The following is a 57,671-nucleotide window of genomic DNA, read 5'->3' as shown; positions in this document are numbered from 1 at the left end:
CCACGCCATCTCATTATATACTTTTTGAGACTGTTCCGTCTTTTTCCCCACATCCATTCCTCCGAAATCTTGATTTCTGGTGAGTCCATTTTACTACATGCAAGAGAAACCGTCTATAGCAAGGAAATGTTTGGATATGAGAAAATCATCTAATACCATCATACATTGTTATATCCCCCTTAAAATCCGGGCAAAAATAAAAGCCGTAGATGTTACTCTACGGCTAATCCATTTTTGTCAATCTTGATAAAAGGTGGACAGGTGGCGCAACATGGCAAGCAGTGCATCTGTCCTTGGTGCCTCCCTAAACAGCCTGGTCAGCTTTAATCAATGCCTGCATTGCATCTACTGCTTCCTGCGGCATTGGCTCATAAGTGCCAAGTAATCTTGCATAATACTCTGTAACTGCCATCTCCTCCGTGTATACTGTTGCAGACATGGCGGCCTTCATGTCTTTCCCACAGCAGAACATACCATGGTTCTTAATGAGGCAGGCTCTGCCTTCTTCGCCCAATGCCTCGACTACCTTATCCGCTACATCATCACTTCCGGGCATTGTAAATGGCACGACTCTCACTGGTACGAATTCACACTGGGGCGGCGTTGTCGCTTTGATCTCTCCATCTCCCATTGCCATAATGGTTGCAAACATCGCATGGGTATGTACGGTTGCTTTAACATCTGGCCTTGCACGCATGACAGCGGTGTGCATCGGCACCTCAGAGGACGGCTTGTATGGCCCGTCCAGCCATTTCCCATTCATATCTACGATTGCAATATCTTCTGCTTTCATTGTGCCGTATGCAATCCCGCTAGGCGTAATGGCGACAACATCATCCTCGTCGTCACGGAGTGCGATATTGCCGGATGTCCCTTTGATTAAGCCCTGAGCTACCGCATCCAGTATAGCATCTAATACAATTTTTCTGATTCTTTCATATTTCATTAGCTTTTTACCTTCCTTTACTTCCTGTTTTAAAAATCAAAGCCTGTAAAGTTACAGACACCGCTGTATTTTTTCACTTCTTCCTCACCGCTTAGTACGCGGACTGCACCGGATGCCATTGCTTCCATCTCGAATTCTCCGGGATAAGCCGTAACCGGCGCTATCCATCCACAAGCGTCTTTGATTTGTGCAACAAGGTCTTCGTTATACACCATACCCCCGCCAAGAAGGATTCCGTCAATCTTCCCGTGAAGTACTGCCGCCATAGAACCGATACATTTTTCAATCTGGTAAATCATTGTATTCCACAGCATTTCGGCATATTTATCCCCATTTTTTGCCCTGGCTGTAAGCTCCAGCGCATCTGAAATACCGGTATGGTTCACGAACCCGCCGCTCTTTGTGCAGAGTGCCTTAATATCTTTTAGTTCTTTACCCTCTGCGTATTTTAACAAATTGGCAACACTGATGCTTCCGCACCTGGTTGGCGCCATAGGGCCTTCCCCACCCACAATATCGAATCCGTCAACCATCTTACCGTTACGGTGTGCAGATACCGAAATACCGCCTCCAATATGGCATACGACATAATTGCACTCTTCATATTTCCTGCCAAGGCCTGCCGCATGGCGGATAGCTGTTTCTTTCAGGTTCAAGGCATGCAGGTGAATCACGCGGTATACACCTTTAATTCCCGTCATTCTCGCCAAATCCTGCAGTTCATCTACATCCGGCGGATTCACTACGAATGCTTTTGCATGATATAACTTTGCATATTCATATGCAATCTGCGGTCCAAGCATTGCCGGATGCTGTACCCCATTGGCCCCGCGTGTCGCATGATTAAGTACAAGGTCATCAATCTCATAGGTTCCCCCATCCATTGCCAGCAGGCCACCGCCCCGACCGACGAATGCATCCACCTGGTCAAGAGAAATATGATTTTCCTTCAGGAGCTCATCGATGGTCTCTTTCCGGTATGCAAACTGGTCTGAAATAGATGCATACTCTGCAAGTTTCCCGGCATCGTGGCTTACATTTTTAGAAAATACTTCTTCCTCACCTTCAAAAAGTGCAATTTTCGTAGATGTTGAGCCGGGGTTGATTGTAAATATTTTAAACTTTCTCATAATTGCTCCTCTTAGTAATAAGGGAATAACTTCAAACGATTGTTTCCTGTCCTGTCTGGTTTCTCTAATGTGACTTCACCAGTGGCAGCCCATTCTACGCCCCGGACCAGCATGGTGATAAAGTTGAACCTATCGAGCGCCTCCCAGTGTCCGATGGATGTGACGAATACCCGGCCCCTGCCATACTCATTTGTCCAGATAACTGGTGTGTATTCACCTACACCTGCCATATTCTCTAATTTCCCGTCCGGAATGTCTACCGGATGGTGGGGCGGTGGGAATCCGGGAATCCTGTAATTCTCCACATCGTCAAAGATAGATGCCAAGACATGCATTTTTGCTTCCGGATGAATAATGAGCTGCGTGAACAAATCATCAAACACATTCATCCATTTCTTATCAATTCCTTTCGTAATGGGATGGTTCCCATCTATAGTCTCAACAAAGTGGTCGTCTTTGGGGCAGCGTCTGCAGCCCTGTTCCATAGAACAATAGCCGCCAAGGAGTCTTCTCCATTCATCCGGCCAATCCTCATCTATCCAGATGGATGAGTGGTAGAATACAATCCCTTTTCCCCTGGAAACGAAATCATAAACTGCCTGTTCACTCTTCTCTCCGAATCTTCTGGCCTTATCGGTAGGCCATGTCTTCCCGTCATAGTCTACGAAAATCACATCATATGGTTCTAAATACTCTGGCGTGATATTACGGAATTCTTCTACAATCACGACCTGAAACCGTCCCGTTGCCTCCAGAAGCTCCCTTAACCGCTCGGTTATGGCTCTCCCCTGATGTTCTGCTGTCAAAAGCCCGGTCACTAACAATACATTTAATTTGTCCATTTCAGCCTTTTGTTCCTTTCCCGATTATTCGTCAAGTTCAAAGAAAAGTGTTGTGTATCTTCCCATATCGTAGAATACCGGGCGGACTTTTACCGGAAGCTTATCCGTAATTTCCCTTGCTTTCTTCTTATTGATTCCAAGAATAACCGCGTTCATCTCCGGCCCTTCCTCAAGCTGCACTTCACCACATACATATTTAAGCCCCATATCTTCCAGCTCAAGCCTGGCATTCAGCGCTCCGGTAAATACGAATGTCTTTAAGACGCCTTTTCCTGTAAGCGTCGTCCACTCCGTATCATGGTAACCACAGGCGTTGCAGGCGTGATGAGGCGGAAATTCGATTGCCCCGCATTCTTTACACTCCTTTGCGTAAATGGTGCCTTCTTTTAAGCCATTCCAGAACTTTTCTACCACATGTTCCGGATTCCAAAACTCTTCTGTACTGATTCTATTTCGATCCATCATCCATCCCCCTTAAAAGTTCGCTCTTAAAATGGTTGCACGGACATTCTGCGCTCCACCGAATCCTCTTAAGAACGTATGCTTTGGCATTTTCTTAATCTGGCGTTCCCCGGCCTCTCCACGCATCTGGACAACCGCTTCAAATACATCCGCCATTCCGGATGCGGCAAATGCATGTCCGTAAGAAGTCCGTCCGCCATTGGTGTTCATTGGTTTGTCTCCGTCATATGCCAGCCGTCCGTCAAGAGCATATTTCCACCCTTCACCTTTCGGCAGATATCCAATCTCTTCTGCTGCAAGGAAGGCAGAGGAACCGATAAAGTCATTGACATATAACAAATCCATATCATCTGCGGTAAGCCCTGTAGCATCATATACCTGGCGTGCTGCTTCTGCCGTCGCTTTCTTCTCCAGATGCGGTACGATGGCATCTAATACAGAGGCGCCTGTTGCCAGTACTTCAATCGGCTTGTCCGTGTACTGATGGGCGATTTCTGTCGGCACTACGATACAGCAGGCCGCGCCGTCCGCTACGCAGGAATCGCTGGAAGTCCTTAGATACTGTGTCATCTTCGGATTGTTTGGGGACTTCATATAGTCCCAGACATCCTCATATCCTGCCTCTTCGGCCAGCTTCTCATATGGGGTTCTGCGAATGGCACGAGGACACAATTCGGCTGCCCGTCTGAAATGATACGCCTGATGGTTCAGTACATCGTCAACCTGGTCCGGAGTCAATCCGTTCTCTTTTGCGTAGAAGTTGATCCAGTCATCATGGTTCATTCCCGGTCCGCCGCCAAGGTATCTGCCATAGGCACGGTCAAAGATAGAATCCAAATCGGGGAACAGCACTTCTGTTGTCAGAGCGGTACGTATGTGATCCGGTGTATTGCCGTCAGGCATGCCGGTACCCTGTTCACTGCATCCGGTAAGCACCACTTCATAGGCGCCGCTTGCCACTGCGAACACGGCCTCTTCCAGTGCGATATATCCGGTACAGCATCCTTCCGAGTGGGAGATGGAACCTTTTCCTCTCATGCCGAACCAGTCGGCAACCTGTAGGTTCGGCGTAATACATCCGTTTAATACATGGGGATTCGCCGAGCCGTGGAAGAAATACTGCACATCCCTCGGCTCTACGTGTGCATCTTTCATAGCATCCAATGCGGCATATCCGAACAGCTCGCCATTGGTAAGGCCTTTATACTGAGGATTGCTTATACCATTGAAGAATGGCGTTGCGCCGATTCCAACGATGGACACGCTTCTCATATTTTTACCGATTTTTACATTATGAACCACAATATCACCCCTTACATCTCTTCCATAACGAAGTCTGCCAAGTCTCCGATTGTCTTGTAGTTTCCGAATCTTGCCACCGGAATCATCACGTCGAAATCGTTCTCGATGGAAGCGCTCATTGCCACTCTCTGGGTAGATGCAACGCCCAGCTCTTCTGCAATATCCGTATTCTCATTGATATTTGCAGCATCTGTCTTGAATGCCATTGCAGCATACTCGATCATCTTTGCTATTACTTCATCTCTTGTCATAATTTTTTTCCTCCGTTTACTGTTTTTCTAATTAATTTCATGTTACAGTTCTGGAAGTACATATACCAGAACAGTATTTTAAAAAGTGTTTAGAAACTGGAAATCATAGCCATTCCGTCTCGATTACAGCCGCTTCTTTTGTTGCACAGGACAGATAATAATCACCCATTTTAATCGTATATATACTGCACTCTATCTGCTGCCTTATCTTCTCCCAGCTATCCTCGAACCCAGTGCCTTTCAATTTAAGCTTGGCCTCATGAACGGTCCACATTTCTGTAAACTTTTCATTTTTTGCATTTCCTTCTAATTCAAACAGCTCTTCCTTCTGCTTTTCACTGAACATCTTTTTTACCGTTGCTTCATGGCAATCCATAATCTGTTCTATATCAACACCGATATCACATCCGGCAATGGCAAGCACAACCTTGTCTGCGCTGTGGGAAAGGTTGAAATATGCCCTTCCCGATACCAGCAGCGGTTTATGGCAGGCATTATATGTAAGCTGCTCCTCTTTATTGACCCCCAGATATCTCTTAAGCAGATACCCGGCTGTCAATTCCTGCAGGGCATCCCGGCGGATCTTCGTATTTTTGTACTTCGCCACATAACATGGGGCAATCTGCGAAAGAATCTGTTCTTCTTTTCCCTGGAACTGCCATACATCTGCAACAACTAATTTCACCCGATTCTCCATAAGAGCTCCCTATGATTAAAAAAGACGATTTCCTCCCGGTTACAGGCTGCGGCTTCCGGAAGCCTTAAGTCACAATGGAACGCATGTCCCAGTTCATTTCTTTTGCTGGCATACATCCGCAGTGCGAAGTTCACCGATTGTTCCGCAAGATGTTCTGCGAACTTTAGGCTCTGCATTTTCAAAAAATCCTTCTCGGCAGTCGTTATGAAGGTGTCCGGATATTGTCCATTCACATAGTTTATATACTCGAATAATTCTATGCTTTCCGGGTCTTCGGTTCCCAGGTATTCCATTGCTAGAATTCTGGTGAAATCTGTTTTCTCTCTTTCCACACAGGTCAGGTACACCCCACTGTTTAATGCAATTGCAGTGAACACATTCTTCTTTGGAATTACAAAGGGAAATTTCTTTGCATATGCTTCATTGGTGCAGATAGCAGCATATGTGCCCAGTATATGGGCCCCCGCAGAATCTCCCACTGCATATATACGCTCCTTGTTCAGCTGATACGCTTTGGCATTCTCCAAAAGCCACTGCATCAGGTAATTCAAGTCCTCTACAGGCGATGGGAAATGGAACATGGGGGCAAGCCGGTAATTCATATTCACCACTGCATAACCTTTTTCTGCCAATGTCATACAGTAATACTGGTACTCCTCCTTTGAGCCGTAGATCCATCCGCCGCCATGGACATTGATGATAACCGGAAGCCTGGCTCCCTCCCGGTTCTTCGGACGGTAGATATCCAGTGTATGAAAGGCCGGGTCAGGCCCGTAGATAAGATTGTCACTGCGTGTCATGTCACTGCGCTCTTTTAAAGAATCATCAAAGCCTTCGATGCATTCTGTCTGTGTTCTTTCAAACATGTCATAGATCATCTCAATAAATCTGCTCATAAAGCCTGCCCCCTCCTGTAATTTATTCCCGCGAGCAACGAGCCAAAGTCAAGCTCGCTTGGCCTTGGCGACTGCCGCGAGGGTTGCTAAACGTCCAGTGGACGTTTGCTTAGCAACGACCGGAGCGGAAGCGAAGACCAAATACCCCGCAGCTCGCTGCGCTGCAAATTTGATGCCCCGTTGCTTACAGCGGGGTCTTTGACTTCATTCCTGCTGCGCGCACCGCGCTGATGACTACATTCCCTTTAATCTCGGAAACCGGAGCCCCTCTCGAGCAGTCACACACCACTTTGTTGAATCCCTGCAGCATGGGCCCATATGCATCGGCATTGCCAAATGTCTGAATGAGTTTTACCGCTGTGTTGCCCACATTCAAATCCGGCCAGATCAGCACATTGGCTTTCCCGGCAACTTCGCTTTCTCTTGGAACCTTCTTGGCCGCGACTTCCGGTTTGATTGCCGCGTCCAGCTGGAATTCTCCGTCTATCTTCAAGTCCGGACGCTTCTCCCGTGCGATATGAAGCGCTTCCACAACTTTGTCGATCAGTTCGCCCTGACCGCTTCCCAGGGTGGAATAGCTGATCATCGCACATCTGGGCTCCCAGCCGAGCAGGCTCTTTACTGTCTCACAGGCAGAGATTGCAATATCCGCAAGCTGTTCTTTCGTCGGATTGGTGCACACGGCACTGTCGCCTACTGCCAGAAGTGACCCTTCACTTCCTTCAAAGCCCGGTATATCACAGAGTCCGATACTTGAGATGGTACTGATGCCAGGCTTAAGTCCGATGATGGTCTGCCCTGCAATCAATACCTCCCCAGTGGTATTGTCAATGCCTGCGAATGTAACATCTGCCTCATCCACAGCCTGCATGACCATTGCATAGTACAATGGATTCTCCATGCGCCTGCCCACTGCCCTTTCTTTCAGAAGCGTTCCCGGAAGGGCGACATAAGCGGCAATCAGTTTCTCCCTGTATGTCTCTTCCTTAATGTCTATGATTTTAAATACTTCTTCTTCATATCCTCTTTCTTTACATAATGCTCTCAGCTCTGCCCCGTCACCGACCAGGACCGGCCTTATGAGCCCCTCTTTTCCCGTCTCATAAGCCGCCTGCATCATTTTTTCATTGGCTGCTTCCGGGAAAGCGACTCTCTGAGGATTTAATTTTGCTTTTGCATAAATCTGTTCTAAGATGCTCATCTATGAATCTTCCTCCTGTTATCAGATAAAATCTATACTCTTAACGCTGCATAATATGCCTGATTGACTGCCTGGTATATCTGCCCCACATTGCTGCAGTCCCCTACGATATAGTATTCATCCACGCACTCACAGAGGGCGTCGACTTTATCATACGGAGAACGGAATCCAAGTGCACATACGACGGAATCTGCCTCTACCACAAACTCTTCCCCGCAGCGCTCACACAACACACCTGACGGTATGATTTCTTTTACTTTTGTATTCACATAGATATCCGCCGACTTCTCTACTTCTGCAATCAGTCCGCCCCGGTAAAAGGAATTCACTTCGTCTGCAACGGCAGGCTTCATCTCGATAATGGCGCATTCTTTCCCTTCATGCCTGAAGGATACTGCGGCTTCGCTGCCTACAAGTCCGCCTCCCATGATTGCCACTTTTTTGCCGAGCTTTTCCGGATTCAGTTCTGCGTCAATGGCCATGATGACATGGGGCTGATCCATCCCTTTAATCGGCGGGCACAGTTCATTGGAGCCAATTGCAGCAAATAATACGTCCGGATTGAATTCCTTTACATATTCCGGTGTCACTTCTGTATTCAGAATGACTTGTACGCCGGATTTTGCCACACGTTCTTCTAATACATGTTCAAACTTTATAATATCCTCTTTAAAATAAGGCGCTCCAGCAGGGTGCAGATTTCCGCCTAATTTACCGGATTTTTCTACGATTGTCACGTCATGCCCTCTTCCGGCTAACGTAATTGCCGCCTGCATTCCTGCCGGGCCACCGCCTGCGATTAAGACTTTCTTCAGGGCTTCTGGCTCTTTTCTCCCGTACTTTTCCGGAAGCTGCTGGCCCATAGTTGGGTTAACCGTACATTTTACAGTCTCGCTTTTTGACGTCTCCCCAAAACACTCATAACAGCGCAGGCACGGCGTGATGTCATCTGCTTTATCTTCTAACGCTTTCTGTGCCAGATACGGGTCTGCGAGAAGTGCGCGTCCTATTTCAACAATATCCGCCTGTCCGTCTGCAAGAATCTGCTCCATCTGCGCCGGGTCATTGAGGGACCCAACACATGCAACGGGCTTCTTTACATGTTTCTTGATTTCGGCGGCTAGATAGACATTGACCCCGCGTGGATAAAATGCGGACGGATGTGTCCGGCAGAACATCTCCGGGTCTTCATGGTTTCCACAGGATACGTTAAACAGATCAACCTTATCTTCCACCATCTTCGCAACTTTGACACAGTCCTCCATCCGGAGCCCATTTTCCGTAAGGTCATCTCCTGATAGGCGAATCTCAATGGGGAAACGGGGGCCTACTCCCTCTCTGACAGCGTCAAGAGCCATCAGCATAAATCTTGCCCGGTTCTCTAATGTTCCGCCGAATTCATCTGTTCTCTTGTTGAATACAGGGGATAAGAATTGTGAGAAGAGCCAGCCATGTGCCGCATGGAACTGTACCATATCGAATCCACAGTCTTTGCAGAGCTTTGCCCCTGTCTTATAAGATTCTACGATTTCCAGTATCAGCTCTTTTGGCATCTCCTCTACTTCCCCTGCCGGCATGCTCATCTTGCTTGGCCCATAGGCAACAGACGGGCGGTCCTGGTCTCCACCTACACTTTCCAGACCGCCGTACATTCCGCCGTGAGACAGCTGAATATTCGCATAAGCCCCGCTGTTGTGGATAGCCCTTGCGGCCTGGGCCATTCCCTGCTTGACGCCAAAAGAATCTAACTGCAATTGTTTGTTGTGCGACTTCCCGGTTGCGGAATGTACGATGGCCTCTCCATAAGTGACGACACTGACACCGCCTTTTGCTTTTTCTTCCAGGTACGCAATCATCTCCGGCGTAAAATGACCTTCTGTCGTAATCATGCTTGGGCTGGTAGGCGCTGCGATGATCCTGTTTTTTAAACGTATGTTGCCAATTCTGATCGGTTCAAATAAATGTGAATACTTTTCTTTCCCTTTACAGCAGTTCTTCGCCATGGCTTTTCTCCTTTATTTCCTTACCTTCCAAATATATTTTCTTGGCTCATCCTTCAAGTATGCAAGCACTTCGTCCCCCATCATGGTTCCTGACCAGTTGTCAACGTCCGTTGTAAGTCCTGCCATATGTGGGGTGCATACGACATTCCTCATAGAGAGCAAAGGGTGGTTGGCCGGTACCGGCTCTTCCCAATAAACGTCGATAGCAGCTCCGCCGATTTCCTGATTCTGAAGCGCCTCTACCAGATCCTGCTGATGGATGACCGCGGCTCTTGCAGTATTGATCAGATAAGCCGTCGGCTTCATCTTAGAAAACCAGTCTTTGTTCACGATTGCTTTCGTAGACGGAAGAACCGGAAGATGGATGCTGACCATGTCACTTTCCGCTAACATGGTATCAAGGTCCACCGCCCTTGCTCCGTCTGCTTCGATTTTCTCAGCCGGCATGTATGGGTCGTATCCTAAGATTTCCATTCCAAATGCCCTTGCCCTTACGGCTACTTCGCGTCCGATGGCACCATATCCTGCGATACCAAGCTTCTTCCCATACAATTCAAAGCCAATGCCATAATCTGTAAATGGATGGTTCTCATCCAATGGTCCGAACGTCACGTTCTTTACATCCGGTACATCGTAGATATTCTCCTTGGCCGGGCCTGTATGCTCGCCTTTAGAAAGTCCGGTACAGCTAAGCGTCAGGTTACGTGCGGCTGCAATCATAAGCCCCATGTTGAATTCCGCCACCGCCACACGGTTTCTTCCCGGTGTGTAGGACAGCTCTAGTCCCGCATCCTGAATGGCATCATAATCAACCGTCGCAGGTGTTCCTTTTGCAACTCCCATGAATTTCATTCCGGATTTGGCCCAGGCTTTTATAGTGTCTGCCCCTGCATACTCATCACCTAACACTACGATCTCATGTCCCATGCATTCTTCCCGGGTCATGTCCTCAGTGACGTTTCCTTTGCCGTGCTTTAATTCTCCGCAGATTGTGATGTCGCACTGTTCCTTGATCATCTCCATCTGCTTTTCCGGAATGGATGTGCATAATGCTACTGTTTTTTTCATTGTATCTCCTCCACTTTCTTATGTTTTGCGGGTTCCAAGCTCTGCTTTTCCATGGTGTCATGAAACGCAGGACTTTTTGACCCTGGTGTCTTCATGATCAAGAATCCGGCTGCCGCTGAGGCTGCCATTCCGATTCCTGCAATCGTATATACATTGGAAGTGCTTACTTTGCCGTAAATGAACCGCGATATGGCATTCAGGACACTCGGTGATACCAACTGCCCAAAGCACATGGCACAGGTAAAGCAGGCAGAAGCCATGGCTGTGGCAACCGGTCTTACGGCATTCGCGACGTCCACCATCGCCTGTGGAATGAACATCCCCTGGGAAAATCCGCAGAGAACCGCTGCGGCCAGGAGGATTGGCAGGTTAGACGGAAACAGGATCAAAAGGGCCGCTCCTGCCACGAAGCTCAGCATCGCTACCGGAAGTGTCGCGTTCCCGGTCACCTTCGTAACATATCCGAGCACCAGTCCCATCACGATCTGAGCCCCGGAAAAGACACCGGTCAGGATCCCTGATACGGAACTATCTCCCGCAAGCGCACCGCTTATGTGCATTGCGATATTCGTTGTAAATGTAATCAAGAACAAGAATTCCAAAAACCCAAGAAATGCAACCTGGAACACCCGCTTATTCAAGCGTATCTTTTCTGTCTGAGTGACTTTGGAAGCTCCGGTATCCGGAAGCATAGCCGCAAGGACAAGAAAAGAAAGAAATCCTATGATATTCGTAAGATAAGAATAAGTAAAACCAAGGCTTCCTAACCTTCCGCCTAACGTGGTGATGATGACCATCCCGACGCCGATGCTTGCCGCCTGTATCCCCATGACGGATACACGCTCATCCCCTTCAAAGAACTCCGCTACGACAGCCGTATTCAAGGTGCAGGCCAGCCCCAGCGCGATTCCGTACAGTGTCCTTGAGATGAACAGCAGCCAGAAGCTGTCTGCAAGATACGGCAGGAATCCTGTGACGCCGGCCACAAGTGCTGCAAATAGAAGCAATTTTTTCTTACTGATCTTCACCACTAAGCCGCCGGAGATTAATGCAACGATCATGGAAAGCAATGCCGGTGCGGTAATCAGCATCTGTACCAGTGATACATTGATATCCGGATAATGCTCCTGTATCTGTCCCAATACCGGCGAGACGCAGTATTGCAGACCCTGTATGAATGAAATTGCTACAATCGCAAGAATGATTTTCGTTTTCTGTGTGTTATTCAATGTCTGTATTCCTTTCTATCTGATCAATACGCTTTCTTTAAAATAGCCAGGACATCGTCTTTCGTAACATTCTGTCTTGGGTTGAATGAGAGGACAGGCTCATTCAGGACATCGTCTGCAACCATCTCAAAATCTTCCTCCGTAATGCCCTGCTCGGATAATGTCTTTATGCCCAACTCTTTCGTCAGTTTCAGAAGTTCCTCAGAAAGAAGATATTTATCCGACTCTATATCGCCGGTAACCGGCAGATCCATTGCCTTTGCAAGCTCCACCATTTTCTCGGGACAGCTCTCGGCATTAAAAGCCATCACATAAGGAAGCACCGTTGCATTTGCCATTCCGTGTGCCAGTTGGAAATGGGCGCTCAAGGTATGGGCGATTCCATGTACCAGCCCAAGGTTGGCATTCGAGAACCCGAATCCCGTGATGACACATCCTAGCATCATCTGCTCCCTCGCCTCCATGTCCGAACCGTCTTTCACTGCTCTTGGCAGGTTGTGATAGATGATTTTCAGTCCCTGCAGGGAATTGTATTCAGTCAGAGGGGTCGCCATATTGGAGATATAGCTTTCCACTGCATGTGTGATTGCATCCATGCCGGTAGAAGCGGTTACGGATGCAGGCATCGTCTTGGTGAATTCCGGATCGATGATGACCTTGGAGGGCACCAGCTTATTATCGATAACGACATATTTGATGACCTTTTCCGTATCAATCAGGGCGCTGACATTGGTAATCTCGCTGGAAGTTCCGGCTGTAGTCGGAATTGCGATGAGCGGCAGCAAGTCATGTTCCACCATGCCGATTCCGCCATATCGTCCGATCGGCCCGGGATTGGTCATCAAGACGTCAATTGCTTTTGCAAGATCTATACTGCTGCCTCCTCCGACAGCCACAAAGGCATCCACCTCTTCTTCCTTGGCTATTACGGCTGCCTTTTCAACAATCTCGTTCGTCGGATTCGGGATAACTTTATCAAAAATCACGATTTCCACATCTGCCTCGTTCAAGCTATGTAGCACGGTATCTGCAATACCCGCGAATTTCACGCCTGCATCATAGACAAGCATTACCTTTTTAGCCTTGTACCCTTTTATGAGCCTCGGCAGCTCGTTTACAGAATTCCTGCCAAATGTAATATCACTCTTTACAAAAAAATCAAATGCCATGTTTCTTTCTCCTTTATCCTGTCATTTTGTTCCTAATGCAATGGTAACTATTTTCGCGCTCTGTCTCAAATCCGCTTTTTCCTCTTTAAAGAGGAAATGGTTTCTGCTAGAATAAATTTGTAATACATCAGAAAAAGGAGCGCTATATGGATACGATTACTTTGTCTTTAAGGCAGCGCAAGCTGCTCAATCTCATACAGAACCAGACCTCACATGTCACAGGGAAAGCCCTGGCCAAACAGCTTGGCGTCTCTCCCCGTACTATCCGGAGTGACATTGTGGAAATCAACCATGCGCTTACCACCTGCGGGGCAAGGATATCGGCAGAGCGAAGCAAGGGGTATCTTTTGGAGTGCCCGGATTTGCCGTCCTTTCTGGAACAGTTCAAAACGGATGATCTGTTCTTGACAAGAGAAGACCGTATCCGCTATCTGACGTTTCAATTATGCCTGTCAGATGTGCCTTTGGATCAATATGATCTGGAAGATGAGATGTATGTGAGCAAAACCACGTTAAGCAATGATATCGCAACTTTAAAACGGCTCTATGTGCTTTCCGACCCTTATATCAAGTTGATCCACGTTGACGACACCTGGGAATTTGAACCTGACGAGTCCAAACGCCGTGCCATTCTGAACCGGCTGTTCCAGAGTGACTGGGATTATAATGCCACGGGAAATGCATACTACAGCTACCAGTTCCTGGATGCAGAGATTATGGATCTGATCATGCAGATAACGGCCAGACAGTTATACCATCATCATTTCCAGATCGAGGATGCGAATCTGGTTACCCTGAACCTGTCACTCGCGATTATGTACTACCGTATGCTGTCCGGTCATGTACTGGCCGAAGCTCCTTCACCGACCGATAAAGACGATACGATCTCCTCCTTATGCAAGGATATCTTTGACTCTATGGAAGAAGCTTTTTCCTGTGTGTTTCCTGACCAGGAAAAGGATGCCATTTATCAGCATTTGTGTAACAGCCATCTTTTAAATGCAGAGGAATTGACGTTTCATACTGTGGCGAGCCACTTCGATTCCCTCCTGATTGAAATGACAGACTGCTATCTGAAGCGGATCGATTCCATTTTCCATATCGATTTCTCCACAGACGAAGATTTTTATATTACGCTGATACAGTATCTGCGCTACTTGAGAATGCCCGGCCATATCTTGAATGCCCAGGGTAATGCCAATCTTCTCCGCCGGAATCTTCTGATGGAATCCGAGATCGCGTATCTCATACAGCCAATTGCTTTAAAATACCTGGGCTACTATTTAGATGAGACAGAGCTGCTTTATCTGGCTCTGTGCATCTCCGGAGCTATCGAAGGGTACTGGGCCAACCACCCGGAGAACCGCATACGTACGGTCATCTGCTGCCACTTGAATCTGACCGCTATTTGGGCAATCAAGCAAAAGACGCTTGGGGCTTTTGGCAATTACCTGAACATCACCGCTCTCCTGCCGGTAAATGCGAGAAGTGCCCATAATTTCCGAAATACGGATCTGGTACTGACTACCGTCAAGAAGCAGATTACGGACAATCCAGCCACACAGGTTTTGCGTATTTCTCCCGACATGCTTCCGGAGGACTATATACGGATCCAGAAACTCGTGTCTGATACTTGCCTCAAATTCCTGTTTAAGAATCAGGCCCAATCCTTATCAAGCCTTTTGCCTGATGCATATTGGCATGAGAACATAAGCGAAGCCAGCCAGTTCTCCATCATCGAATCCATGTCTGATGATTTTATTCAGGATGGGCTGGTATCACAGAAGTTCACGGAAGATATGCTAAGAAGAGAATCGACTTACACTTATGGCTTTCAACCGGGTGCACTGTTTCTCTATTCTTTGGTGCCGGCGAAGAAAACACAGCTTTCTGTTGCCACATTAAGGCACCGGATCCTTTGGAATTCCAGCAAGATACGTGTCATCATCATGGCCTGTTTCGCCCCTTCCGATGAGCCTCTGCTGCTGAAATTGCTGCAGGAGATCTATGTAGACCATGACAACCTGGACTATTTCCGAAAAGAGCGTACCAGGGCTGAATTATTAGAGTTCTTCTCGGGGAAACATTAGGGAGCCAGTAAATTGAAATCAAACGTGGCCAGACGGAGAGGAAATGTAAGTTTTTTGATGTGGGGTTGGTATACAGGATGCCGAAAGCCAGAAAAGGAGGCGAGGGACAGTTGTCCCTCGCCTACGCTTTGCCTTCCACTAGATCTACGATTATCTGCCGCCGCCAAATTCTTATTTCGCTGCGCACTTTTCCTCTTCTGCTTTCACAAATCCTTCTTTTGCAAACAGCTTGAAGCAAACCAGGCCCACCAGCATCAATACCGCTCCACAGATATATGGAATGCGGTAGCTTCCTGTAATTCCATAGAATGCCGCGAAGAAAGCAGGTCCGATAGCGCCGACTACCTGTATGATCGGCTGGATAATTCCATATCCATTGGCAAAGCTGTCTCCAAACTCTTCGATGCAGAGGGATGCAGGCCAGTTAGCAGCCCCTCCCACAACCATACCGATACATACGAGAGAAATCCACACGCCGGCTGTTGTTCCGGTTAAGTTAAGCACCATTGCCAGGATTCCGAATATGAATGAGGAATAGGCCGCCTTACGTGCCCCGATCTTGGAATCCAGGACTCCACAGAGGTAAGACCCAGGGAGTGCCAGCAGACCTGATGCAAGCATCATCATGCTCGCTGTCCCTTCATCAAAGCCAATCTCCAGAAGTCTTGGGAACAATTGCACCATAAGGCCTGACGCAAATAACAGCTGTGTGCCTAATGTGATGCCATGAACCCATACCTGTGGCGTGCGAAGCAATTTGGAAGTTGTCCATATGCTGTCTTTGTTCACCGCTTCTTCCTTAGCTCCTTCTACTTTGATGCCATTATCAGGTGCGAATCCTCTGTCTGCAGGATTATCTGAGAGAAATACAATCAAGATGATTGCTGCCGCGACTGCAATAATGATAAACGGGAGGAATCCTCCAATAGAGCCCATGGCTCCATATCCTGCCTGATAGATCATCGTAGCCACGCCTGAGCAGAGCGGAATACCCATAGTTACAAGTCCCATGATCATACCTTTTCTCTTCGGGAACCATCTTGAAATCAATACCGGTGACAGCTGGTAGCCAATACCACTTGAAATCCCGTTTGCAAGAATCAGGCAGATGGCAAATACCATAAAGTTTGATGTTGCTCCTAAGCCTAGCATCACGGCTACATAGATTCCAAAGCAGATTAAGCTTAATTTTTTAGCGGAATACTTAGAAGATAATTTGCCAAGTACAAAACCTGCTACGATATTAGCAATGCTGCCTAATGATATCAAACTTGTAAGTACGGCTGCATTCCATCCTCTTAAGTCTGCCAAAGTTCCAGATGCAGCATTCATTGCGCTTCCAACTGCTGTCGCCGTGAAATATCCTAAAAATGCATATAGAATCAGCAGCCAGCCTTTTCCATATCCTCTTTTCGTTTTTGTGTCCATGCTCTACTTTATCCTTTCGTATTCAAAATTGAATTTCGGATCCGTTTTCAAAAATAAAAAGTGCACCTATTGAACATCTGCTGTTCTCTGTGCTATAATTTCCCTGGGATATTTTTGATATAATCATCTTACAAAATAATATCCAGAAAGAATAGAACACTTTTATTTTTTTTGTTCAATTCATACACTTTTTCAAAAAATGTATCTTTTATTTATTCTTTTTTCACAAAGAAAGGGGACTCTATGTCTACTCCGGATATCAAAACAGCCAAACCCGCAAAAATCAGCAAGGCTTCAAAAACCCGTGAGAAAATTATAGATTGTTACCTCGATATGATTCCAGAAAAAAAGTGGGATAAGATATCTGTCAAGGAAATCTGCAGCAAGGCAGAAATCACCCGTGGAACATTCTATCAGTACTTTGATGATATCTATAATCTGATGGAAGAAATCGAAAGGCCGATGCTAGAGGACCTTGAGCGCCGTGCTGTGCTTATCAAAAGCCACGCCCGTACCCACACGCCTCCGGAACTCTTTGAGGAGAAGTTCGACTATACGCCTCCAGAGGCGCTGCGGCAATGGTTTCGTTTCTGCAAGAAGTTCCGCAAGCCGATGGCAAGGATGCTGGACCGCAAAAATGGAGATACCTATTTCGTGAAAAGAATCAAAGTGACTCTTACAGACTATATCAACCATATGATGGATGAAGATGGCATGCCTCATGATGCACTCAGAGAGCATTTCGTAAAGATTTTCCTTGAACTTCATTTCCTTTCTGCCAGCACCTGGCTGACCGCCGATGCAGATGATGAATTTCTGTCCATCAAGGAGATCATCAATCTTCTGAACACCATGCGTGTCGGTGCAAGTTATTTATCCTACAAGAGAACGACAAACCCTGATTTCGATTCCCTTATGTCACTGGATGACGCGGAATAAAATCAGGGTCATATGGAAGGACAGCGAGCCTATAATTGGCTGACTGTCTTTTTTAATTGTTTCAAATCCTGGTCCAGATGCCGGTACATCTCTACATAGTAAGGATATAGCTGGTCATATGCTTCTTCCCACTCTTTTACCGGTTCGATAATCTCTTTTGCTTTTATAATCTTTTCAGCCGCTTCTGTCAGATCCGGGAACACACCCACTTTGCGCCCCACGAGCAGCGCATCCCCGACGGGAACATCTCCTGATCTGTCATCCAGTACATGAACAGGCATATGCAGCATCGATGCCTTGATCTGGCACCAGGTCCTGCTCTTAGCCCCTCCACCGCATATACGCAGACATTCTGCAGAAGCTCCCGCTTCTTTCACAGTTTCCACTACATGACGGAGTGCAAAAGCTGTTCCCTCCAATACGGCCCGGGTCAAATCCGCCCGGGTCGTGTCCATCCCCAAACCGATGAACATGCCTCTGGCATAATCGTTCCACAAGGGTGCCCGTTCTCCCAGCAGATACGGGAAGAAAAATAAGCCATTGGCCCCGGCCTTTGATTCCAATGCCAACTCATTCAGATATGCGTATATATTTTTCCCCTTTTTCTCAGCCTCTATCCGCTCTTCCCCTGCCAGTGTCTCGATAAACCATTTCAGCGCGGCGCCGCTTGTCTGAATCGGCGCATCAAAAATCCAGGGCATTCCGTCAATTGCACAAGGTCTTGTAACAACCGGGATATCCGAAGCACTTTTTCTGTCACAGCCTGCGAACACCAATGATGTCGTACCGGAAGATTCTCCCATCTCCCCAAGCCTGCTCATACCCAGGGCATATACAGAAGCCATCGCATCACTGCATCCGGCGATGACCGGTATCCCTTCCCGCAGGCCGGTCTCTTTGGCTGCTTCTTCTGTGACGAAGCCGATGATTTCATCTACCAGCTTTAATTCCGGCATCATTTCATCCAGATCGACTCCAATGACATCTCCGATTTCTTTGGACCAGCTCATCGTCCGGATATCTAAGCACTGTGTCCGGGTCGCCTGGTCAATATCCGATGTCATTCTTCCTGTCAGCTTATAATTGATATAAGAACTGGCCTGCACGAACTTGCTCGTCTTTGCAAAGAGCTTCGGCTCGTTCTCTTTAAACCACAGAATCTTATTAGGAAGGAATGCCACGGATGGCTGCCCTCCTACAATCTGAACAAAATGTTCCAATCCGATCGTATCCACGATATAACGCAGATGATCGGCCGAACGGCCATCCTGATAAGTCAATGCATTTCTGAGAGGACATCCCTTGTCATCCACCGGAAGCATGCTGACTGTATGAGAGCTGATGGAAATACCCCTGATTTTTCTTACGACGCTTTCATCCACCTGGCTGGTAAGAGACTGAAAAATCTCTTTCGTGTTCTCCCACCAGCTATCTGCATCCTGTTCCTGCATATCAGGCCCCGGCAGTATAAATGTACTGGCCTTGCTCGCCGATGCCGCTACAGTCCCGTCATCCCCCAGTATGATCGCTTTGATATTGGTCGTTCCACAATCCATTCCTAATACATAATTATCTGCACTACTCATTAGTTTTCCTCCACGCTTGTCCTTTCGTTCTGTAATTCTTCCATGTATCACAAGAGTAACAAATGTGGCTTTCTCCCTCAAAACTGCTTTTGCCTCTTCTAATAGGAAAATGAGCATTCGATATGTTTTCCGAAACACTTTATACTGGAGGCAGAAAACGAAAGGAGACATAAAAGATGAAAATGAAAGCGGCTCTTATGTATGGACCAGATGATATCCGCGTAGAGGAAACCGAAAAACCAATATACCCAAAAGACGGGCTTCTTCTTAAAATCATGGCTGTTGGATTATGTGGGTCAGACATCCGAAATCTTACGACAGACTCCAGAAAGGGGGATTATCCATTTATCTATGGACACGAGATTGTAGGGCTTGTAGATGAAATCGGAAACGAACAGACGAAATATTCTGTCGGGGACAGGCTCTTCCTGTTCCCTGGGACCTACTGCATGGAATGTGATGAATGTATCAGCGGGCACAGTGAAAACTGCTCTGACACAGCGGTCGCAAAATTAGCAGGAACCGGCGGCTTTGCACAATATGCTGCTGTATCCGGTGAGAAGATCCGCCGCGGGGGCATCTACGAGATACCAGACGATGTATCCTTTGAAGCGGCCAGCCTTGGCGAGCCTCTGACTTCTGTATTCGCATGTCTTGAAAATGTGGATGTTAGTTTCCCCGACACTCTTGTTATTATCGGCGCAGGCCCCATCGGCTGCTTTATGGCCCAGCTATCTAAAATCCGTGGTGCACAGAAAGTCATCATGATTGATATCAATGACAACCGTCTGGAGATGGCGAAGCAATTTGGCGTGGACGTTACCATCAACAGCCTGAAGGAAGACCCCATCGAAGCGGTCAAATCACTGACCAATGGCAGAGGCGCTGACAAGGTCATCTCCGCTACACCAGCCAATGCAACGCAGACACAGAGTATCCATATGGTCCGCAAAGGAGGACTGGTAGTATTCTTCGGCGGCGTACCAAAAGGTTCTATGACAGAGCTCGACTGTAACCTGATCCATTATAATAACATATGGATCAAAGGACATTTCGGTGCTTCTTACAGCCAGTCCAAGCGTGCATTCCAGCTGGCAATATCACCCAGTTTTCCTACTGAGAAATTCGTGACGCATGTTCTTCCTCTGGAGCAGATTAACGAGGGAATAAGGCTTACCAGGACCGGTGAAGCGATTAAAGTGGTTCTTCATCCGTTTGATTGATTTTCTCTCTGCCAATCACCTCTCACGCCAACATGGGGACCGTTCGCTATTCGTCGTTTTCAATCGTTGGCGTGCACAGAGTGATAGGCCGTGACCGAATCATATAAGTCACAGCTTATCAATCTTTCTTACGGCTTTCGCGGCTCTGAACTATAAACTGATGCCAACGTCAGTTTACAAGGGCACACACGCCTCGCACTGTAGTTTTTAGCGTATTTGCGGTGTTAACGTCAATCAGCGTACGTCCAGTACGTCTCATTCCGTTGCCTTGCAAATAAGCTAAAAGCTACAGACGAGGTCATAGAGTTTTGAATTGCCATTTTATGATTCTGCAAGGTAGACGATTGAAGCGTGCTGAATGCACGCTGAGTGAGGATAACGTAGCAAAATCATAAAATGACAGTTCAAAACCGTGCGTGCCCTTGTAATCTGACGCTACAATATCTTCTTTACAAAGAAAATCTCCAAGGGCTCGCCGGGCAGCAGGAGCGAACCGGAATCCACATAATTCAATCTGCGATAAAAGTGCTGCGCCGTTTCACTCGACAGAGAAGAGGTCATAACCAATTCATAGCCAGCTGATTTCATCTGCTTCTCCCAATAAGCCGTCATTGCTGTTCCAAGCCCGCAGCCGCGATACTGTTCCAGTATAAACAACATATTCATAAATGGCGTATTGTCCCAGAACAGGCTCCATCGTAACCAGCCAATAAATTTCCCCCTGTCTTCTGCTATAATTACCCGATTCAGAGATACTATAGAATCCAGTTCTTCTTTACTGACATGTTTATCATAGTTTGATATATTTTCAATATCTGATTTTACTGCACTCCTGATGTTCATATTGCATATTACCTCTATAACATGACTTCACTCGTCAGTTCCTGATTTTCTTTACGTTCCTGTTCATCAGATGCCTTCCGATATGTCTGTATGCAAATGCCTTTATCGGGGACATTTCCTGGTGATGCTCCTTTAGCAGGCTATCCGGATTATCATATATCCCAAAATCCTGATTGATGCCCTCGCTCTGTATGTAGGTATTATTTCTGTCGAACTCAATGACCGGATTCTTAAAATCCTTAACTGCCACACCATAACCGCAGAATGCACCTGTGCAATCGCTGTTAGCCTGCTGCAGTTTTACGAGATAGGGCTTGTCTAGAATAAATGCTTCCAGCTCATACCATGTATTGTCCAATAACACTTCCACCCAGCTGTGGAATACATTCTGAGGAGCCATTCTATAAACGATGCCTGTCATCGCACCTTTTTGCAGCTCTTTATCAATCGTAAAGCCATGTACTCTGCATGGGATATTGCAGGCCCTGAGAAGCGCCATAAATAACGTCCCCTTCGTATTGCATTGGCCGTATCCATCAGCCAGTACCTCAGATGCTGAGATATTGTCATCAACATTATATCCAAAAAGAATCTCATCTCTCACATAGTTATAAATGGCTTTTATACATGCAAATGTATCTAATTCCTTCCACTTCCTAGATTCAATCAGGCGTTGGATTGAAGTAGCCGAATAATCAAGCATGTGTGTTTCCGCAATGTATTTGTCCGTCTCGCTACGCATCTGCCCTATCCTGTCCTCCTATCCATACTGAAATGCATGTGCTAAAAATTCTGAGCATGGGCACTTACCGATTCCTTAAGCTCATAGCTGAATCCTTCGAGGTCGTCAAAGGTAATTGCCCCATCATTTATAAGTGATATTATATTATAAAGAAGGGCGACCGATTCATTTCCAACAAAACGCCAGTTTTCTTCCTGTCTTCCTTTATTCTCTCGTCCAGTTTCCAAAACTTAACTGACGGCTTAGCATCTTCACTTAGCAATTCAATATATTCCTTGTTGAGCCTGTCAATATAGGCTTCCTGCCAGCCGGCAATCTTATTTTTGAAGAGCGTTAAATCCTGTTTTGTGAATTCCTGTTTTTGCAAAGTTTTGAGTCTCCTGTTAGGATGATATTGGGGTGTGTATCTCTGATTTGTAAGTATTCAGTTCATATCGCGCTTATATACCATATAATATATGTTTCAGAAATGCACATAAGTAGGCTTCTCGGCACAATAGTGTTATGCTTAAGTTTGCATTCTAATACCTTTTTCGGATTATAATCTATATATGCTTTCATCTGAAAATAAACCCACTTGTAGTGGTTCTCACCCCTGAAATATTACTTCATTGTGGTATTCAATAAGTTTTTTCCCTGGCTTAAAATTTATTCGGAAGATGTATCTCCCTATTGCTATAACCCATTTTCTGGTTCCAACATCCATCCCAACATCTTTTTCAGCATCGGAAATCTCGTGTAATTGTAATCAATCCCCATTCAAATGCTTTATCGTGAATGAACACTATAATATGAGCTTTAAGAATATTTTGCATATTTTATTTCTATAGCATAAATCAATTCTCATTTATCAATTAAATCAATCTTCATCATATTCCGTTCTACCAATGCTGTCCAAATCAATTTCTGAAATAGCAATACAATCCAAATTTTTAATATTTAAAAATACTGTATTATATTTCTTATTAATATTTTTTGAGGATAAAGTATAAATAAATCTCTCTTTTCCTATGGCAGCTTTCAAAACATTTGTCTTATTTAATTTTCCATACTCACATGTGTCAAGTACTATTTTCTCTACTATACATTTTACTCGTCTCCCTGAGCCAAAAAACTTTTCATAGAATACTAAATCATAACCTCCATCTGTTCTGAGATAAACCGTTCCTTTTCCATAGTAAACATAATGATACCCATCTCTATCAGTTGCTTCCTTTTCATTTTTAATCCGCTTAAAAAGCCTATTTAAAGAATATGTATATTTTTTATTTGCTCCAAAATCTAATTCTACTGTATCTTGTTCAGTTGTACCTTTTTTATAGGCATCAATATAATACCAAATCAACGAGTTAAGCCAATAATAATTCGAATTATGCATTTTCCTATTTTCTCTGTTTTTTTTCTTTTCTTCTTCAATATTTGTCACATTGCCTTTCTCATCATTAATAATTTTGTATTCAACAATCCTATGGCTCTTTGGACGTTCTATATGAAAACATACCTTTTTACCAATATATTGACTTGCTCTTCCCCCCTTTTTCTCCCTCTTTTTACTTCTTTTTTCCTCAAGCTCCTTATTTATTTCACAAGTTGAACTATGCATATTTTCTCTGTCTGACATAATAAAATGTGGATTTACTTTTCTCTTATCTGCAAATGTATCCATATTCTTGCAAGTAATTCTGGCATTACAATTGTCATCTATACATTTGAATAATCTTTTATCTTTTAAAATGCCCTCTATCCATAACTCATTCGCCTCTATAGCATCTATAACATCTTTTATTTCCAAACTATATGCTGTGTCAATTTTAGCCATAATGCATACCCTCCTTCAAGGCGTGTTAAATTAAATTGTATCCTCTATATTAATAGCCCTCTTATCATTTACTTTTGCCAGATAATATGAATTTTCCCGTATTGTTTCTTTTGCCCAGCAAAACCCTCATTTTTGAACTCACACGCGTTATCCCTATCCCCGCCCAAACGAAAACTTATCCCACTCTATTTCTTTAAAAAATACAATTCCATATTGCATTGAAAATCCCTCAAATAGTACACGGTAAACCATGAGTACCAACTCATTTTATGACCGCCGTTTCCGGCGGCCGGTTTACACATTCGTTGTTTTTGTTTTGCTTCGGCAGATTTCCGGCAGCTGCTCAGACCAGGGAAGCAGTTCTTCCATAAAACCATAATCCGTATCCTCCTGATGATCTTTCATCACATTCAGGACGTGCTCCAGATAACGGAAGGGATTCAGGTTATTCGCCTTTACTGTTTCCGTAATGCTGTAGATGATCGCGCTGGATTTTGCGCCATCGATACTATCCATCAGCTTCCATGCATGTTTGTGCAGACAGAAGCTGCGCAGCGCCCCTTCCGTTGCGTTGTTATCAAGTGGGACTTCGCCGTCATCCAGGAATACTTTTAATGCCTTTTCCTGGTTGATACAGTAATTGAGCCCTTCCAATGTTTTCCCTTTGGTAAGGCGGCCTGAAGCCTGGCTCTCTTTTGCCCACGCAAAGAAAGCCTCCACCAGAGGTTTGAGGTTAATCTGACGCTGTTTTCTGCGCTCATCCGGTTTCAGTTCAGCCAGCTGGTTATCCAGATGGTAGATTGCGCTGATCCGCTTGACTGCTTCATAGGCGACCGTGGCTTTGGCTGCTGGATTCCCCTTTTTCCGCAGTGCCTTCAGAGCATCGGCGAAATATCTTCTCGCATGGGTCCAGCACCCGGCGAAAACAATCGACTCCGTTTCCCGGTCCAGCTTCCGGTAAGCGGAATAACCGTCACAGACAACGATGCCTTTGAAGCCTTTCAGGAATTCCCGCGGATGGTCCGCTTTCCGGGTCTTCTGGTATTCATACAGGATGATGGGGGTATCCCCATACCCCTTCCCAGTCCGGTAAACCCACATATAACTCTTACTGTTTGCCGGACGCCCATCCTTCGATACCTTGACCGGGGGTTCATCTGCCTGAAGCACATGGAAACGGTACATCCTGTTATGAAAGTAATCATAAAGTGGTCCCAGATACCGGTCCGCACACTGAATCATCCAGTTCGCCACCACCTGCCGGGAGATGTGGATGTCATCTCTCAGGAATTCCTGGCTGATCCGGTATAAGGGGAGGCCGTTTACGTACTTGGCATTCATAATGCTTGCAGCAAGAGAAGGTGTCAGGATACTGTTACGGAGCAGTTCCTTTGGCCGGTCCGCTTTGACGATCGTCTGATTGTCCCTGCCGGCATACACGGCCACATGGTGTTCTTCGACCGTGTAGACTGCCGGCTGTACCCGGACTCTTTTATAGACTTCATCCGGGAGCTGTTTCCAGCTGGCACGGCCAAAGATTTCCTGCAGCTTTTCTTCCGGAAGGGTATGGGCGATCACTTCCACGGGAAGACCCTTCAGATCCGCCTCGCGTTTTCCGTTCTTCTTCCGGCGCGTGACTTGGATCACATCCTCTTCTGCAGGCTCAACAACATAAAGCGTCTCGGTCAGGGCTTCCGCTTCGTTAAAGATGAGCTCCAGTTCCAACTGTCCGGCGATGACGTCCAGCTTTTCAGAAGAGCGCCCATAGCGTTGATTATTCGCAGATGCGATCTGCTCGATCAGACGTTCCATGTTTGTATTCAGCTGGGCGAGCTGATCCTGCATGGACAGGATCACTGCTACGAGTGTTTCCTTGCTGAAACTGTTCAGTTCTTCCGGTGAGTAGATCTTCTGCATGTTCGGCGCTCCTTCGTTTTACTGGAACTATTGTACCGCAAACCAAAAGAAAAAGCGAACCGGGCAAAAAGGGAGTCCGTCATTCTCACCAAAGGATAAGCACTCTGAAAAGCCGAAAAGACTATGAGTTTTTTCGGTTTTTCAGAGTACTTATCCACACGGCAGCCTGTGGCTGTAAAGTACTCTTAATTGAATGAATGGTATGAGACCCGGCTGTGGATAACTTCCGTCACGTCTGCAGCGGTGGATACGGAAAGGTTTTTTATTTTCTCTGTTTTGCACAACGCTTCACAGAAGATCACTGGGCTCAACTTCCTGAATCGGGTGTCTGGATACGATCTCCAGTCCCTGCATCAGCGCCCGGTATTGCTCCGGAGTAATCTCCAGTGCCTCTTCCTTTGTGCGGGGCCAACTGAAACTGCCAAGTTCCAGCCTTTTATAAAGGAGAAGGAATCCATCCCCTTCCCATAGGAGCCCTTTGATGCGATCGCTGCGCCTTCCACAAAACAGGAAGAGGGTATCCTTTTCGTATGGCTCCAACTGGAAGTTGAATTTCAAAATGGATGCCAACCCGTCAATCCCGCGCCGCAGATCCGTATAACCGGCGGCAATGTAAACCTTCTGAAAGCCAGATGCGTTATTCAGCATGAAGGATCCCTCCTACCCGGGAGAGTAATTCTGACGAGGCTGAATTCGAGATCTCCAGGACAAGATTCCCTTTCCGGATCACCAGATCCGGCCGGAAAACGGAAGACGCGTCTGGTGACGCGGCAGGAAGCTTGATCTCAGCAAAAGAGACCGTCCTCTGAGCGGCAGACAACTGTTCCGTCTCTGCAACTATAGGTAATGATGGATTCTGAGATGCATCATAGGCTTCCCTTCGCAGGATGCGCTGCCAGTAAAAGAACTGCTTCTCAGGGATCCCATTTGCCCGGCACCATGCGGTTTTGGACATCCCACTGTTCATACATTCATTCAGGATCCTGGTCCAGCGCTCTGCACGGACCTGATGTGTGATTTTATCCATGGCGATAACTCCTTTAAAAAACTTGTAGTTTTCTGGAGTTATTATCTCATGGAGCAAGGAAACTAGCACGGTACTAGTGATTTACCGTGTACCTCAAATACCCATAAAGCCAAGGTTTCCGAGCTATCATTACTACTGTTTCCACATGCGGTGAAAGTTATCTTTTATACTACATGGCAAAAGGTTCACCCATATGTTTTGTTATAAAGTAGCTGATTTAGAACTTTACCCCTCTTACCCCTTTTGATGATTTTTTACCCCTTTATAATGTAATTCACCCCATTTATAAACAAAGTTGAAGTTTCCTACATGAATTAATTTTTTTAATTTTAAACTATCAAATTTGCTTTTGTTAACTTGATTTGCTTTCTACTTCCAAATCCATTAATATCGCTTTCATTTATCAACTTTGATATAGGATAAAAATATAATTTGTCCAACTTAGAGTAATAATAAAGCATTCCAAATTGATATCTTAGTTTTGTAAACCATATTTTCAATTTTTCTGTATCCAAAAACTTGAGTTTTACTTCATTATCGTTATCCGATTCATCAATAATGAGTTCACAATAGTAACTAATTTCTTCCCTTTTAATTTTAATGTCCATATTGTACTCTTCAAATACGATGCTATTTTTAATCCCTCTAAGGGTAAGATATTTTTCTACTAGCTCAAAGTTTTCATCGCTTGATAGGTTAGATAATTCTTTCTTTTTGCTTAAACGCAACTGATCCAGCTGTTTAATCAATTGTTCTAAATTTATAAGTTCCTTCTTATTATCTAACTTATGTAAAATCTCGTCTATTAATACATCAATTTGACGAATGTTGTTTTCTCTATTTATTCTTCGTTTTCTAATTCTTATGTGATATCTAGAATTTAATTTGAACGTATCAATATAATATCTACCTTTATCATTTTGTGCCGTATACTTATACAATGAATCTGCATCATATCCATCAACAATTGCAGGGCAACCCCCAGAAAAGACATCCTCTTTACATGGATCAAGTAACATTTCGCTCCAAGTATCACTTTTTTCACCATTGCATTTTTCACATGCATAATAAAGATTACTATATAAATGAGGATTAAATACTTGATTCCCGTCTGACTGAGGTCTAAAATGGTCTATTTCAAAATAATTTGCATCAATAAAACCAACTTCTTTTTCCTGCAATTTGCAATATGCACATTCATGAGAAAAGTCATTTCTTAGGTATACTTTACATTTTGGTGTTTCATAATTAGCCCATCTAAATTTTCGTTGATATTCCATTACATAGCACCTCAATCATTCTTTAGAATCTAGTTTGGAACTGATTTCTTTTAGTAATTTTATAGTATCTGATTCTTCCTCCTCTTGTTGCACAATTCCTTTATATATCATATTCTCTTTTCGCAACTCACAAGCTCTTTTAATTTTTTCGGCTACATCCACATAACGCTCAACAATTGAATCCTTTTTTAATTCGTAGTCATAATCACCAAATTGGTCAGCAAAATCTTCAAGTTGATAATTAGTTAATAGTACAGCATATATTGTACTATCATGTTTTCTTATTTCTCTCAAAACATCAATCCCCTTATAAGTAACTTGCTTATCCAAATGATAATCAATAATCAAAAAATCAACATCTCTTTCCAAGACAATATCATAAAAACCTTCTAATGTTGCTGGCAATTCATTGATACATTCAAGGTGTAAGCCTTCTAATGCAAATAATTTTGTGTAAATATCTATATTTGCTACCTCATCTTCTATAAATAAACCTTTTAATTCACTCATTCTTCATTATCTCCTTTAGGCAATAATATGACAAATTTGGCACCATGCAGAGTTTCTGAGCGCTCCACTTTTATTTCTCCCCCATAGTTTTCCACAATATCTTTAACAATATTCAAGCCTAAACCAATACCTTCTTCCTTAGTAGTTTCAAATGGCCTGAATATATCCTTTTCTTTCCCCTTTGGAACCCCATTTCCAGAATCTTCAAAGCTTAGTATAATATGAGATAAACTCTGCTCAATGTGAATTTTAATCTGACGGATTTGCTTGCCCTTTACTTGTTCAAAGGCATTAGTAATCATATTAATAATAATTGACTCTAAATCAATTTGTTTCATTGTATAAACAATTTTCTGACTACATTTTGATTCCAAGGAAATATCAAATGAATTTACAATGGCTCTGTAAAATCCGCTTACTTCATCTAATACGTCTCCAAATTCTATGTCAACTGATGCTTCGCGTTTCCGCTTCCTCAAAAAATTAATAATCAAGTTACTATATGCATATATTCTACCAAAATCACTACTAACAATTTTTAATACATCCTTAATCTTATTCCTATTAACATCTTTATCTAAATATACATTTGTTAGATGTAAACTTGTTTGGATACGACTCACGATGTCGCTTGTTTCATGCCCGAATGATCCAGTTAGCATTCCGAGAGAAGCTAAATTTTTATATAAATTAAGCTCACTTTCTTGAAAGTTGATTTTCTCCTGATAAATTCTTTTTGTATCACTATAATGCTGATTGTAATCATTTTGCAGTTTTTGTATATCTGCCTTTTTCTTTTCAGAATCTTCAATAAATGCCTTAGCTAATTGTTGTAATTTTTCAGGCATAGCATTATGATCAACAGTTTGCGTAACTTCCTCAATCTGTTTGATAAATGGATTGTCTAGATATTGCTTTTTTACATTGTCAAATTGAGCATCTATTTTCTCTTTTTCCGCTGCTAACTTTTTTATGTTTTCCTGTTCAGCTAAATACGCCTTTCGTCTAACATCACTAATCAAATTAGTGCATTTAGTCAAAAAGCTTATAAGTTGTTCATATGCTTCATTTTCAATAATTCCCTCTCTATTGGTTGCATCAACAAGTAGTGGATTAGTAACATCACCAATTCTCACAACACCAATTACCTGATTATTGCCCACCAAATAGCCATGTGTATCTTTAACTTTCTTTTGGTCTAAAAATAGCCAATCATTTCCAATATCACCAAAAGGTTTAACTCGAAAATTATCACGATAGATTTTAATTCCACAATAAGTATCTAACATTTTTTGAGCAAATCTAAAATTATATCCCGCACTTGTAAGGTTACTGGAATCTCTAAGAAAGAAGTATATTTCCGCACTAACATCACCACACAAAAGAGGCTGTTCATATTCTTCTTCTATCAAATCTTTTTTTCCTTCTTTATCTTTATATGATATGTATAATTTTTTCGCATTATCATAAATTTTCGCATCAACTTTTGCATACCTTAAATCAAGAATTTCATTTACTAAAACGATATCTTCTATTCTAAAATCCGGAGCAACAAGTTCTATTTTAAAGGGGTCTTGCTCAATTAAGTCCGGGGCAACAAGAAGCCTTAATTCTTTTTGTAATTTATCAACATCTTTTTGTTTCCATTCATCTCTAAGTCCTTCCATTACTAAAATCATACCTGTATGCGGTTCAGGTAGTTCATATTTTTGATATAGTTCATCTATCATTGAAAACGCCATGGCATCATTATGGACATCTAATGTTTCTAAGGAACTTTCGACATCCTCGACTAACTGCTCGATATCTTCATATTTTTCTAAGATTGGAACAACCTCTTTTTCAAGTTCATCAAGTATATTTATATTATAAAAAACAGGATAATCAAATGTATTTCTGCCTATAATTGTTGCAACTAAATTTTTATCCGTCATATCTACTTTGTCTGTTAAAAAGAAGTATTCCAGTTGACCACCAATGTACTTCGCAGCAGCAGAATCTTCATGATCCCTCAAGATATTAATCCGTTGATTTAATGCCGCAATATTTATATCTTCAAAACTATTCCAGTTGATTTTCACCTTATATGGCTGTTCCGTATCCGTGAAAGAATAGACACTTACCTTTTCTGCAATTCTTTCTACTGAAAATCTTCCAATACCTTTTTTTCCAGCTTTCTTTCTTCCTTTAGCCGTAAATGGTTCTGTCACTTTGTTATTAGTTCCTATTACCATCCATCTATTTTCAAAATCTTCTTGCGTCATGCCAGAACCAGTATCTATAAGAATTATTTTACTTTCAGGTGTATTAGGTTTATCTATAATAATCTTCACACCGTATGCATCTGCATCATATGAATTTTTAATTAATTCAACCAACGCAGTAACAAAATCAGTAACCAACTCTCTTCCTAACTGGCTAATATGTCGTGAATTTGTCCTAAATCTTAATTTTTTCATCCATCTCACCTCAATAATTTATAATAAAGTTAGTTTCATCCTCAGATAATCCATATGCTTTACAAACGAGCACATCTAATTCATTTTGATATTCTTGTAATTTACTCATATAGTTAGATACAAATTGAGAAATCGTTTGAACACCACTTTGGGGAAAAGGAAGTGCATTAAGTTCATTGGCTGATACCTGAGTATTACCACTTTTACTCATGAAAATATAATTTACTAACCTTGAATTGAACATTCCTAAATAGTAATACATTTTTTCAATACTTAGGAGTTCATCTTTCCCTTCACTGCTACATAGAAAATTCACATGATTCTCTAAAAAATAGCTTTCATACCTTTCCAAAAACTCATCCGATATTATACATGATTTTAATCGAATATCTTTTTCAAAATTTGTAGTTCGTTGAATTAATAATCTTTTGCCTTTTAATACATACGATTTTGTTTTTTGCGTTATCAAAGCGTATTGTTTTCTTTCTTCATTTGTAGAGCATACAGAAAAGTCAAACATTAATGGTTGTATATTCCCCCCATAGATAATAGGTATTGCTGTTAATTCCTCGTCCACAATATCTTCTTTATGTTGATTCCAAACGAAAAGTCCATTACAAAACTTTAATTTTGTTTCCTCACTATCCAATGGTAAGCAGTTTGTAAATATTTTATCTAGAATACTATACATTTCAATTTTCTTATTAATTATAAATATATGATTATTTTGTTCATCCATCATTAATTTGGATCTAGATATTTTAAACTCTGCATTAATCGTTCCATTTCCATCATAAAACTGAATCTTAGTTTTGCTGTTTGCAACTGGTTTATTTTCTAAACAAATAATTAGTACCGCTTGCTCGGCTCGATCAAATACATTTTGTCTAGAATCAATATGAATTAAAGCTCTTATTCTTAAATCTTTTATTTTGGATCTAAGATTTTTAAAGTAAAGACCAGATCTTATTGATTGCGGTACAATAAAACACATTACACCATCTCTTTTTAAATGTTTCATCCCCCAATACATAAAAAAAGAATAAATATTTGGCTGACCATATAAAATTTCACTATACCCACTAATATTTTTGACTAATTTACTATTTAGTTTAAAATATGGAGGATTTCCCAAAATGATTGAATAGACATTATTGTCTGGCTCCACTATTGTATTTTTCCATTGTATGTTATTGAAAACATTATCTGCATTCACAATATAATCTAAAATTCTTACTTTCTCTTCAGGTAACTCTTTTAACAAAATATATGCTATGTTTATTTTTGTGGCAATAACTGCAAAAGGGTTAACATCATAACCAAATATATTTTTTTTAACATACTCAATTACTACAGATTGCTGGAAAATCTTTTTTAATTCTCTGATTATTTCTATCACAAAAACACCTGTTCCACATGCAGGATCAATAATAAAATCGGTATTAGTTAAACACCGCAAATTATTTTTCATTTCAAAAACCATTTTTTGTACAATATTTATTGGTGTATAAAATTGACCTAGCTTTTTTTTGATATCTTTATTAATAAATGTATCATGCTGATTAATTAATTCACAAATATCTGAAAACTCATGCACATTAATCTCATCAAAATTATCAGTAACAAATTTTTCTGTCATACTATACCAAGAATATAGTTGATCTACATCTAATCGCTCTAACAGAATTAGATAATTTGCACTTTCTATGTTAAAGCATCTATTAAATATAAATATTATCACATGGACAAATGCAACTTCAAAACTAATAGTCTCATATAATATCTTTTTATCAAGTTCTGTTACTTTATTTTCATTTGAATAAGACATTTTCTTATAATATTTTTTTTCAAATGTCTCAGGTATTTTATTGTTTACATCTCCTGCCAAAGCAGAAATGATATTATAAATTTCCGACTGCATAATTCAGTTAGCCCCTTTACAAATTTTTCTTGGAATTAAATCTCATTGCAAAAACTCAAGATAATTATTCAAAATTTTAGCAACCTTTAACTCTTCTGCATAAGTAATAAGTCTGGAAAAATCTTTTTCAGGACTATCATTATATTTTTTCACCGTGCTCACAATAATCTCACTATCAACTCTACTTCTGTTACGAATGATATCACAAATACTACGTTCAATATTATATGTTCTTACATTTCTACCATAACGGGTTTTTATTTCCGTTTCTCCAAGAGTATATAAGTCTTGACGGATAGAATGCACTCTAGCTCCATTATTCACTAGATTTTTAGTGTTTGTTCCCGTTTTCACTGTCACAATTGGTTGCTCAGGCATTTTTTCGATATATTGATGTAAAAATAGTGCTGACTCATGAGAGAATGTCGCTTGTGAAAATCTCATCTGAAAACAATACATTTTATCATCGTTACTTTGAGTTGATATATATATCCCTCGCTTATACCGTTCCAACATTCCTTTTTTAATAAGTTCCGAAAGATATGTTCTAGGAATTCCAAGCTCTGTTACCATTTTTGTTGATATAATACCAGCATTATCATCGACTAATTTTTTAAGCATTTTTGTATAATCCATCTGCTATCCCTCTTTTTACAAACTAGCTAATATTATACATCCCTTTAGTGAGTTTGTAAATACATGTCCTGCCAATTTAATGCTTTACTCTTGCTTTTGCAATCCTGCGACACCGGACTTTTCGTATTTCCTATCAATAATGACACTATCGTAACTATTCAGAACCCCCTATTCGAAAATGAACTCAGGGCATCCTGAAATAGCATTTCTGATTGCGTCATATGCGTTATGTCCCTGCTTATGAGCAGTTCCAACATATGACATGATTTTTAGATAGTCTCTGGCACCTTCTTCACTTCGGAAGCAGCCAGATACCTTTGTCTTAACTTTGATTATCCTGATATTACGTTCTGCTTGGTTATTATCAAATGGAACCATGAAATCATGGATAAATAGGCAGACTGATGCCTTGTAATTGTCAAGACGTTCTACCAGTGCAAGAATCTTTCCTTTTTTCTTCCTGCCACGTTTCTTCGCTGTGGTAACTGGAAGCGGATTCTTTTCCCTGGCTTGTTTAATAAGTTCTTCATAACGCTTTTCAAACTTTTGATTGTGATAATAGCTCAGAGACTCTTTTCCAGCCTCTATGGCTTTATCTTTAACCTTCTTCATTTCCATTAGAAGGTCTATAAATGCTGATGCCCATTTCTGCCCGCCACGGAACAGAGGCAATACCCCGCACTGTTCCATACCAAGATATCCGCGTTTTGGACTGATGTTCAGATATGTAAATTCGCAGTTCGAGGCATCATGAACCCACCAAAGCTTTTTATCTACGCGGGTTCCTATCTCATCAAAGTGTCCAAGTCTGGAATCAATCACTTTCTGCTTTATTGTGTTCACTGTTTCAGATACGGCATCGGCACAGCGTTTTACCATGTTACTTATAGTTCCTGTTGCAATCGGGATATTGAATACACCAGAGAGAATCTCATGTGTTCTTTTTACACTGACGGCACCAACCGTGTTCAACGCAACCGACAATGCCTGAAGATTTTCACCTTACTGTACAGTTACCTTGATGCCAGCAGGGAACGAACCTTTTCTGTTATCTCCATGAAGCATGCAGACAGGGATTTCAAGTAGCTGATGTCCTGTCACATTAACAGTGACGACTGCATCAATGACATGACGTCTTTCAACAACACAGGCTGTCCCTTTGCACATTTGATAATGAGGACATCCTTCACAAGCAGATGGCATATATCCAATTACATCATCTGGACCTGCAATCACTGCAAATAAGTACCCTGATGGCCTTCCTGGCCGCCAGCCTTCTTTCCTGAAGGTTTGCGTAAACTTTTTTGGCGAAGGTTTTTTGAAACCATCACTTGAAGGTGGTTTAGAACTGTTTTGGGAATTCTTATTAATCTGTTCTTTCAGTTCCTGGATGGTCTGATTGGGTTTTGTAATAAGTGCTGTTTGAGCATCAAATGATTGCTGCAGTGAATTAAGCGCTACCGTTAAAGTATTGACCTGCATTAGCAGTTGTTCAATCATTTCGTCTTTTGTAAATGAGGCCACCTTCTTCCGCTAAATTTGATAAGTCTATTTTAGCTGAAAGCCAGTAAAAAAGCGAATTGCATGGATTTCCTTATTGGTCAAAAAGACTGTGGATAACATCATTATTTCAAGGTTCAGGTGTTGCTAAAGCTATTCAAAAACCGATAAAAATTGGATTTGAAACACAATTATGATCTAAAATCAGTAATCCACAAAGCGAAGACTAATTGATAAATCATGAGTTGGTTATCCACCAACAAAAGCAAATCAAGTGAAAACAGAATTTTTATTTTCTCTGTTTTTAACAAAAATCATTTAGAACCTAAAGGGGGTTCTGAATAGTTACCGTATATGAATCAAATGGAAAATGAACCCCTCATTATCAGGATGCAGCCATTTATTCTTACCACTTTTTTCCCTCTTGGAAACTTCATGATAAATCGTCTTTGTCATACATTTAAAATGCTCGTCCGTGCAGACAAAACTTGATAGTAAAATATGTAAATCCCTTTCTGTAAACTTACTCTTTTTCCTGCCTGCACCAGATTCCGGGATTCCTTTTTCTGGATTAATGTCTTTTCCTTTCAGATAAAATTTAGCTGGCCTTTTGCTAACCTGTATAAATACCGAATCCATGTTATTTTTGATATCCACATAGATTCTGGCTGACAGGGTCCTAATTGGTGTTTTGCCGGAAGAACCCAGCTTCTCATCAAGCCCCTGGTTACAACCTGCTTCCCACATCTCTTCGACAGAAAGCGGACATTCCGAAGCTTTCAAAACTTCTTTTGCTAAATCAATAAATCCAAATGACATATCTACCTCTCCTTTGCCTTTATGTATAATTGAATATACCGGGGAACTCCCGAACGATATTTTTTCAGAACTGTGTATTCAGATATGTTCCGTTTAAACGATGGATTGATAAATTACAAGCAAAAATTTATCATTGTTTATTTTACTCAGCAACTATCGCTTTTATCGCACAATACTAGTTTTGCCAGACAGTATCCACTTTTACCAAATAGTATGGGTTTTGCCGCATTGTATCTTTTGCCCGACAAAACCCTCATTTTCAAACCCTCCGGCGTTATCCCCGTCCCCACCAATAAGGAAACTTATCCATCTCACCTTCCACAAAAACACAACTCCATTTTCTCCAAATAATCCCGCAAACCCGCCTAGAATCAAGCTTTCCGCACCAGAAGCGTAACAGTTTCCACATGCACCGTCCCCGGAAACAGATCCACACAAGCCATCCGTTCCACCTTATACCCTCTCCCCTGCAGCATCTCCAGATCCCTTGCAAGGCTCGTCGGCTTGCAGGCAATATACACCATCCGCTCCACACCAAAGTTCGTAATCTTCTCCAGCGCTTTCGGGTGCACGCCGTCCCTTGGCGGATCCAGCACAATCAGGTCGGGCACTTCCCCAAGGCCGTCGATTACCTTCAGCACATCCCCCGCCCAGAACGTGCAGTTGTCAAGGCCATTCAGCCCCGCATTCTCCTTCGCGGCCTCCACGGCCTCTTCCACTATCTCCACACCGACCACCCGTTTTGCCACCGGGGCAAGTATCTGGGCTATCGTCCCGGTTCCACTGTACAGGTCGAAGATCACCTTGTCCTTCGTCTCGCCGATATACGCTCTGACCGTCTCGTACAGCACCTCCGCGCCAAGGGAGTTCGTCTGGAAAAAGGAGAACGGCGTAATCTTGAATTTCAGCCCCAGCAGCTCTTCATAGAAGCAGTCCTGGCCGTACACGATATCCGTCCCTTCATCCTTCACCACGTCTGCCACGCTGTCATTCTTCGTGTGGAGGATACCGGCAACTTTTCCGTCCAGCGGAAGGGCCAGCAGCTCGTCCGCCCACTTGTCTCCGCGGAAGCTTCCGTCAAAATCATATTCCGAAGTGGTGACGATATCGATAAGGATTTCCCCCGTCTTTACTGCCTTTCTTACGAGCAGATGGCGGAAATATCCGGTATGTCTCATGCGGTGGTAATAAGGGAGGCCGGACTTTCTCGCATACTCCAGCGTACAGGCCAGTATCTTCCTGTAGTCTTCATCAACAATCCTGCAGCCCTCCACATTTACAATGTCGTGGAAGCTGCCCCTTTTGTGCATGCCAAGGGCCAGGGGGCCGTCTTTATATTCGTCCCCAAAGGAGAATTCCATCTTGTTGCGGTACTCCTGCCGGGCAGGGCTCGGCTTGATTCCCTCCCACACGTAGTCCCCGTCCACGGCCTCGTCCATCATGGCCTTGACCTGGGACTCCTTCAGCTTCAGCTGCTCCTCATAGGGGAGGTTCTGGTATGTGCAGCCGCCGCACTGACCGAAATGCGTGCAGGCCGGCTCTATCTCCACCTCGGACGGACGGAGCACTTCCAGTATGCTGCCCTCTGCTTTCCCTTTGCGGATCTTGTTGACAGAGAACTTCACCGTCTGTCCCGGAATACCGTTCTTCACTATCACCGTCTTATCTTCATCAGGTAGGAATACCTTCCCCTTGTTGGGGAATTCAACTGATTCTATCGTTCCTTCGTATACCTGCCCTTTTTTCATCTTCCTTCTACCTCTCTGTCTTGCCTTAGTCTGTGTATTTTGCTTTCATTATCGTCTTGTCCTGCTGCACCTGTACGCTGCGCAGGCTCTTAATATACTGGCTGAACTGGGAATATCCGTAATCGCTTATCTTGAAGTTCTTGTATTTCTCATATACGCGGTTGCCGAGGATGCTCAGTTCGATTCCGTCCTTTCCCGCTTCCTTTACAAGCTTCAGCACGAAGCGGTCTATGTCTTCTTTCATCCCTTTATCTTCCTTGAGCGTGACGGACATGAAGTTGCCCTTCTTCACAAGCTGGATCCTTGTGAAATCTTCCAGGAAGCGGGAGAGCATGTTGTATCCGTAGCTTCTCACGTCAAAGTCAGGGTACAGGCTGACGAGGCGGCTGCCCACCTCTCCGAGCCCGGTCTGCTTGTTGTTGTCCTGGTTCTCGATGATCATCTTGATAATCTCATCTTCAATCCGTTCCTCGCGGAGCCCGCCGTGCAGCTCTTCCGTCTCTTCCAGCTCCTCTTCCTCGCCCGGCACCGGCTCGTTCAGCAGGTTCTCCAATATGGTGAACTTGTCGCACGCCTTGCGGAACGGCTCCGGCGTCTTGTTCTCGCCCATGCCGATCACGAGCTTGCCGCTCTCTCTCAAGCGGCTGACGAGGCGGGTAAAATCGCTGTCGCTGGACACGATGCAGAAGCCGTCCACATCATTCGTGTACAGGATGTCCATGGCATCGATGATCATGGCCGAGTCGGTGGCATTCTTCCCCTGCGTGTAGCTGAACTGCTGGATCGGCGTGATCGAGTTGGTCAGCAGCTCGTCCTTCCACTTGGAATGCTGGGTGCTTGTCCAGTCCCCGTATATTCTCTTGTATGTTATGTTTCCGTACTTGGACAGTTCCGTCAGTATCGGTTTGATATACTTTGCGGATATGTTGTCCGCGTCAATCAGCAGTGCAAAAAACTGTTCGTCCATAATTCATTTCCTTTCCCCGGCAGATTTTCCCGCTCAAAGGACCTGCCGTCCGACACGGGATTATCCCCTGTCACATAAAAAGCAGGCAGGATAACCTGATGGCTCCAGCCCGCTTCTCTCTTATAGTTTCCACGTTGTTCTTCTATACCTGATCTTCGTCATTGAAGAAATTATCATCAAAATCATCCTCAAAATCTTCTTCAAAGTCTTCCAGATAATCTGGTGTAAAGAAACAATATACAGCGTATGCGATTCCCGCGACAGCAGCAACTGCTCCTACAATGGCAAGAACCCAGAGAACTGTCTTACAGTGCTTGTCATCTTCCTTTTTATTAACCAGCTCGCTCAGCTTCGTTGCTGCAATAAAATCCTCTACCTTACTCATGCTCCCACATCCTTTCTCCTGCTTGTCAATACAAGTTCAATTATTGACCTTATTATAACACTATCAATTTGAGATTACTATATATTTATGCCAAAATTGCCAACTTTTATCCATTTATATCTTTTCCAGCCTGGCAAATGTGGCAAACATTTTTTTCGTGCCCGGCCCGTCAAAATCGACCGTCACTTCATAGTCCCGTCCGCCCTCCGTGATGGCCGTGACCGTGCCTGCGCCGAACTTGATATGGCGCACCCGGTCGCCTATGCCGTAGCCCGGCCCGTTCCCTTCCGGGACGGCAAACTGCCTGACCGGCTTTGCGGCGCCTGCGAAGGCCCTGGTCCTAAACGTCTGCCTTGCCTGGGCATATGCGCTCTGCTTTGGCGGCTCGTCGTCTTTCTCGAACACGGCTCCCGTGGCGAGCAGGTCCATCGGTATCTCCTTCAGGAACCGGGACATCTTGTTGTACTGCGTCTCTCCGCGTATCATCCGCCTTCTGGCACAGGTGAGCGTCAGCTCTTGCTTCGCCCTCGTGATGCCCACATAGCAGAGGCGTCTTTCTTCTTCCACTTCCTCCGGATCATCTGCGGTTATCGTCATATAGCTTGGGAAGATGCCGTCTTCCAGCCCGGCCAGATATACCTTCGGGAACTCGAGCCCCTTTGCACTGTGCAGCGTCATGAGCACTACGTAGTCGCTGCTAACGTCGAGGCTGTCGATGTCTGCCACAAGGGCCACCTCCTCGAGGAATCCGCTCAGCGTGGCCGGCTCGTTCGCCTCCTCGCACGCTTCCTCATAGGCCGCGATCTTGCTCATCAGCTCATCGATGTTTTCGATGCGCGTCTCCGCCTCGATACTGTCTTCCGCCTGCAGGCTCTCGATATAGCCCGTCTCGTCCATGATTTCCTGCATCAGATCGGAAATGGACATGTCCAGGGCGTCTGCCTTGAAATGCTCGATGAGCGCCACGAACGACTCAAGCCTTGACGCTCCTCTTCCGATATTCGGAATCAGGTCTACCGCGCGGAGCGCTTCATAGAATCCGATCTCGTGCGTGGACGCATATTCCTGGACCCGGTTGATGCTCGTTAGCCCGATGCCCCGTTTCGGGACATTGACAATCCTGCGCACCGCCAGGTCGTCCTGCCCGTTATCGATTGTCTTCAGGTAGGAGAGCAAGTCCTTGATCTCCCTTCTCGCATAGAAGTTGACGCCGCCCACGACCTTATAGGGTATGTTGGCAGTCACGAACTTCTCTTCAAACATACGCGACTGGGCATTCGTCCGGTAGAGGATGGCATTGTCGTTATAGGTACAGCTTCCGTCATCCACGTGCTCCCGGATGTCCCCGACTATGTATTCCGCCTCGTCGTAAGCGGAATCGAACTGGCGGAAATGAATCTTCTCTCCATCGCCGTTGTCCGTCCAGAGCGTCTTGTCCTTTCTGCCGCAGTTGTTGCGGATAACCGCGTTGGCCGCGTTAAGGATATTGCTCGTGGACCGGTAGTTCTGCTCCAGCTTAATCACTTTCGCGTCCTCATACACCTGTTCAAAATTCAGGATATTCTTGATGTTGGCACCACGGAACTTATAGATAGACTGGTCGTCATCCCCCACGACGCACAGGTTCCTGTATTTGGAGGCGAGAAGCCGTATGAGCTCAAACTGCACCGTATTCGTATCCTGGTATTCATCCACCATAATGTACCGGAACCGCTCCTGATAATAGTCCAGGATGTCTGCCTGGGTCTGGAACAGCTGTACCGTCTTCACGAGCAGGTCGTCGAAGTCCAGCGCGTTGTTGGCGCGCAGCTGCTTCTCATACTCTTCATACACCTGGGCCGTCTTCTGCTTGTTGTAGTCGCCTTCCGCCTTTATGCGGTACTCTTCCGGCGTGACAAGCTCATCTTTTGCGGAAGATATGGCGCTAAGCAGCATGCGCTCCTTGTATATCTTCGTGTCAATCTGGAGAAGCCTGCACACGTCTTTCATGAGCGTCTTCTGGTCATCGCTGTCATAGATGGTAAAGTTTGTATCATAACCCAGCTTGTCGATATGGCGGCGCAGGATCCTCACGCAGGTGCTGTGGAACGTGCTCACCCATATGCTCTCTGCTCCGAAGCCGACGATATCGTCGACACGTTCCCGCATCTCCCCCGCCGCTTTATTCGTAAATGTAATTGCCAGGATGTTCCACGGGTTGACCCCTTTTTCCTCTATGAGATAAGCAATCCTGTGGGTGAGGACCCGGGTCTTGCCGGAACCGGCTCCTGCCAGTATGAGAAGCGGCCCCTCTGTGTGGTATACCGCCTCCTGCTGCTGTTCGTTTAATGTCTCGTAGATGCTCAATCTTTCTTGTTCCTTTCCATTTCCTTCATATATTCATGTTCCTTCTGTATCTCATCGTGCAGGGCTGTGGACGTCCACTCCCGGTTGGAAGGCGTAAGCATCGCCTTCAGCCCTACTTTCACCCCTTCCTTGCGCATGAGGAAGAGGGCCTTGTCCATCATCTCCTCCGACTCCGCGTTCATGACAAGCATCTCGTCGGAGAACCCCTCCCCTTCAAAGACCGGCCGCTCGTCCTCCATCTTATCGGCGCCTGCCAGCACCCCGATTGGAACGTGGTATTCTTCCTTTTCCACGTGGCGTACCTTATAGCCAAGAAAGCCGAATATCATCGCTATCTGCTTTCCCTTTTTCGTACCTTTCAGATTATAGCATAATACACTCGATTTCATCGCATATATTCCCTTCACAAAAGTCTGTATCCATTATAAGTTCTTTGCCCTTGAAGTGCAAGGCAGACATTCAGAAAATATTAATAGTTTCTTACTGTTTTCATTCGTCACATTCCGACAAATTATGCTATAGTTATCTTACAGACATTTACAATTTGACAAGTATAGATTTGACGAGGGGATAAGATACAGATGAATCAACAGATAGAGCATACAGCTACGCGCACCCAAAGCAGGCGCATCTCACAACACAGGAAGAGAGCAAGGCTGCACCGGAACCTGAAGATAGGGATTGGCTGCACAGCCGCGGTTCTGCTCGGGTTTACCGCATTCTTGACGGTCCGGGCATACACGCAGCCCATCGACATCACATTGAAGCTTGACAAAGCCGTAATCACGCAGGGGGAAGAACTGCCGGCTCTTAAGGCGACCGCAGTCTACAAGGGCAAGAGCCCGGATAAGATGCTGGACAAAAAGAGAAAGCTCACGATAAAGGATTTTATCAACGAGCTCAATTCCGGCAAATACTATACCCTGTCCTACAATGCAGATGCATCGGTGGACAATACATATCCTGTCAAGATTATTTTGAATCAGGATTTCCAGAAACGGATGAAAGAGAAATGGGCCTCCAGGGTCCGGCTTGACGTGCAGGACGGAACGCTCGTCGTTAAGAACAGGCTCGGCGCATGGGAGGGAAAGAAATTCCGGCTGAACAGCGGGGAATACATGACTGGTGACTTTCTCACTTCCGGCGGAAATACATATTACTTTGATGAAAACGGGGATATGGTGACCGGACAGCGCCAGATTGGGCTGAAGCAGTGCACCTTTGACAAGGATGGCAGGCTTACGTCCAAAGGGGAGGCTTCTGTACAGCCGGACAGGCCGATGATTGCCCTGACCTTCGATGACGGGCCAGGAGAACAGACGCAGGAGCTGCTGGACGTGCTCGAGCGGTACAACGCACATGCCACATTCTTTATGCAGGGGATGAACGTGCCGAAATATCCGGACGCCGTAAAGAAGATGTTAGAGACCGGCTGCGAACTCGGCAACCATACTTACAACCACCCCGACCTCACGAAGCAGAAGCCGGAGAAGATCAAAAAGCAGATTGCGGATACGAATGCCGCCATCCAGAACATATGCGGCCAGCCGGCCGATGTCCTGCGGCCGCCTTACGGCGCCATCAACGACACGGTAAAGAGCAATGTGGGAATGCCTATGATTCTCTGGTCTGTAGACACGCTCGACTGGAAGACGAAAGATACGGCGGCGACGATCGAATCCATCCGTTCCTCCGCAGGCGACGGAGCCGTCATCCTGCTGCATGACATCCATTCTTTCAGCGTAGATGCCGCCCTGGCCGTCATTCCCGAACTGACCAGACAGGGATATCAGCTCGTAACAGTAAGCGAGATGGCTGCTGCGAAGGGCGTATCACTCGAGAATGGAAAGACATACGGAAGTTTTTAACGGCTCTTCTAACTTCTTCTCTTCCAGCTTCTTCTTTTCTGTCTTCATTTCCTTGAATACATGGGCTATGCAGAGTACCGCAGCCGCAAAGGAGACGATATCCGCGGCCGGGGCAGAATACAATGCCCCGGTCACGCCAAACAGGCCCGGCAGGATTAGGGCAAGAGGCACGCTCAGTACAAATTCCCTCAGAAGCGACAGCGACATGGACAGGAGCGGCTTTCCGAGCGACTGCAGGAAGATGCTTGCCGCCTTCTGCAGGCAGCACAGCACTATCATCCCGAGGAACACCCGGAAGGACAGCACGGCGAACTCGTTATACAGCCCGTTCTCGCTCCCGAATATCCCGATAATCTTAAGCGGAAAGAATTCAAAACCTATGCAGGAGATAAGTCCCGTCACGAATTCTGCCAGCATCATCTTTTTGAAGATTTCTTTTACCCTCCCATACTGTCCCGCTCCGTAGTTATAGCCTACAATAGGCTGGGCTCCCGCAGCGATTCCGACGACGACGGAGATGACGATCTGGAACACTTTCATGACGATGCCCACGACCGTCAGCGGAATATCCGCGCCATATTTCGACCTTGCCCCATACGTGACAAGCACATTATTCATGACGATCATGATAACCACGATCGACACCTGCGTCAGAAAGCTGCTGACGCCGAGAGGCAGCATATGCCTGAACAGTCCCGCCCTCGGCCGGAAGCTGGACTTCCTGAGCCGGAAGGACTTCGTATGAAGCAGATAGCATACTGCCAGCAGGGCCGACACGGCCTGGCCGGCAACCGTCGCCACCGCAGCGCCCATCATTCCCCAGTGCAGGACGAATATGGCTATGGGATCCAATACCACATTGATGATACAGCCTGCAAGCGTCGACAGCATGGCGAACTGCGGGCTGCCGTCCGCCCGTATGATGGAATTCATCGCATTGGCAAACAGGAAGAACGGGATACCGATGACAAGAGATTCAAAATACTCCTCTGCATATGCGATGTTGTTTTCCGTGGCCCCGAACCAGGCCAGCATCGGCTCCTTCAGGAGCAGGAACGCTGCCGTCAGCAGCAGGCCGGCCGCCGTACTCATCACGACCGCATTTCCCACGCACTTGTGGGCCCTCTCTTCATTCTTCATCCCCTGACAGATGCTCAGATATGCGGCACAGCCATCTCCTATGAGAAGGGCCAGTGCCAGGGCGATCACGGTAATCGGGAATACGACGTTCGTCGCTCCGTTGCCGAGATATCCGACACCCCTTCCTATAAAAATCTGATCTACAATATTGTAAAGCGCCGACACGAGCAGCGACAGGATGCACGGAACGGAAAATTTAAGCATCAGCCTGCCTACCGGCTCACGTGCAAGATATTCATTTGCATTCTGGTTCATTTTATCTGATCTCCTTTCTTTTCTGATATCCGGGCAGAAAAAAAGCAGCGAAGACATGATTGATAACTTTCGTTACAATTACAATCACATAATCTTCACTACCATTTCCATCTGTATCCTATCGGACGTCAGCGGCCCGATATATACGCAATATTTAGTTTCTGCCGAATCAAGTGTATTTTAACAGACCCGGCTCCCTTCATGTAAGGAGAAGTTTCATTTTCGTCACATTTTCTGAAACCAGCTCCATTATTCTGCCTTGTTCCCGTCATTTTGCTCCCAGATCCAACGCACCGCCTCCATGTATGCCTCACGGTCCTTCAGGTAGCTGCCGCAGTGGTCCGCGCCTTCCACGAGCAGAAGACGCTTCCTCCCCCTGCACGCCTCATAATTCTGGATGGTCATGCCGCACGGCACGAACGTGTCTGCTCTCCCGTGTATGAACAGCACGGGGATGTCACAGTCCTTCAGCGCCTCCGGCACGGAGTAGTCGTCGAACCCGAATCCTGCCTTCCTTCTGCACCACCGTGTCAGCCGCTTTACCGTGCGGACTCCCACGAGCCGGAAATGCTTCCGTCCAAAGTTCAGCACCATATCGTCCGGATAGGAGAATCCACAGTCGGCGATAATGCCCTTAACGCATGCCGGGAGCGCGCCGCCTGCCGCCATGAGTACCGTGGATGCTCCCATGGACACGCCGTAGAGGTACACGGGCAGATGGCTGCCGTTATTCTTTTCCACCCAGTCAAGCCATGCATGGCAGTCGTGCCGCTCCAGTATGCCGAACCCCATGTATGTCCCTTCGCTCTCTCCCTGGGCCCGCTGCTCCGGGAGAAGAAGGCTGCAGCCTTCTTCGTACAGTTCGCGCGCGCAGGCGCCGAAGTCACGCTTCCACGTCCCCCGCCACCCGTGGAACATGACCATGATCCGCCGGGCCTCTTTCGCTTTTACATAATGTCCTCTCAGCTTAAGCCCGTCAAAGCTTTCTATCGTAACCGCTTCGCTCTTCTGCTGCTCCATCCATTCCATACCCTGCCGGATCTCATCTCTGCACGGCTTCTTCCTGCCCTTTTGTCCTTTAAAAAAACGGCATCTGCGCTCTACCGCTATATTCAGGAATATCCGCATCACCGCAAGGTCAGTCACGGCGGCCGCGGCTATGGCGGCAGAAGCCTTCATCGAAGTCTTAAGTCTTTTCTGCATCATTTACCTCTCCTCTGACCGCGCATATATCCTCGCAAACTCCCGCACATGCCGCTTAAGCTCACCAAGCGCCTCTTCTTCTCTCCCCGGCTCCTGGTCATATTTGTTCAGCAGGAAGAATACCGGTGCATAGAAGTTCATAGCCATGGCAGCCGGATCGGCATCTCTTAGCACGCCCCACCGGGTCATCTGTGCAAATAAAGCTGTCTGATAGGTGATGCTGTCTTCCATAAATATCTTCCGGTACACCTCGTATATATCTCTCGTCCGGTACTGCTCAATCGTCAGCATCCGGCGGAACCGGGACGCAAAAGCGTCTTTCAGGTAGAACAGGAATATCTGCCGGCTCAGGTTTATAAGGCCGTCCGTCGTCAGATTGCCGTATACCCGGGCCGCCTGTTCCATATCCGTCTCGTCCGGGAGACCGAGCGTCTGCGACATGTGTGCCATCCTGGAGGACATCTCCTGCACGATCGTATCAAAAATCTCTTTCTTACTCTTATAGTGTTTGTATAGTGAGCTATCTTTTATTCCCACAGCTTCCGCAATATTCTTCACGCTCGTCCCTTCATACCCCCTTGTAGAAAACAGGTTGAGCGCTTCTTCCATGATCCGCTCTTTTGTTCCCATATGCTCCCTCCTCACAGACATCCTTTTACAGACTGCTCCTGCTCGAACAGCACGCATCCGCCGGTATGCTCCTTCGTCAGCAGCCCTTCTGCCCTCAGCCGGATGAAGAACGGGGACTTCAGCGCTTCACGCAGGCTCGTATGTAACAGGCTCGTATCCGAGAAAGGGGAGAACGGGCACGGTTCCGCCCCTCCCTTCGCATTGATATGGAAGAATCCCCTTCCCGCCGCCAGGCAGCCGCCGGAGCTCTTCTCATCTCCCGGGAAGGATACGAACAGCAGCTCTTTCTGGGCTTCCCTCAGCATCTCCAGACGCCGCTCCATATATGCCCGCTCTGCGTCTGTCGGCGCCAGATGCTCCGTCTCCTTCTCTGCGGGTACGTACTCCACATAGATGACGGCTTTACATCCCTGGCGGGCCAGATGTGCTGTGAATTCCTCCGACAGGACTTCCTGCATGTTCTCTCTTGTGACCGTCACCGAAGCGCCGAACAGGATGCCGCCCTCTTTCATCCTCTTCATCGCCTTTTGCAGGGAAGCGTAGACGCCGCTTCCCCTCCGTTCGTCCGTGAGCCTTTCCTTCCCTTCTATGCTGAGGACGGGTATGAGGTTCCGGTTCTTGCCAAACAGCTTCAGATACGCTTCCTCCAGCATCGTCCCGTTTGTAAATACAGGAAACAGTATCCTGCGGTGCCGGCCGGCCTGCTCCAGCACGTCCCGGCGCAGAAGCGGCTCTCCGCCTGCAAGCAGGATAAATGCGACACCTGCCTCTTCCGCCTGGCAGAATACCTCTCCCCACCGCGCCGCGGACATCTGCAGTTCTTCGCCTCTGTCCATACAGCTTACGTTCGCCCTGGCGTAACACCCCTTGCAGTGGAGGTTACATGAATCTGTAATGCTGGCAATCAGGAACGGAGGGATATGTTCTCCCGCCGCCTCGAGCCTGGCCCTCCTTCTGCCCGCCTCACGTCCTGAGGACACATACCGTGCCAGGAACAGGCTCTCCTTCGGATTGTCCCCCGATGCTCTCAGTATTCCCTGCACGATCCGTTCCACACCCTTGCTCAAATATTCTTCCAGCTGATTTTCCCGCATATGATTTCCTCCTCTGCCAAAACAGGCTAATGAACACTAGCTTCTCTGTCTTCATTATAGCTAGTGTTCATTAGCCTGTCAATATATTTATCATTCTCTTGTTACTCCGTCCCCTTCCAGACGATCTTCCATCTGCACTCTGTCTGATGGAACAGCAGCGTGAAGAAATATTCTCTCCCCTCCGCCACCGTCCGGCACGCGTATGACATCATAGGGATGCCGCAGAAATTCTCCTTCTCCGAATACAGCACTTCGATATTCGATATGGAGCGGATTACCCCGTCCTCGTCCTCATATTTGATAAACTTCGGAAACATGTTTCCCCTGCTCGTAAACCAGCACCCGCAGGCGATATCTTCCTGTTTCCCCCGGACAGGTCCCCGGTCCGGGGCTTCTGTATTGATACCGATTCCAAAAGCCATCGTTCTCCCTCCTACTCTATCTTAAGCTTCTCATAATCTACCGTCCGTTTTTCTCTTGACACCCCTCCGGACAGATGGTCTATCTCCGGCACCGCCAGGAAGGCCGCGCGCCTTACCGCATCGATGCCGAACCTCCCTCTCACCCGGTCAATCGTCCTGTCCCACCGTTCCAGCTTCTTATAGTCCCTGTCGTCAAACAGCGACAGCTGCCTCAGCTCCCCTTCGTCCTTAACCCGGCCTGTGTGTATGCCGAGATGCCGGATCGGCGCGTAGTCCCACAGTTCGTCGAACAGCCGGCAGGCCGCCTCATATATCTCTTTCGTGATGTTGGTCGGGTTGGGCAGTACGGTCTGATGGGACACATGGCAAAATTCCCGGTCCTTTATCCCGATGCTTATGACCTGGATCTTTACCCCGTCCTTCCGAAGGCGCATCCCGAGCGTCTCCGCCAGCGCAAGCAGCACGAGCTTGGCCGCCGCCGCGTCCGTCACGTCGAAAGGCGTCGTCGTGCTGTTCCCGTAGCCTTTGTTCGGTATGGGCTCAGGCTCCACGATAGAGAAGTCCCTTCCGTTGGCAAAGTTCCATATCACGTCCCCGTGGGATTTCAGGTGTATCCGGAGCAGCTCCGGATCCGCCTCCGCCAGCTGTCCAATCGTGCATATGCCAAGCTTATGCAGCTTCTTTGCGGTGGCCCGCCCGACAAAAAACAGGTCGTTTACCGGCAGCTTCCACATCTTCGTCCTGATCTCTTCGGGGAACAAGGTGTGCACCCGGTCAGGCTTCTTAAAGTCCGAGGCCATCTTGGCCAGCAGCTTGTTGGACGAGATGCCGATATTCACCGTAAAGCCCAGTTCCCTGCGGATACGGTCCTTGATATCGAAGGCCGTTTTTACCGGATTCCCGAACAGCTTCTGCATGCCCGACATATCCATGAACACCTCATCGATGCTGTACTGCTCCACTGCCGGCGTATACTCTTTCAGGATATCGGTAAAGGCCCGGGAGCACTTCTCATACAGCCCGTAATTGGGCGGGGCGATATACAGGCCCGGACATTTCTGCCTTGCCTCCGGTATCGATTCCCCTGTCTTGATTCCATATGCTTTCGCGGGGATGGACTTGGCAAGGATGATTCCGTGCCTCTGCTTTATATCTCCGCCGATGGCTGATGGTATGTCCCGCAGGTCCGTGGACGCTCCCAGGAAACCAAGACGAAAAACCGCCTCCCACGAAAGGAAGGCGGAGTTTACATCAATATGATAGATAATCTGTTCTGACATGACTCACACCTCTTTCTTTTTACTGTAAGTATATCAGAACCTACGTTCGATTTCTCTGGTAATTTCTTCCCGGCGGCCCCCAAAGCCTAAAATGGAAGGCTCTGCTGCATAAACCCTTCTTTTTCCAGCGGGGTATCCGGCTGCAGGCCGAGCAGCTGCTCATACTTCTTCTCATCTTCCAGCCATGCCCTGCTCCTCTCCTCGTCCAGAATGAGCGGCATCCTGTTGTGCACGGGGCGGACGGAGGCATTGGCATCCGTCGTGAGGATGATGAAATGGTCTTCCTCTGAAAAGCGTTTCCAGAATCCGGCGAGGAACATCCCTGTCTTCCCCTCCGGCTGAAAGGCGATCTTGTTCTTATCTTTGTCCCACTCGTAGAACCGCCGCGCCGGGATGACGCATCTGCGGTTCATGACGCTTTCGGAAAACATCCGCTTCTGCAGGGCGCTCTCGCTTCTGGCGTTGATGACAAGCCCTTTGTTCTGTGGTGCCGGATATCCCCAGTCCATCTGCCGCAGCACCGCCTCTCCTGCGTCGCGGGCGATGACCGAAGCCTTCTGCCCCGGATATATCTCTCCCTTTATGAGCAGCTTCCGGTCCAGCTGCCTGACAATTTTTTCTATCTCCCTGGCCATCTCGTCGTCTACATAATAACGTCCGCACATAACCTCACAGCTCCTTTTTTATTATTACTTAAATCATAGCACAGGCTGTCAAGGGGACGAATCAGAAAATACTTGCCATATAGTTTTTAATACTATATAATGACTATATTGGGGTGATACTAATATGACGATTGATACAAAAGATATGCTGAACAGCATCTTATCCAGCATCTCGCGGATTGACTATGTGAGACCTGACAGCATTCCAAATATAGAATTATATATGGACCAGGTAACTACATTCATGGAAAAGGAGCTGAGCTCTACGAAGCGCTTTCCTGAAGACAAGATTCTGACAAAGACGATGATCAACAACTATGCGAAGAACAACCTTCTCCCGCCGCCGGTGAAGAAGAAGTATTCGAGAGAGCACATTCTCGTCCTTATCTTCATCTACTACTTTAAGAACATCCTGTCCATCAAGGATATAGAGACTCTGCTGGCACCGATTACCGAAAAATATTTTGATGCCGGTGGCAGTTTCGGCCTTACTTCTATCTACGAAGAGATATGCCAGACCGAGAAGGCGCGCATCGACTCGCTTCAGAAAGAGGTAGCCAGGACGCACAAGACTGCTACCGAAAGTTTTTCAGAAGCGCAGGAAGGCGAAGAGAGGGATTACCTGCAGCTCTTCTCGTTCATATGCAGCCTGAGCTTCGACGTATATGTCAAAAAGCTCATTATAGAAAAGCTGATAGACGAACTGCCCGAACCGGGCAATCAGGACAAAAAGAAATAGAGCGGACCGCTCTATTTCTTTTTTATCTATCTTCCTTAATCCTCTCAAACACCATATCATAACCGTCATTTCCATAGTTCAGGGAACGGTTCACACGGCTGATCGTAGCGGTGGACGCCCCTGTCTTTTCAGCGATTTCCAGATAGGTCTTATGTTCCCTCAGCATCTTTGCCACCTCAAAGCGCTGCGACAGTGACAGCAGCTCGTTGATGGTACAGATATCCTCGAAAAAAGTATAGCACTCTTCTTTATCTTCCAGACTTAGTATAGCACGAAACAGATAGTCTACTGCTTCGGTCCTGATCTTTTTACTCATACTATTATCTCCTTCGTAACAGAATTCATTACTGTTACATTTTAGCACACTAAATTCGTAAAGTCTATAGTTTTTTATTCCGTTTTAGACAAGCCCTGAATTTTTCCAGAGAGGTATTAGCCACGAGCTCTTCCGGGAAGGCAGCCTCCCTCAGCACTTCCATGGAATACCGGCAGTTGGCGATGTCCACGTCCATGTGGGCGTCCGATCCGAGCACTACCATCGTCCCGTACTCCTTGCACAGCCTGAGCATGCGGGCGGCATTGTGATGCGTATCCTGACGGAATCCTCCCGGCCGCAGGGAGGAATTGTTCACCTCCAGCAGCGTGCCTGTCCGCTTCGCCTCTTTTGCGAGCACCTCATAATCCACCGGCACCCTGCCGTCGTCCGGGTGCCCAATGATGTCGATATAGTCCTTCTCCATCACGTTGATGTATGTCTGCGTAATCTCCTTCTCGTCAAGCTCCCCTTCATAGCAGGGCACATGGATGCTCGCTATCGCCAGGTCCAGCTCGCGAATCAGGTACTCCGGCAGATCCACCTCGCCGGTCCCGTTCATGACATTCAGCTCCACTCCCATCAGAAGCTCTATGCCATACATATTTCTCGGCACGACCCTCATATTCTGGAAATAAAATATGTGGCACGTTCCCGGCATCTTTGGCGCATGCTCTGTCACCGCCAGCCCCGAAAGCCCTCTGTCCGCCGCCATCTTGGCCATCTCACGCAACGTATTGTAAGCATGTCCGCTTGCAAGCGTATGGGTATGTGTATCAATCGCTATATGAATATTCTGCTCTTCCATAATAAAAAAACTCCTGTTCGTTTAAAATAACTTTATATAATACAATGTCATACTACCATATTTTCCCTGTTCTTTCTACCACAAGTCGATCATCCTGCCTCAAGCGGCGTAGTATCTCATCCTCGCGGCGTCTTTTGGAAAAGCTGCCGCAGATATAGCATCGCTCGCGTCTGCGGCCGCCATGGAAATAATATACAGTATGTGCATTTCTTTTTCTACATATTCTAAAGACAGCTTCAGCCGGCAAGGTACACGCGTCCTTGCCGGAACCGTTCCACAAATATTGTAAAACAGGAGGTATCCTTGACTATGAAAGATAAAAAAGATTTAGAGAACCAGCACCTCATCGACTCCTATGACTATCTGTCCAATGCAGCCTCTTCCTGGGACTGCACGGGGCTCATTCCATCCGAGCCCATCTCGGTAGGCGAGCTGGAATCCTACGAAGACCTGTACCACTTCCTGCCGCCAAACGGGAAGGCATCGAATCTGAAGAAGGAAGAAGGAGACGAACAAACAAAATAACTCAGCATATATTAATCAAAAATGGAGTGTTTGATTATGGCTGATATGAATCTTGTCCCCATAACGGGGATTGTACAGAATATCACATCCATGCGTGATAACTGCTGTGAACTGCTTGTCTCTATCCGCAATTCCGACGGCATCACCAACTTTGTAGTAGGCCCTGACTCTTATGTCATCAATGAAGTACGTCTGCGGCCGGGAATGAACGTGATTGCATTCTATGATGCGAACCTGGCTATACCGCTTATCTTTCCGCCCCAGTACCGGGCGGTCATCATCGGACGCAAGAATCCGAGCGAGAATATGTACGCCGGCTATTTTGACGAAAGCCTGACTTCGGAGGACGGCTCTCTTAAGCTGAACATGACAAGGACGACCGATGTCGTCACCTCTAACGGACAGCGTTTTAACTGCGACCTGGGCGGACAGCTTCTGATCGTATACTACAGCGCCTCGACAAGGAGCATCCCTGCCCAGACGACGCCCCGGCGCGTCATCGTGCTCTGTTAGGTTTTGGCTCTTGACACATATTCTAAACGAGGGTAAGGTAGAAATGGACTATGTATTGAGAGGTTGAAAAATGATGAAAAAGATACTTATGATAGCAACCGGAGGCACCATAGCCTCCAAAGAAGGAGCAGGCGGCCTGACCCCGGCTATGACCGGGGAAGAGCTGGCTTCTTTTGTTCCCGGAATCGAAGATAAGTGCGAGCTTGACATTCTTCAGCTCATGAACATCGACAGCACGAACATGCGCCCGCGCCAGTGGATGGAAATCCGCGACGCCGTCATGGAACACTACGGCAGCTACGACGGTTTTGTAATCCTGCACGGAACCGACACGATGGCATATACTGCCGCTGCCCTTTCCTACCTCATCCAGAACACCCCGAAGCCCATCGTCATCACCGGTTCACAGAAGCCGATGGGCAACCCGTATACCGATGCCAAGCTGAACGTCTACCAGAGCATACTCTATGCTCTTGACGACGGCTCCTGCAATGTCTCTATCGTGTTCAACGGCAAGGCCGTCGCCGGGACGAGAGGCCGCAAGCAGAGGACCCGGAGCTTTGACGCGTTCGAGAGCATGAACTTTCCGCTTCTGGCCGTCATACACGACGACCACATCGTCCGCAAGTATGTGGGCCCCCTTCCGTCGGAAGAAGATCTCGTCACCTATACACGCCTGAATGACCGTGTCTTCGTCCTGAAGCTCACGCCGGAAGTAAAGGCGGACCTCTTCGGGCTGCTGGATGGCGGATATGACGCCATCATCCTGGAAACATTCGGCATCGGCGGCATTCCCGAATATGACGACTCCTTTGAAAAGGCTATCTTTGGATGGGTGGATTCTGGCAAGACCCTCGCCGTCACCACCCAGGTGCCGGAGGAAGGCTGCGATCTGAACGTGTACCAGGTCGGAAAGAAATACAGCGAACATCCGGGCATCCTCCAGGCAGGCGACATGACGACCGAGGCAATCGTGGCGAAGATGATGTGGATTCTCGGACAGACACATGACCGGGACGAGATACGCAGGCTGTTCTTCAAAGAGATCAACCACGACCGGACTGTTTAAGGGCGGGGATAATGTCGAGGCCGGCAGGGGATCTGCTGATACAGGAAGAGCCGGAATCAGGTACGGGGATATCATCTCACATCCCCTAACTGATTCCGGCTCTTTCTATAGTTACGGATACCCGCCAGGCAAAGCGCCTTGCAGCGGACATATGTGCCCCGTTCTGAAAATCTTAATAATATCTTGCGCGAATCTCCATAAAGTCTCAATTTTCCCTTGATAAAATAGAAAGGAAAGGAGCCGGAACACTATGTCAGAAAAAATATTAGTTGTAGATGACGAACGAGAGATTGCAGATCTTGTCGCGCTCTACCTTGAAAATGAAAATTTTACCGTACTCAAATATTATAACGCTTCAGACGCCTTGGACTGTATCTGCAGCGAAACGCTGGATTTGGCGATCCTGGACATCATGATGCCTCATATAAGCGGGTTGGAGATATGCCAGAAGATTCGTGAGCAGCACCGCTACCCTGTCATCATGCTGACCGCGAAGGACGGAGAGATCGACAAGATTACCGGATTGACCTTAGGTGCCGACGACTATATCACAAAACCCTTCCTGCCTTTGGAACTGGTAGCGCGGGTGAAGGCACAGCTGCGCAGGTACAAGCGGTATAACGTGGAAGAAGGGCCAAAGGAGGATGTCATCGTCCACTCCGGGCTCGTCATCAATGTCAGGACCCATGAATGTACGCTGAATGAAAGGCCCCTGTCCCTCACCCCGACTGAATTCTCTATTCTGCATATCCTGTGCCGGAAGAAGGGGACCGTCGTCAGTTCCGAGGAACTGTTCCACAAGATCTGGCATGACGAATATTTCAGCAAGAGCAACAATACAATCACCGTCCATATACGGCACCTGCGGGAAAAGATGGGGGATTCCTTCGAGGAGCCAAAGTATATAAAGACAGTCTGGGGGTGTGGATACAAGATTGAAAACTGACATCTCTTTAAAGGCAGGCGCGTTCCGATATGCCAGAATCCTTTTCGCCGTGGCCGTCATCCCTGCTTTGTGCTTTATCATCTACTATCTCATAGACAACCTATGGAACGGAGCCTTTGTAGAGTGGTTTGAAAAGAACTATATGCTCATCCAGAACGAATATCTCCCGGAAACAGGACAGTATGCGCTTACCTACAGCCCTATATGGCCCAAGTTAAAGTCTCTGCTTCTTGCCATATTCATCCTTACCGCCACATTCTGGCTGCTCAGCGTCCTCGTGACCTCTCACCTCTACGCGAGGGCCAAGGTCAGAAAATCGATAACAGAAGCCAGCCGCATCCTGCATGTTTATATGATGAAGGAAGCAGAGACTACGGAAATATTTCCAAAGGAGTATGCAGAGCTCTCCGTACAGATGGCTGAAATCAAATCCACCATGCAGCGCCATGAGCAGATACTGAAGGAAGAAGCCGCCCGCAAGAATGACCTGATTACGTATCTGGCACATGACCTGAAGACGCCGCTCACCTCCGTCATCGGATATCTGAGCCTTCTGGACGAGGCTCCGGATATGCCCGGCAGCCAGAAAGAGAAATATGTAAGAATCACTTTAGACAAGGCGCAGAGACTAGAAAAGCTCACCAACGAATTCTTTGAAATCACCCGCTATAATCTGCAGCAGATTGCGCTGGAAAAGGAAACGATAGACCTCTGTTATATGCTCGTCCAGATGACGGACGAATTCTATCCGCTGCTCACCTCCCACGGCAACACGGCCCATCTTAACGTCAGAGAGGACATGACCATTTACGGCGATGCCTTAAAGCTTGCGCGGGTATTCAACAACATATTAAAAAATGCGATAGCTTACAGCTATCCCGATACGGCAATCGAGATATGGGCCGAGGAAAGGGCGGAGGAAACGCTTATATTTTTCCGCAATAAAGGAAAGACGATACCTGTCCAGAAGCTGGAATCGATATTTGAAAAGTTCTTCCGTCTGGACGAAGCCCGGACTACGAATGCAGGCGGAGCAGGACTGGGACTTGCCATCGCGAAAGAAATCGTCACTTTGCACGGCGGAAATATTACTGTAGAGAGCAGAAATGAACTGACGACCTTCTGCCTCTCTCTTCCTGCCTGCCATTAATAAAATCTCTCCCTCACCTTAGCCTTTTCTTAGGATTTAAGCAGTGGAATCTTAAAGTACCGACAGGTTGCGTCCTGTAAAATAAATATGGGTAAAGTTATATTACGAGAAAAGGCAGGTGTATGAAATGAACAACAGACAACATAAAAGGCCGCTCCCGGACAAAAGGCGGAAGATGCGGCGCAGAAGGCGCAGACGCCGTGCTTTTGCAGGGATGGCCGCAGCAGCAGTCCTTTTGTGCACCCTATTTCTGGCCGTGAAGACATTATATCCTCTGCTGTCAGAACGTAAGGCAGATACGGATATCACCTATGACGGCGCTTCTCCTTCCCTGTCCGTCAATTTAGACAACCTGTACAGCCCCCATGCAATCCTCATCGACCTGGACAGCGGCAAGGCAGTTGCAGCGCGCGGCAGCCAGGACAGGATATATCCGGCTTCGCTCACGAAGATAATGACCGCATTGCTGGCAGTGGAAAAGACGGATAATCTGGATGAAACCGTCACCCTCTCCACCCGCATCTTCCCGACACTGTATGCCAAAGAAGCTTCTATGGCCGGCTTCCAGCCCGGAGAGCGCGTACAGCTTAGAGATCTGCTATATGGCATCCTGCTCCCTTCCGGTGCAGAATGCTGTCTCACGTTTGCCGAAAGGATTGCCGGATCCGAAGAGGCATTTGTGAAGCTGATGAACGAGAAGGCAAAAGAACTGGGGATGGACAGTACGCACTTCTGCAATTCCACGGGTCTGCACGACGGCAATCATTATTCTACCGTAGAAGATATAGCGGTTCTTCTAAAGCATGCGCTGAAGAATGCCGACTTCCGGGAGGCATTTACGAGCAGCCAGCACAGCACCCTTCCATCGGACCTGCACCCGGACGGTTTCACGTTCTACAGTACGATGTTCGAATATATGTCCAGCGCCAAAGTTACCGGCGGAGAGATCCTCGGAGGAAAGACAGGATATACGGAAGAAGCCGGACTGTGTCTGGCAAGCCTGGCAGCCATCAACGGAAAAGAATATATTCTCGTGACCGCCAAAGCCGCCGGGACCCATGATACGGAACAGTTCCACATTCTGGACGCAGTAAACGTCTATAACCAGGTTGGGGCATCTTCCGATGATTCACAGTAACGTATCTGCATTTTCAGAATATATTATACCATTAGCAATCAAGGAGGTATTTTATGAAAAAGCGATTACTTGCTGTTCTGCTTGTGGCCGTCATGGCTCTGTCCATGCTGGCCGCATGCTCCTCTGCCAAAGAGGATAAGGATACGAAAGACACGGCCGAGACTGCCGGAGAGACAAAGGAAGAAAAAACGGTGGATGTAACGCTCAACGAAGTGGCACATTCCATTTTTTATGCCCCGATGTATATCGCCATCGAAGAAGGGTATTTCAAGGAGGAAGGCATCAATCTGGATCTTGTGACAGGGTTTGGCGCCGACAAGACGATGACCGCCGTGCTCTCCGGTGAAGCAGATATCGGCTTCATGGGTTCCGAGGCTTCTATCTACACGTACAACGAAGGGGCCAACGACTATGTCGTGAACTTCGCACAGCTCACGCAGCGGGCCGGAAACTTCCTCGTCGCCCGTGAGGAAATGCCGGACTTTAAGTGGGAGGACCTAAAAGGCAAGCTTGTGCTCGGCGGACGAAAAGG

57 protein-coding genes (1 of these 57 running past the window's edge) are annotated in these 57,671 nt (G+C 46.3%); 12 read left to right on the top strand and 45 right to left on the bottom strand.

Features of this window, described 5'->3' with window-relative positions:
* The 14 genes from HJV72_RS08775 to HJV72_RS08710 form a co-directional block, all read right to left on the bottom strand.
* Positions 1-57, bottom strand: partial view of a class I SAM-dependent methyltransferase gene (locus HJV72_RS08775; protein ID WP_243765592.1) — the start only. 555 nt of this gene lie to the left of the window's left edge; 57 of the gene's 612 nt are visible here — the first part of the coding sequence; its start codon is at positions 55-57; the stop codon falls past the left edge of the window.
* Positions 58-304: 247 nt separating this feature from the next.
* Positions 305-946, bottom strand: coding sequence for a class II aldolase/adducin family protein (locus tag HJV72_RS08770; RefSeq protein ID WP_208070313.1), 642 nt, complete (start codon positions 944-946; stop codon positions 305-307).
* A 29-nt stretch (positions 947-975) separates the two neighbouring features.
* Entirely contained in the window at positions 976-2,076 is a 1,101-nt protein-coding gene (gene buk / locus HJV72_RS08765) for a butyrate kinase (protein WP_208070311.1), read from the bottom strand.
* An 11-nt stretch (positions 2,077-2,087) separates the two neighbouring features.
* The gene (locus HJV72_RS08760; protein WP_208070308.1) at positions 2,088-2,918 is read right to left on the bottom strand and encodes a ThuA domain-containing protein; all 831 of its coding nucleotides are present in this window, start codon (positions 2,916-2,918) and stop codon (positions 2,088-2,090) included.
* Positions 2,919-2,942: 24 nt separating this feature from the next.
* Positions 2,943-3,383 carry a Zn-ribbon domain-containing OB-fold protein gene (locus HJV72_RS08755; protein WP_207662067.1) on the bottom strand — a complete coding sequence of 147 codons (441 nt, stop codon included), beginning with the start codon at positions 3,381-3,383 and terminating at the stop codon, positions 2,943-2,945.
* Positions 3,384-3,392: 9 nt separating this feature from the next.
* Positions 3,393-4,682 carry a thiolase family protein gene (locus HJV72_RS08750; protein ID WP_330618900.1) on the bottom strand — a complete coding sequence of 430 codons (1,290 nt, stop codon included), beginning with the start codon at positions 4,680-4,682 and terminating at the stop codon, positions 3,393-3,395.
* An 11-nt stretch (positions 4,683-4,693) separates the two neighbouring features.
* Complete coding sequence (locus tag HJV72_RS08745) at positions 4,694-4,933, bottom strand: acyl carrier protein (protein ID WP_066578142.1); 240 nt, start codon at positions 4,931-4,933, stop codon at positions 4,694-4,696.
* A 103-nt stretch (positions 4,934-5,036) separates the two neighbouring features.
* Positions 5,037-5,618: a 4'-phosphopantetheinyl transferase family protein gene (locus HJV72_RS19975; protein WP_208070306.1), complete on the bottom strand. Its 582-nt coding sequence runs from the start codon at positions 5,616-5,618 to the stop codon at positions 5,037-5,039.
* The gene (locus HJV72_RS08735) at positions 5,615-6,526 is read right to left on the bottom strand and encodes an alpha/beta hydrolase (RefSeq protein WP_208070305.1); all 912 of its coding nucleotides are present in this window, start codon (positions 6,524-6,526) and stop codon (positions 5,615-5,617) included. The genes HJV72_RS19975 and HJV72_RS08735 overlap by 4 nt, the downstream gene beginning before the upstream one ends.
* A 184-nt stretch (positions 6,527-6,710) precedes the next feature.
* Positions 6,711-7,727 (bottom strand): phosphate acyltransferase, encoded by a 1,017-nt coding sequence (locus tag HJV72_RS08730; protein ID WP_208070304.1) that lies wholly within the window; start codon positions 7,725-7,727, stop codon positions 6,711-6,713.
* 32 nt (positions 7,728-7,759) lie between these two features.
* Positions 7,760-9,730: an oxidoreductase gene (locus tag HJV72_RS08725; protein WP_208070303.1), complete on the bottom strand. Its 1,971-nt coding sequence runs from the start codon at positions 9,728-9,730 to the stop codon at positions 7,760-7,762.
* A 12-nt stretch (positions 9,731-9,742) separates the two neighbouring features.
* Complete coding sequence (locus tag HJV72_RS08720) at positions 9,743-10,798, bottom strand: NAD(P)-dependent oxidoreductase (RefSeq protein WP_208070301.1); 1,056 nt, start codon at positions 10,796-10,798, stop codon at positions 9,743-9,745.
* Entirely contained in the window at positions 10,795-12,027 is a 1,233-nt protein-coding gene (locus tag HJV72_RS08715) for an MFS transporter (protein WP_117771002.1), read from the bottom strand. The genes HJV72_RS08720 and HJV72_RS08715 overlap by 4 nt, the downstream gene beginning before the upstream one ends.
* A gap of 23 nt (positions 12,028-12,050) precedes the next feature.
* Positions 12,051-13,196, bottom strand: a complete 1,146-nt coding sequence (locus HJV72_RS08710) for an iron-containing alcohol dehydrogenase family protein (protein ID WP_117771001.1) — start codon at positions 13,194-13,196, stop codon at positions 12,051-12,053.
* A 146-nt stretch (positions 13,197-13,342) separates the two neighbouring features.
* Between HJV72_RS08710 and HJV72_RS08705 the strand changes: the two genes are divergently transcribed.
* Positions 13,343-15,286 (top strand): BglG family transcription antiterminator, encoded by a 1,944-nt coding sequence (locus HJV72_RS08705; RefSeq protein ID WP_208070299.1) that lies wholly within the window; start codon positions 13,343-13,345, stop codon positions 15,284-15,286.
* A 171-nt stretch (positions 15,287-15,457) separates the two neighbouring features.
* On the opposite strand, the gene HJV72_RS08700 is transcribed toward HJV72_RS08705, so the two are convergent.
* Complete coding sequence (locus tag HJV72_RS08700) at positions 15,458-16,714, bottom strand: MFS transporter (protein ID WP_066578164.1); 1,257 nt, start codon at positions 16,712-16,714, stop codon at positions 15,458-15,460.
* 333 nt (positions 16,715-17,047) lie between these two features.
* Between HJV72_RS08700 and HJV72_RS08695 the strand changes: the two genes are divergently transcribed.
* The gene (locus tag HJV72_RS08695; protein WP_243765591.1) at positions 17,048-17,653 is read left to right on the top strand and encodes a TetR/AcrR family transcriptional regulator; all 606 of its coding nucleotides are present in this window, start codon (positions 17,048-17,050) and stop codon (positions 17,651-17,653) included.
* A gap of 29 nt (positions 17,654-17,682) precedes the next feature.
* On the opposite strand, the gene HJV72_RS08690 is transcribed toward HJV72_RS08695, so the two are convergent.
* The gene (locus tag HJV72_RS08690; RefSeq protein ID WP_208070295.1) at positions 17,683-19,239 is read right to left on the bottom strand and encodes a xylulokinase; all 1,557 of its coding nucleotides are present in this window, start codon (positions 19,237-19,239) and stop codon (positions 17,683-17,685) included.
* A 176-nt stretch (positions 19,240-19,415) separates the two neighbouring features.
* Between HJV72_RS08690 and HJV72_RS20325 the strand changes: the two genes are divergently transcribed.
* On the top strand, positions 19,416-20,462 hold the full coding sequence (locus tag HJV72_RS20325) for a zinc-binding dehydrogenase (protein ID WP_243765590.1): 1,047 nt from the start codon (positions 19,416-19,418) through the stop codon (positions 20,460-20,462).
* A gap of 435 nt (positions 20,463-20,897) precedes the next feature.
* On the opposite strand, the gene HJV72_RS08680 is transcribed toward HJV72_RS20325, so the two are convergent.
* The 20 genes from HJV72_RS08680 to HJV72_RS08590 all read right to left on the bottom strand — a co-directional run bounded on the left by HJV72_RS08680 (position 20,898) and on the right by HJV72_RS08590 (position 41,770).
* Positions 20,898-21,305, bottom strand: coding sequence for a GNAT family N-acetyltransferase (locus tag HJV72_RS08680; RefSeq protein ID WP_208070293.1), 408 nt, complete (start codon positions 21,303-21,305; stop codon positions 20,898-20,900).
* 34 nt (positions 21,306-21,339) lie between these two features.
* Positions 21,340-22,047: a transglutaminase-like domain-containing protein gene (locus HJV72_RS08675; RefSeq protein ID WP_243765589.1), complete on the bottom strand. Its 708-nt coding sequence runs from the start codon at positions 22,045-22,047 to the stop codon at positions 21,340-21,342.
* A gap of 139 nt (positions 22,048-22,186) precedes the next feature.
* Entirely contained in the window at positions 22,187-22,414 is a 228-nt protein-coding gene (locus HJV72_RS08670) for a hypothetical protein (RefSeq protein ID WP_243765588.1), read from the bottom strand.
* Between the two features lie 492 nt (positions 22,415-22,906).
* Complete coding sequence (locus tag HJV72_RS08665) at positions 22,907-23,866, bottom strand: hypothetical protein (RefSeq protein WP_208070291.1); 960 nt, start codon at positions 23,864-23,866, stop codon at positions 22,907-22,909.
* Between the two features lie 294 nt (positions 23,867-24,160).
* Positions 24,161-25,783 (bottom strand): IS66 family transposase, encoded by a 1,623-nt coding sequence (gene tnpC / locus HJV72_RS08660; RefSeq protein WP_208070289.1) that lies wholly within the window; start codon positions 25,781-25,783, stop codon positions 24,161-24,163.
* Between the two features lie 288 nt (positions 25,784-26,071).
* The gene (gene tnpB, locus HJV72_RS08655) at positions 26,072-26,431 is read right to left on the bottom strand and encodes an IS66 family insertion sequence element accessory protein TnpB (RefSeq protein WP_208070287.1); all 360 of its coding nucleotides are present in this window, start codon (positions 26,429-26,431) and stop codon (positions 26,072-26,074) included.
* Entirely contained in the window at positions 26,421-26,810 is a 390-nt protein-coding gene (gene tnpA / locus HJV72_RS08650; RefSeq protein WP_208070284.1) for an IS66 family insertion sequence element accessory protein TnpA, read from the bottom strand. Before tnpA ends, tnpB begins: the two co-directional genes overlap by 11 nt.
* Before the next feature lie 329 nt (positions 26,811-27,139).
* On the bottom strand, positions 27,140-28,090 hold the full coding sequence (locus tag HJV72_RS08645; RefSeq protein WP_208070283.1) for an HNH endonuclease: 951 nt from the start codon (positions 28,088-28,090) through the stop codon (positions 27,140-27,142).
* A gap of 15 nt (positions 28,091-28,105) precedes the next feature.
* Complete coding sequence (locus tag HJV72_RS08640; protein ID WP_208070281.1) at positions 28,106-28,600, bottom strand: hypothetical protein; 495 nt, start codon at positions 28,598-28,600, stop codon at positions 28,106-28,108.
* Positions 28,597-31,059, bottom strand: a complete 2,463-nt coding sequence (locus HJV72_RS08635) for a sensor histidine kinase (RefSeq protein WP_208070279.1) — start codon at positions 31,057-31,059, stop codon at positions 28,597-28,599. Before HJV72_RS08635 ends, HJV72_RS08640 begins: the two co-directional genes overlap by 4 nt.
* A 10-nt stretch (positions 31,060-31,069) precedes the next feature.
* On the bottom strand, positions 31,070-32,980 hold the full coding sequence (locus tag HJV72_RS08630) for an HsdM family class I SAM-dependent methyltransferase (protein WP_208070277.1): 1,911 nt from the start codon (positions 32,978-32,980) through the stop codon (positions 31,070-31,072).
* Positions 32,981-33,022: 42 nt separating this feature from the next.
* The gene (locus tag HJV72_RS08625; RefSeq protein WP_208070276.1) at positions 33,023-33,616 is read right to left on the bottom strand and encodes a type IV toxin-antitoxin system AbiEi family antitoxin domain-containing protein; all 594 of its coding nucleotides are present in this window, start codon (positions 33,614-33,616) and stop codon (positions 33,023-33,025) included.
* A gap of 168 nt (positions 33,617-33,784) precedes the next feature.
* Entirely contained in the window at positions 33,785-34,600 is an 816-nt protein-coding gene (locus tag HJV72_RS20500) for an IS66 family transposase (RefSeq protein WP_243765587.1), read from the bottom strand.
* An 18-nt stretch (positions 34,601-34,618) separates the two neighbouring features.
* Positions 34,619-35,116 (bottom strand): DUF6444 domain-containing protein, encoded by a 498-nt coding sequence (locus HJV72_RS19780; protein ID WP_243765586.1) that lies wholly within the window; start codon positions 35,114-35,116, stop codon positions 34,619-34,621.
* 345 nt (positions 35,117-35,461) lie between these two features.
* Positions 35,462-35,935, bottom strand: a complete 474-nt coding sequence (locus tag HJV72_RS08615; protein WP_243765585.1) for an HTH domain-containing protein — start codon at positions 35,933-35,935, stop codon at positions 35,462-35,464.
* A gap of 371 nt (positions 35,936-36,306) precedes the next feature.
* Positions 36,307-37,683: a 23S rRNA (uracil(1939)-C(5))-methyltransferase RlmD gene (gene rlmD / locus HJV72_RS08610; RefSeq protein WP_208070275.1), complete on the bottom strand. Its 1,377-nt coding sequence runs from the start codon at positions 37,681-37,683 to the stop codon at positions 36,307-36,309.
* Between the two features lie 25 nt (positions 37,684-37,708).
* Entirely contained in the window at positions 37,709-38,650 is a 942-nt protein-coding gene (locus HJV72_RS08605; RefSeq protein WP_208070274.1) for an NYN domain-containing protein, read from the bottom strand.
* A gap of 142 nt (positions 38,651-38,792) precedes the next feature.
* Positions 38,793-39,035, bottom strand: coding sequence for a hypothetical protein (locus tag HJV72_RS08600; protein ID WP_006442223.1), 243 nt, complete (start codon positions 39,033-39,035; stop codon positions 38,793-38,795).
* A 114-nt stretch (positions 39,036-39,149) separates the two neighbouring features.
* Positions 39,150-41,381: a DNA helicase PcrA gene (gene pcrA / locus HJV72_RS08595; RefSeq protein ID WP_208070273.1), complete on the bottom strand. Its 2,232-nt coding sequence runs from the start codon at positions 41,379-41,381 to the stop codon at positions 39,150-39,152.
* Complete coding sequence (locus tag HJV72_RS08590) at positions 41,378-41,770, bottom strand: DUF3783 domain-containing protein (RefSeq protein WP_208070272.1); 393 nt, start codon at positions 41,768-41,770, stop codon at positions 41,378-41,380. The genes pcrA and HJV72_RS08590 overlap by 4 nt, the downstream gene beginning before the upstream one ends.
* Positions 41,771-41,962: 192 nt before the next feature.
* Here HJV72_RS08590 and HJV72_RS08585 point away from each other — a divergent pair, with 192 nt between their 5' ends.
* Positions 41,963-43,249, top strand: coding sequence for a polysaccharide deacetylase family protein (locus HJV72_RS08585; RefSeq protein ID WP_208070271.1), 1,287 nt, complete (start codon positions 41,963-41,965; stop codon positions 43,247-43,249).
* Here the strand turns inward: HJV72_RS08585 and HJV72_RS08580 are convergent.
* From HJV72_RS08580 to HJV72_RS08550, 7 genes are all read right to left on the bottom strand, one after another.
* Complete coding sequence (locus tag HJV72_RS08580; protein WP_208070269.1) at positions 43,214-44,644, bottom strand: MATE family efflux transporter; 1,431 nt, start codon at positions 44,642-44,644, stop codon at positions 43,214-43,216. The genes HJV72_RS08585 and HJV72_RS08580 overlap by 36 nt on opposite strands.
* Before the next feature lie 249 nt (positions 44,645-44,893).
* Positions 44,894-45,850, bottom strand: a complete 957-nt coding sequence (locus tag HJV72_RS08575) for an alpha/beta hydrolase (protein ID WP_208070267.1) — start codon at positions 45,848-45,850, stop codon at positions 44,894-44,896.
* Positions 45,851-46,477 carry a TetR/AcrR family transcriptional regulator gene (locus HJV72_RS08570; RefSeq protein WP_208070265.1) on the bottom strand — a complete coding sequence of 209 codons (627 nt, stop codon included), beginning with the start codon at positions 46,475-46,477 and terminating at the stop codon, positions 45,851-45,853.
* An 11-nt stretch (positions 46,478-46,488) separates the two neighbouring features.
* The gene (locus tag HJV72_RS08565) at positions 46,489-47,571 is read right to left on the bottom strand and encodes a radical SAM protein (protein WP_208070263.1); all 1,083 of its coding nucleotides are present in this window, start codon (positions 47,569-47,571) and stop codon (positions 46,489-46,491) included.
* Positions 47,572-47,672: 101 nt separating this feature from the next.
* Positions 47,673-47,993 carry a hypothetical protein gene (locus tag HJV72_RS08560; protein WP_049727457.1) on the bottom strand — a complete coding sequence of 107 codons (321 nt, stop codon included), beginning with the start codon at positions 47,991-47,993 and terminating at the stop codon, positions 47,673-47,675.
* Positions 47,994-48,004: 11 nt separating this feature from the next.
* Positions 48,005-49,273, bottom strand: coding sequence for a DNA polymerase Y family protein (locus tag HJV72_RS08555; protein WP_208070261.1), 1,269 nt, complete (start codon positions 49,271-49,273; stop codon positions 48,005-48,007).
* An 86-nt stretch (positions 49,274-49,359) separates the two neighbouring features.
* Positions 49,360-49,938, bottom strand: coding sequence for an SOS response-associated peptidase (locus HJV72_RS08550; protein WP_208070260.1), 579 nt, complete (start codon positions 49,936-49,938; stop codon positions 49,360-49,362).
* A gap of 124 nt (positions 49,939-50,062) precedes the next feature.
* On the opposite strand from HJV72_RS08550, the gene HJV72_RS08545 reads away from it, so the two are divergent.
* The gene (locus tag HJV72_RS08545; RefSeq protein WP_066578377.1) at positions 50,063-50,677 is read left to right on the top strand and encodes a DUF1836 domain-containing protein; all 615 of its coding nucleotides are present in this window, start codon (positions 50,063-50,065) and stop codon (positions 50,675-50,677) included.
* Between the two features lie 22 nt (positions 50,678-50,699).
* On the opposite strand, the gene HJV72_RS08540 is transcribed toward HJV72_RS08545, so the two are convergent.
* Together HJV72_RS08540 and HJV72_RS08535 are read right to left on the bottom strand one after the other, a co-directional pair.
* Positions 50,700-50,993 carry a YerC/YecD family TrpR-related protein gene (locus tag HJV72_RS08540; RefSeq protein ID WP_049727453.1) on the bottom strand — a complete coding sequence of 98 codons (294 nt, stop codon included), beginning with the start codon at positions 50,991-50,993 and terminating at the stop codon, positions 50,700-50,702.
* 64 nt (positions 50,994-51,057) lie between these two features.
* Positions 51,058-51,798, bottom strand: coding sequence for a phosphatase (locus tag HJV72_RS08535; protein WP_243765584.1), 741 nt, complete (start codon positions 51,796-51,798; stop codon positions 51,058-51,060).
* Positions 51,799-52,107: 309 nt separating this feature from the next.
* On the opposite strand from HJV72_RS08535, the gene HJV72_RS08530 reads away from it, so the two are divergent.
* From HJV72_RS08530 to HJV72_RS08500, 7 genes are all read left to right on the top strand, one after another.
* Positions 52,108-52,323, top strand: coding sequence for a hypothetical protein (locus tag HJV72_RS08530; protein WP_066578379.1), 216 nt, complete (start codon positions 52,108-52,110; stop codon positions 52,321-52,323).
* A 36-nt stretch (positions 52,324-52,359) separates the two neighbouring features.
* The gene (locus HJV72_RS08525; protein WP_208070257.1) at positions 52,360-52,836 is read left to right on the top strand and encodes a hypothetical protein; all 477 of its coding nucleotides are present in this window, start codon (positions 52,360-52,362) and stop codon (positions 52,834-52,836) included.
* Between the two features lie 73 nt (positions 52,837-52,909).
* Positions 52,910-53,905: an asparaginase gene (locus tag HJV72_RS08520; RefSeq protein ID WP_208070406.1), complete on the top strand. Its 996-nt coding sequence runs from the start codon at positions 52,910-52,912 to the stop codon at positions 53,903-53,905.
* Positions 53,906-54,155: 250 nt separating this feature from the next.
* The gene (vanR, locus tag HJV72_RS08515; RefSeq protein ID WP_208070255.1) at positions 54,156-54,851 is read left to right on the top strand and encodes a VanR-ABDEGLN family response regulator transcription factor; all 696 of its coding nucleotides are present in this window, start codon (positions 54,156-54,158) and stop codon (positions 54,849-54,851) included.
* Positions 54,829-56,001 carry a sensor histidine kinase gene (locus HJV72_RS08510; protein WP_330618896.1) on the top strand — a complete coding sequence of 391 codons (1,173 nt, stop codon included), beginning with the start codon at positions 54,829-54,831 and terminating at the stop codon, positions 55,999-56,001. The genes vanR and HJV72_RS08510 overlap by 23 nt, the downstream gene beginning before the upstream one ends.
* Before the next feature lie 127 nt (positions 56,002-56,128).
* Complete coding sequence (locus HJV72_RS08505) at positions 56,129-57,139, top strand: D-alanyl-D-alanine carboxypeptidase family protein (RefSeq protein ID WP_243765583.1); 1,011 nt, start codon at positions 56,129-56,131, stop codon at positions 57,137-57,139.
* Between the two features lie 53 nt (positions 57,140-57,192).
* On the top strand, positions 57,193-57,671 hold a 479-nt coding region (locus HJV72_RS08500; RefSeq protein ID WP_208070253.1), incomplete at its 3' end, for an ABC transporter substrate-binding protein.

It is taken from the genome of Extibacter sp. GGCC_0201 (genome assembly GCF_017566055.1).
Classification (GTDB): Bacteria; Bacillota; Clostridia; order Lachnospirales; family Lachnospiraceae; genus Extibacter.
This window is presented reverse-complemented; position numbering and strand designations above follow the sequence as displayed.

Excerpts from the sequence above, each read along its gene's own strand:
- HJV72_RS08550 (WP_208070260.1), bottom strand. The coding sequence starts at position 49,938 with ATGTGCGGACGTTATTATGTAGACGACGAGATGGCCAGGGAGATAGAA.
- tnpA (WP_208070284.1), bottom strand. The coding sequence starts at position 26,810 with ATGGATAAAATCACACATCAGGTCCGTGCAGAGCGCTGGACCAGGATC.
- tnpC (WP_208070289.1), bottom strand. The coding sequence starts at position 25,783 with ATGCAGAAGATCTACTCACCGGAAGAACTGAACAGTTTCAGCAAGGAA.
- HJV72_RS08705 (WP_208070299.1), top strand. The coding sequence starts at position 13,343 with ATGGATACGATTACTTTGTCTTTAAGGCAGCGCAAGCTGCTCAATCTC.
- HJV72_RS08580 (WP_208070269.1), bottom strand. The coding sequence starts at position 44,644 with ATGAACCAGAATGCAAATGAATATCTTGCACGTGAGCCGGTAGGCAGG.
- HJV72_RS08720 (WP_208070301.1), bottom strand. The coding sequence starts at position 10,798 with ATGAAAAAAACAGTAGCATTATGCACATCCATTCCGGAAAAGCAGATG.
- HJV72_RS20325 (WP_243765590.1), top strand. The coding sequence starts at position 19,416 with ATGAAAATGAAAGCGGCTCTTATGTATGGACCAGATGATATCCGCGTA.
- HJV72_RS08590 (WP_208070272.1), bottom strand. The coding sequence starts at position 41,770 with ATGAAATCGAGTGTATTATGCTATAATCTGAAAGGTACGAAAAAGGGA.
- buk (WP_208070311.1), bottom strand. The coding sequence starts at position 2,076 with ATGAGAAAGTTTAAAATATTTACAATCAACCCCGGCTCAACATCTACG.
- HJV72_RS08575 (WP_208070267.1), bottom strand. The coding sequence starts at position 45,850 with ATGATGCAGAAAAGACTTAAGACTTCGATGAAGGCTTCTGCCGCCATA.
- HJV72_RS08635 (WP_208070279.1), bottom strand. The coding sequence starts at position 31,059 with ATGAAAAAATTAAGATTTAGGACAAATTCACGACATATTAGCCAGTTA.
- HJV72_RS08725 (WP_208070303.1), bottom strand. The coding sequence starts at position 9,730 with ATGGCGAAGAACTGCTGTAAAGGGAAAGAAAAGTATTCACATTTATTT.
- HJV72_RS08760 (WP_208070308.1), bottom strand. The coding sequence starts at position 2,918 with ATGGACAAATTAAATGTATTGTTAGTGACCGGGCTTTTGACAGCAGAA.
- HJV72_RS08520 (WP_208070406.1), top strand. The coding sequence starts at position 52,910 with ATGAAAAAGATACTTATGATAGCAACCGGAGGCACCATAGCCTCCAAA.
- HJV72_RS08530 (WP_066578379.1), top strand. The coding sequence starts at position 52,108 with ATGAAAGATAAAAAAGATTTAGAGAACCAGCACCTCATCGACTCCTAT.
- HJV72_RS08545 (WP_066578377.1), top strand. The coding sequence starts at position 50,063 with ATGACGATTGATACAAAAGATATGCTGAACAGCATCTTATCCAGCATC.
- HJV72_RS08745 (WP_066578142.1), bottom strand. The coding sequence starts at position 4,933 with ATGACAAGAGATGAAGTAATAGCAAAGATGATCGAGTATGCTGCAATG.
- HJV72_RS08730 (WP_208070304.1), bottom strand. The coding sequence starts at position 7,727 with ATGAGCATCTTAGAACAGATTTATGCAAAAGCAAAATTAAATCCTCAG.
- HJV72_RS19780 (WP_243765586.1), bottom strand. The coding sequence starts at position 35,116 with ATGATTGAACAACTGCTAATGCAGGTCAATACTTTAACGGTAGCGCTT.
- HJV72_RS08570 (WP_208070265.1), bottom strand. The coding sequence starts at position 46,477 with ATGGGAACAAAAGAGCGGATCATGGAAGAAGCGCTCAACCTGTTTTCT.
- HJV72_RS08585 (WP_208070271.1), top strand. The coding sequence starts at position 41,963 with ATGAATCAACAGATAGAGCATACAGCTACGCGCACCCAAAGCAGGCGC.
- HJV72_RS08505 (WP_243765583.1), top strand. The coding sequence starts at position 56,129 with ATGAACAACAGACAACATAAAAGGCCGCTCCCGGACAAAAGGCGGAAG.
- rlmD (WP_208070275.1), bottom strand. The coding sequence starts at position 37,683 with ATGAAAAAAGGGCAGGTATACGAAGGAACGATAGAATCAGTTGAATTC.
- HJV72_RS08630 (WP_208070277.1), bottom strand. The coding sequence starts at position 32,980 with ATGCAGTCGGAAATTTATAATATCATTTCTGCTTTGGCAGGAGATGTA.
- HJV72_RS08700 (WP_066578164.1), bottom strand. The coding sequence starts at position 16,714 with ATGGACACAAAAACGAAAAGAGGATATGGAAAAGGCTGGCTGCTGATT.
- HJV72_RS08555 (WP_208070261.1), bottom strand. The coding sequence starts at position 49,273 with ATGTCAGAACAGATTATCTATCATATTGATGTAAACTCCGCCTTCCTT.
- tnpB (WP_208070287.1), bottom strand. The coding sequence starts at position 26,431 with ATGCTGAATAACGCATCTGGCTTTCAGAAGGTTTACATTGCCGCCGGT.
- HJV72_RS08675 (WP_243765589.1), bottom strand. The coding sequence starts at position 22,047 with ATGCGTAGCGAGACGGACAAATACATTGCGGAAACACACATGCTTGAT.
- HJV72_RS08625 (WP_208070276.1), bottom strand. The coding sequence starts at position 33,616 with ATGGATTATACAAAAATGCTTAAAAAATTAGTCGATGATAATGCTGGT.
- HJV72_RS08615 (WP_243765585.1), bottom strand. The coding sequence starts at position 35,935 with ATGTCATTTGGATTTATTGATTTAGCAAAAGAAGTTTTGAAAGCTTCG.
- HJV72_RS08535 (WP_243765584.1), bottom strand. The coding sequence starts at position 51,798 with ATGGAAGAGCAGAATATTCATATAGCGATTGATACACATACCCATACG.
- HJV72_RS08605 (WP_208070274.1), bottom strand. The coding sequence starts at position 38,650 with ATGGACGAACAGTTTTTTGCACTGCTGATTGACGCGGACAACATATCC.
- HJV72_RS08640 (WP_208070281.1), bottom strand. The coding sequence starts at position 28,600 with ATGAGTGAATTAAAAGGTTTATTTATAGAAGATGAGGTAGCAAATATA.
- HJV72_RS08735 (WP_208070305.1), bottom strand. The coding sequence starts at position 6,526 with ATGAGCAGATTTATTGAGATGATCTATGACATGTTTGAAAGAACACAG.
- HJV72_RS08665 (WP_208070291.1), bottom strand. The coding sequence starts at position 23,866 with ATGGCTAAAATTGACACAGCATATAGTTTGGAAATAAAAGATGTTATA.
- HJV72_RS08710 (WP_117771001.1), bottom strand. The coding sequence starts at position 13,196 with ATGGCATTTGATTTTTTTGTAAAGAGTGATATTACATTTGGCAGGAAT.
- HJV72_RS08540 (WP_049727453.1), bottom strand. The coding sequence starts at position 50,993 with ATGAGTAAAAAGATCAGGACCGAAGCAGTAGACTATCTGTTTCGTGCT.
- HJV72_RS08680 (WP_208070293.1), bottom strand. The coding sequence starts at position 21,305 with ATGAACATCAGGAGTGCAGTAAAATCAGATATTGAAAATATATCAAAC.
- HJV72_RS08560 (WP_049727457.1), bottom strand. The coding sequence starts at position 47,993 with ATGGCTTTTGGAATCGGTATCAATACAGAAGCCCCGGACCGGGGACCT.
- vanR (WP_208070255.1), top strand. The coding sequence starts at position 54,156 with ATGTCAGAAAAAATATTAGTTGTAGATGACGAACGAGAGATTGCAGAT.
- HJV72_RS08755 (WP_207662067.1), bottom strand. The coding sequence starts at position 3,383 with ATGATGGATCGAAATAGAATCAGTACAGAAGAGTTTTGGAATCCGGAA.
- HJV72_RS08695 (WP_243765591.1), top strand. The coding sequence starts at position 17,048 with ATGATTCCAGAAAAAAAGTGGGATAAGATATCTGTCAAGGAAATCTGC.
- HJV72_RS08600 (WP_006442223.1), bottom strand. The coding sequence starts at position 39,035 with ATGAGTAAGGTAGAGGATTTTATTGCAGCAACGAAGCTGAGCGAGCTG.
- HJV72_RS08690 (WP_208070295.1), bottom strand. The coding sequence starts at position 19,239 with ATGAGTAGTGCAGATAATTATGTATTAGGAATGGATTGTGGAACGACC.
- HJV72_RS08645 (WP_208070283.1), bottom strand. The coding sequence starts at position 28,090 with ATGGAATATCAACGAAAATTTAGATGGGCTAATTATGAAACACCAAAA.
- HJV72_RS08770 (WP_208070313.1), bottom strand. The coding sequence starts at position 946 with ATGAAATATGAAAGAATCAGAAAAATTGTATTAGATGCTATACTGGAT.
- HJV72_RS08525 (WP_208070257.1), top strand. The coding sequence starts at position 52,360 with ATGGCTGATATGAATCTTGTCCCCATAACGGGGATTGTACAGAATATC.
- HJV72_RS08565 (WP_208070263.1), bottom strand. The coding sequence starts at position 47,571 with ATGCGGGAAAATCAGCTGGAAGAATATTTGAGCAAGGGTGTGGAACGG.